Genomic DNA, 47111 nt, shown 5'->3' with positions numbered 1-47111 from the left:
TGCAACATGACGACGACGTTCTGCACGTCGCCGGCGTCCTTCTCGATCGTCACCATCGGCGCGGCGAGCAGGCGCTGCTCGGTCATCTGGTGCGAATGCATCCAGTGGGTACCGGGGGTGAGGAGGAAGTCGTGGACGTCACGGCCGCCGACCGGGGTCTCGCCGCCGCCGGGGCGCGAGCGGTCCTGGTCGAAGGCGGCGAAGACTTGGCCGTGCCAGTGCATGATCAGCGGCCCGCCGGTGGCGTTGACCACTTCGCCGGCGAAGCGCTCGCCCTCGCGGGCCATCAGCCCCGGCTGTCCGTTCGGCCCGGTGAGGCCGAAGACGGTCGCCGCCTTGCCCTTCACCTCGAGCGTGCGCGACCCGACGGTGAGGAGCGGCGCGGCGGCCCGGGCGCCGCCGAAACCCGTGAGCCCGCCGAGGAGCAGCGCCGAAGAGCCGACGAGCAGGCGGCGGCGATCGAGCGAGAGGGGCGAAGGGGTGTGGGTCATGGCGGTACTCCGAGGAGGCGGGGGAGACGAGGGACGGGTGCGGGCGGCCGGGCGCGTCAGCCGCCCCAGCCGCGCGGGAAGTCGGCGAAGACGGACATCCGACCGCCGTCCGCGAAGGCGATCACCCGGAACGGATCGGGCGCCGTGCCGGGCGTCTCCATGCCGGGAGAACCGATCGGCATACCCGGCACCGCGAGACCGCGGATCGCCGGTCGCTCGGCGAGCAGGCGGGCGACGATCTCTGCCGGTACGTGGCCCTCGAGCAGATAGCCATCGATCTCGGCGGTATGGCAGGAGGCGAGCGCCATCGGTACGCCGAGGCGCTGCTTCATCGCGTCAATGTCGTCGGTGATCTCGATCCGGGAGTCGTAGCCGGCCCGCGTCATATGGGCGACCCAGGCCTCGCAGCAGCCGCAGCTCGGATCGCGGTGGACCCGCATCGTCGATCGTGCCCGCGCCGGGCCGGCCGCGACGAGCGCGGGGGCGGTGACGGCGAGGCCGCTGAGCAGGGTGAGAAAACGGCGTCTTTCGATCATCGTTCGTGCCTTTCGAGAGCGATCGGCGGTCGGTCGCCGGTCGCGATGCACCCGGTTCAGAACTTCGCCTGCGCGGTGATGCCGTCCGGTCCGGTGAGGCGGACCGCGCCCTTGACGCCCTTGGGCACCGGCACCGGCGCGGTGCCGACGAGGCGCGACGGCTCGGCCGGCTCCAGCGCGAAGCGCACCGGCTTGCCGTCGACGACGAGGATCGCCTCCGCCTTGAAGCCGGTCGAGGGCACCGCCGCATCCGCCATGTCGGAGAGATGGACGGTGACCGTGGCGCTGCCGTCGACGACCAGCTCCGCATGGTGGCGGGAGCCGGCATCGACCAGCGCGCCGCCGTGCGGGCCGAGGCGCGGTTGATGGGCGGCGGCCGGGCTGGCGGTGACCAGGGCGGCGAGGGCGAGCGCGGCGAGGAGGGTCGACGGACGGATCATGGAAGCCTCGGTCAGGGATCAGTAGGCCTCGAGCGGCCGGGAGGAGGACGTGGGAGCGTCGGCCGGGACGGCCTGGGCGCGCGCCTCGGCGACGGCGCGTTCGAGCGAGCGGCGGCCGAACATGAGGACCAGCACCGGCGTCACCAGCGTGTCGAGGGCGGTCGCCGTGACGAGGCCGCCGAAGATGGTGACGGCGACCGGGTGGAGGATCTCCTTGCCCGGCGCGTGGGCGTCGATCATCAGCGGCAGCAGCGCCACGCCTGCGGAGAGCGCCGTCATCAACACCGGCGTCAGCCGCTCGAGCGAACCGCGCACCACCAGCTCGGGCCCGAAGGGCAGGCCCTCGTGGATCGCCAGATTGAGGATGTGGCTGATCTTGAGGATGCCGTTGCGGGTGGCGATGCCGGTGAGCGTCACGAAGCCGATCATCGAGGCGACCGACAGCGGCTGCCCGGCGATCCACAGCGCCGCCACCGAGCCGATGAGGGCGAGCGGCACACTCGCCATGATCACCCCGACGAAGACTGCCGAGCGATAGCGGCTCCACAGGATGGCGACGACCAGCACCAGCGAAACGATCGACAGGAGGCCGATCTTGCGCATGCTCTCCTCCTGCGCCCGGAAGGTGCCGTCGAGCCCGGTGGAGATGCCCTCCGGCAGGCGCGTCGCTGCGACGATGGCGCGGATGCGGCCGATCACCTCGCCCATGTTCGCCTCGCCGGCGGTGTTGGCGAAGACGACGACGCGGCGATGGCCGTTCTCGCGCAGGATCTGGTTGGGGCCGTCGGTCTCGACCACGTCGGCGATCTGGCGCAGCGGGATCCAGCCCTCGGGGGTCTCGATCAGCATGCCGCCGAGCGCCTGCGTCGTGCGGCGCGTATCGTCGAGGCGCATCACCACGTCGAAGCGGCGATTGCCGTCGACGACGCGGCTGACGAGGCGGCCGTTGGAGAGGCGCTCCAACTGATCGGTGACGGCCGCCGGTTGGAGGCCGTGCAGTGCGGCGCGGCGGTAGTCGACGATCACCTCGAGCTGCGGGATGCGCACCTGCTTCTCGACCTGGAGATCGACGACGCCGGGGACGGTCGCGAGCTTGTCGCGGAACTCGGCGGCAACGGCGCGCATCGTGTCGAGATCCTCGCCGAAGATCTTCAGCGCGATCTGGGCGCGCACGCCGGAGAGCATGTGGTCGAGCCGGTGCGAGATCGGCTGGCCGACGTTGGTGGCGACCGGCAGAACCGCGAGGCGGGCGCGGATGTCGGCGGCGATCGCGTCCTTCGAGCGGCCGCCGGCATGGAGGTCGACCTCGACTTCCGAGGAGTGGACGCCCTCGGCGTGCTCGTCGAGCTCGGCTCGGCCGGTGCGCCGCCCGACAAGCTTCACCTCCGGCACTTCCAGGATCAGCCGCTCGGCGACGAGGCCGACGCGGTGGCTCTCGGCGAGCGAGATGCCGGGATCGAAGAGGAGGTTGATGGTCAGCGTGCCCTCGTTGAAGGGCGGCAGGAATGTGCGCGGCAACTGCGTCGCGGCGACCACGGCGAGGACGACGCCGAGCCCGGCGCCGACGAGCGGCAGCGCCGGGCGGACGAAGACGAAGCCGAGCGCCCGGGCGTTCGCCCGCTTGAGCTGACGCACCAGCGCGCCGTCTGCATGGTCGAGCCGCTTCAACCCCGGCAGAAGCCAATAGGCCATGACCGGCGTCAGGGTGATCGACACCAGCAGGCTCGCCGCGATCGACACCACATAGGCCTGTCCGAGTGGCGCGAAGAGCCGGCCCTCGATGCCGTCGAGCGAGAAGAGCGGCACGAAGACCAGCACGATGATCATCGTGGCGTAGACGATGCCCGAGCGCACCTCGCGGCTGGCGTCGACCACCACGTCGAAGACCGAGCGCGGATTGCCCACTTCGCGGTTCTCGCGCAGGCGGCGGAAGATGTTCTCGACGTCGACCACGGCGTCGTCGACCAGCTCGCCGACGGCGATGGCGAGCCCGCCGAGCGTCATGGTGTTGATGGTCAGCCCGGCGAGGTGGAAGACGATCGCCGTCACCAGGATCGACACCGGCACGGCGGTGAGCGAGATCGCCGTGGTCCGGACGGCGAGAAGGAAGGAGAAGAGCACGAAGGCGACGACGACGACCGCCTCCATCAGCACCTTTTCGACGTTGCCGATCGACGCCTCGATGAAGTTCGCCTGTCGGAACAGCAAGTCCTTCGCCGTGATCCCCGCCGGCAGGGCGGGCGCCAGCTCGGCGAGCGCCGCCTCGATGTCGCGGGTCAGCCGCACCGTGTCGACGCCCGGCTGCTTCTCCACCGAGACGATGACGCTCGATCGCCCCATGAAACCGGCCTCGCCGCGCTTCAGCTTCGGCGCGTGATCGACGGTCGCGACCTGCTCCAGCGTCACCGGGCGACCCTCGACTGTGGCGACGACGAGACCGCCGAGATCGGCGAGGCTCTTGGTGCGACCGATGGCGCGGATCAGAAACTCGCGGCTGTACTGGTCGGTGAAGCCGCCGCCGGTGTTGGTGCCGAACCGGGCGACCGCCTTCTCGATCTGATCGAGGCCGACCCCGAGCGCCCGCATCGCCGCCGGATCGGGCGAAACGCGGAACTGCCGCACCTCGCCGCCGATCGGGATCACCTGGGCGACGCCGGGTATGGTGAGGAGGCGGGGGCGGAGGACGAAGTCGGCGGTCTCGCGCAGCTCCATCGGCGTCACCGCATCGCTGCCGGTGACGGCGATCAACACGATCTGGCCCATGATCGAGGCGACCGGCCCCATCTGCGGCATCACGCCGGTCGGCAGCTGCGCCTGGACCAGCGTCAGCTTCTCGGCGACCTGCTGGCGATTGCGGAAGATCTCGGTCGACCAGTCGAACTCGACATAGACGATCGACAGACCGACGCCCGACACCGAGCGGACGCGGGAGACGCCCGGCAGGCCGTTCATCTGCGTCTCGATCGGCCAGGTGACGAGCTGCTCGACCTCGGGCGGCGCAAGCCCCTCGGCCTCGGTCATGATGGTGACGGTCGGCCGGTTGAGATCGGGGAAGACGTCGACCGGCAGCCGGGTGGCGGTGAGCGCTCCCCACACGACGAGGGCGGCGGCGATCGCCACCACGAAGATCCGGTTCTTCAGCGACTGCGAGACGAGGAACTGGAACATGCCGCCTCATCGGATCTGGTTGAGGAGTTCGGCGCCGCCGGTGACGATCCGCCGCCCCGCCTCGACCCCGGTGACGATCAGCACCCGCTCGCCGTCGAGCGGCTCGACCCGGACTTCGCGCGGCACGAAGCGCTCGGGATTGGTGTGCTCCCACACCAGGGCGCGGCCGTTGGAACCGCGCAGCACGGCGGCACGCGGCACCGCAATGCCGCCGCGCGTCTCGGCGAGGGTCGCCGACACCGTGAGGAGTTGCCCGGGGCGCAGCCCCTTGGCCTCGCCCGCCACCGAGAAGTGCACCGGCACCGCCTGGGCCCGGTCGGAGAGGCCGCTGCCGACGAAGGCGAGCGGGAAGCTCTCGCCGCCGGCCGGCCGGCCGGTGGCATGGGGCGCGAAGGCATGGGCTTCATAGGCGAGCGCCTCGACCCAGAAGCGGCGCGGGTCGACGATGCGGAACACCACCGTGTTGGGTTCGGCGATCTGCCCGGCGGTGGCGGCGACCGCCGCGACCACGCCCGAGACCGGCGCAACCAGCGCTTCGGCCGCGCGCTGGCGCTTCTCGAGACCGGCGCGCCGCGCCTTCAGGCCGGCGAGTTCGAGTTCGGCGTCCTCGATCTGGGCGCGGGTGATCGAGGTGGTGATCTGGCGATAGCGCTCGAGTCGGCGCTCCACCAGGCTGATCTGCTGGTCGAATTCGCGCGCCTGCTGATGCTGGGTGGTGACGTCGGCCGCCGCCACCGCCGGCTCGACATGGGCGAGCACATCGCCGGCCACGACCGCCGTGCCGAGCCGCGGGAAGCCGCCCGGCGGCGGCCGTAGACGGCCGGCGAGCGACGATTGCACCACGCCCGATCCGTCCGGGTCGGGAATGACCCGCCCCGGCAGCTCCACCGTCGTCGGGTGATCGGCGGTCTCGGTGAAGAGGGTGCGCAGGCCGAGGATGCGCTGGCTGGTCTTCGGCACGAACAACGAGCCGTCGGGAAAGCGTTGCGCGAGATCGCGCGGCGTCTCGGCCGCCCGCGTCGGCGTCGGCGGCGCCAGCCCGGCGACGAGGAGGCCGGCGAGGGTCGTGGCCGCGACACGGCGGCGCCGGAAGGAGGCGGCGACCAGGAGGCCGACGGCGAACCCGATACCCGTCCATCCCCATCCGCCGACGCCGTCGGCGAGCGTACCCGTCCCGCTCTCGCCGGCGCGGGCCGGCGAGACCGCCGATCCGGAGGTAGGCTTCGCCTCGGCCGCTGTGGGCAGGGTCAGGGTCGTCGTCAGCACGTCGACGATGTCGCCGGCCTGAACCGTCACCGCGAGATCGAGGGTCCGACCCGGCGTCGCCCACGGTGCGGCAAGCCGATAGATGCCGCCCGCCGCCGTCGCCTTCGCCACACCTTCCGGTCCGTCGATCTCGACGGTCGCATCGGTCACCGGCTCGTTGTCGCGGAAGCGGTCGATCAGGATCTCCAGCGCTCCGCTGCGGGCCACCACGACCATCTCGAGATCGGCCGAGGAGGCGTCGGCGCGCGGCGCCACCGTGACGGAGACCGGCGGCGGCGGGGCGCCATGGTCGTGACCGTCGTGGGCATGAGCTCCCGGCGCGGCGAGGAGGGCGATAGCGAGGGAAGCGATGGCGAGAGAGGCGACGCGAGGGTTGAGGCGCATGGAGTTTCCGGTCACGGGAGGATGGCCGCCCCCGACCCTGCCTCGGTTCGCCCGTCGCAGGATTTCAGTTCTGTAACAAATTGTTTCACGCCACCCGTGGCACAGAGTGGGTCGCCGGCAGCCGCACTCGGACGAGGAGGCCGGTCGGCGTGTTGTCGGCGAGCTCGATCGACCCGCCGTGGGCCTCGACGACGCGTCGCGTGATGGCGAGGCCGAGACCCCAGCCGCCGGTCTCGCGGTTGCGCGACGGCTCCAGGCGGACGAACGGGTCGAAGACGCGGGCGCGCTCGGCCTGTGGGATGCCCGGCCCTGCGTCGGCGACGGTGACGATCACCCCGTCCGTCTCCGTCGTGACGCGGACTTCCGCACGGCCACCATATTTCACGGCGTTGTCGACGAGGTTGGCGAAGGCGCGCTTCAGCCCCAACCGCCGCCCCTCGACCACGGCGCCGCGGGCGCCGTCGAGCGAAACGTTGCGGCCGGCGTCGGTCTGGTCGTCGACCAGGGTGGCGAGGATCGCGGCGACGTCGACCGGTTTCACCGGTTCGTCGTCACGGTCGCCGGCGAGATAGGCGAGCGTCTGGTCGATCATCCGCTCCATCTCGTCGAGGTCGCCGGAGATGGCGGCGCGGGTCGCGACGCTCTCGACCTCGCCGAGACGCAGCCGGAGCCGGGTGATCGGCGTGCGCAGGTCGTGGCTGACGGCGGCCAGCGCGTGGGTCCGGTCGTCGATCATCCGCTTGATGCGTCGTTGCATCTCGTTGAAGGCGACGGCGAGGCTGCGGATCTCGGTCGGCCCGTCCTCGGGCACCTCCACCGTCTCACCGCCGCGATAGATGCGCCGTGCCGCATCGACGAAGCCGAGCAGTGGTCGGGTCAACCAGCGCACCATGAGGATCGACAGGACGATCGCGCCGAGCGCCATCAGCGAGGTCGACAGTAGAGTGCCGTGGCCGTCTTCGGGACGCGACGATCGGGCGACGAGCGAGAAGTTGATCCAGGTCCGGTCGGGCAGGCCGAGCGAGACGACGGCGAGGTGGGGGTCGTCGTGATGGGCGCGGTTCGCGCCGATCACCACCTCGTCGGGTGCCAGATCGTCACCGATCGTCCGCAGTTTTTCGGCGAGGCCGGCGAGTTCGGTGCTGCCGGGACCGCCCGCCACGGCGTGTTCGCTGCGGCTCCAATGAGCGTCGATCGCGCCGCCGGAGAGATCGTGGGCGACTGCCTCGCGTTCCGCCGGGGCCACCCGCATCACCGCCCGGCGGATGGTCAGGAGCCGGTCGGCGAGGCGCATCTCGTCGGCCGCCGTCGTCTCGTGCTCGAGGGCGTGGCGATAGGTCCACAGGCTCAGGAGATGAACGGCGCCGATGCCGAGGAACAGCACCAGCATGGTGCGGGCGGCGAGGCTCGAGCCGAAGGCGTGCATGTGACCCCTCACGACCGGTCGACATCGGGAACGAAGAGATAGCCTGCGCCGCGTACCGTCTTGATCACCTCGCCGCCGGTCTCCAGCTTGCGCCTGAGCCGGCTCACCTGGACGTCGATCGCCCGATCGAAGGGTTCGGCGCCGCGGTTGCGGGTGGCGTCGAGCAACTGCTCGCGGCTCAGCACTCGTTGCGGCGTCTCGAGGAAGGTGAGGAGAAGATCGTATTCGCCGGTCGACAGATCGATGACGACGCCGCGCGGATCGGTGAGTTCACGCCGGGCCGTGTCGAGCCGCCAGCCGGCGAAGCGGATCTCTCGTCCGCTCTTGGCGCCGCCCTCGCTCGGTCGAGCCCGGCGCAGCACGGCGCGAATGCGGGCGAGAAGTTCGCGCGGATGAAAGGGCTTGGCGAGATAGTCGTCGGCGCCCATCTCGAGCCCGACGATGCGATCGACGTCGTCGCCCTTGGCGGTGAGCATGATGATCGGCAGGGAGGAGCCGGCGCGCAGTTCGCGGCAGAGCGTGAGACCGTCGGTGCCCGGAAGCATGACGTCGAGCAGGACGAGATCGGGCCTTCGATGCGCGATCGCCTCGCGCATCTCCACGGCAGTTCCGACCGACGTGACGCGGTGTCCGTCCTCCCTCAGGAGTTTCGAGACGAGGCGGCGAATCTCGCCGTCGTCGTCGACGAGCAGGATTTCGTGACCCAGGATCTCCATCGTCTTTCCGGCCTTCTCCGCTGCTCCCATGCACTCTCGGTGGTGGCCGATTTTTCCCGACGGGACAAGATCGTCGACGGCTCGACGATCGGCGCGGCGGAGCAATTCAGGGTTCGGCTCTGGGAAGGTGCCAATCTCGGGCGAGGGCCATCAGCCGCACGCCGATGGCGACAGTCGCGCCGATCGGCGCCGTGAGGGAGTAGGGAACACCGAAGTAGGCCCCGAACGACACGATCGCCGCACCTGCCAACGCTGCTACGGCATAGATTTCCCGGCGAAGGACCATCGGCGTCGTCGCGGTGAGGATGTCGCGCGCAATGCCACCCCCGATCGCCGTCAACATTCCGAGAAGCGCCGCCATCAACGGTGAGATGCCTGCATCCAGCGCCTTCCGGGCGCCGACGACCGCGAACAGTCCGAGCCCGAAGGCGTCGAAGACGGTGACCGGCGCGGACAGTCGGGAAATCGGACGATAGGCGAACCAGCAGGCCGCTCCCGCGAGGCACGAAATGGCAAAGTAGTGCCATGAGGCGATCGCCACGGGTGGGACGGCGCCGATCAGCAGGTCGCGAACGATTCCTCCGAACGATGCCGCGACGAAGGCGAGGAAGATCACCCCGAAGGGATCGAGGCGCCGCTCGACTGCTCGAGTTCCGCCACTGAGCGCGAAGACGAAGACGCCCGCGAGATCGAGAATGGTCAGGAGCATGCGAGGTCATCCGAGGACGGTCGAGCGGGCGGTTCACCAGCCTATCGATCGGACCTCCGAATTGGAACGCCCTCGTCGTTCATGCCTGCGTTGGGAGGGTTCGGCCTGAGGGTCGGTCCACGGACAAGCGGCCTCGAATCGAAGTGGCGCCGATCCCTCGCGCGCTTCGTGCCATCTCCGTCTTCTCCCGGGCTCATGCCGCGCGTGGCCGGGTCGCCACGGGCGCGCGAGATGGTTCGACACGATTGCGTCCGGTCTGTTTGGCCCGATACATCGCAGCGTCTGCGGCACCGACGAGTTCGTCGATCGATCGCGGCGCTCCTTCGGACGTCGCCCAACCGACGCTCGCCGTCACCGTCACCCGTCGTCCATCGACCTGCGGGCGGGCCGCCTCGACCGCCGCGCGGATCTGTTCGGCGATGGCCGCGGCGTTCGCGACGCCCGCATTCGGCAGGAGCACGATGATCTCCTCGCCTCCGATCCTGGCGACGATGTCAGCCGGTCTCACCGCCGAGCGGACCGCGTCGGCGACGGCGACGAGCACCGTGTCACCGCCAGAATGACCGAAATGGTCGTTGATCGACTTGAAGTGGTCGAGGTCGATGAAGAGAACCGAAATGGGCTGGTAGTCACTATCTGCCGATCGATCGAGCTCGGAACTGACGTCGCGGAAACCCTTCAAGTTGAGGAGCCCCGTCAATCCGTCGTGATGGGCCGCACGGTCGATGATCGCGTAGGCGGCATCGAGGTCGGCCGCATGTCGGGCGGCCTGCCGATTGAAGGCATGGAACATCGCGCCGGCACAGGCCAGACCCAGACAGAACGTCCCGATACCGTTCACGGAGAGGTCGACCCACCCCACCATCCGCGACGCGACGACGACCGCGATTGAAAGAGCGACGTTCGCCCAGCCGGCGATCGTTCCGATCAGCAGGAAGGTTCCGCCGGCCTGCACGTAGAACCAGAGGAAGCGCATCTCATCGGTCGGCATGTTGTAGAGGGCCGACAGGAAGACCAGGAAACTGCTGCCCGCGTGGGCCCAGGCGAGTGTGACGAAGAGCTCGGGACGACGCAGCAGCAGCGCGGTGAGCGTCACCGATGCGGCGATGTGGGCGAGATTGGCGGCGAAATGGGTCGAAGTGAGCGGGATAGAGCCGGACACGGCGCCGAGTTCGAAGACGGACGTGAACACGGCTCCGCTGACCATCATCAGCAGGAGAAAGCGCCGCTTGAAGTCGGCGATGGACGGGCGGGTCGTCATCTTCGGGGCTCGCGGTCGGGTTCGAGCGCGAGCATGTCCCGAAACCGGTGAAGACTTCGCTTCGCTGAGCCTCCGGATTTACGAGGATCGGTCCCGCCCCGGCCATCCGCCCTCCGTGGGCTGGTGGTGGTTCACCGAGGCGGGTTCACGCCGCGACCTCTGCGAGGAACTTCGCGACCTCCTGCGACAGGCGGTTCGTCGTGAGCGACAAGGCATCCGAAGCGGCGTTCACCTGACCGGCCTCGCCGGCGGCGGCGCGGATGACGCCGTTGACCCCGTGCATGTTGTCGACGACGACGGCGGTGCCGTCCGAGACGCTCTGGATCGATGCGGCGATCTCTCGGGTGACCGCTTCCTGCTCCTCGACCGCCGAGGCGATGACCGCGGTCACGCCGGCGATGTCCTCGACCGTCCGGGAGATCCCGCGGATGGCGTCGACGGCGCTCTGGGTGGAGGTCTGAATGCCGGCCACGTGGTCGGCGATCTCGGTCGTCGCCTGCGCGGTCTGCTGAGCGAGTGACTTGACCTCGGCCGCGACGACGCCGAACCCGCGGCCCATCTCTCCGGCGCGCGCCGCTTCGATGGTGGCGTTGAGGGCGAGGAGGTTGGTCTGGCCGGCGATGTCGCGGATCAGCCCGACGACCGCGCCGATGCGCTCGGCCGCGTCGGCGAGCGAGGAGACGTCGCGATCGGTGGCCAGAGCGGTCTGGGTCGCCTCGGCGACGACGGCGTTGACCCTCTGGGTCTGTCCGGCGATCTCGCGGATCGACGCGGCGAGTTCCTCGGTCGCGGCGGCGACCGTCTGGACGTTCGACGAGGCGCCGGCGGTCGCCGTCTCGACCACCCCGGCGTCGGCTTCGGCCGAGCGGGCGAGATCGGTGAGCGCGACGGCCGTGGCGCGGACCGTCGACGTTTCGGTTTCGAGCGAGACCAGCATCGAGGAGACCGACGAGCGGAACGCGTCGATGACCCGCTCTATGTCGGCGCGCCGCTCGCGTTCGCGGTCGCGATCGGTGCGCACCGTCTCGTCGAGGTTCAGACGGTCGACCGCGTGCCGGCGCAGCACTTCCAAGGCACGGACCATGCCTCCGATCTCGTCATGGCGATCCTGGCCGCGGATCTCGAGATCGGTGTCGTTCTCGGCCAGCCGACGGGTCCAGTCGGTCAGGTCGACGATCGGTCGGGTGATGTTGCGGGCGAGGATGACCGAGAAGGCGGCCGTTCCGATGCCGACGACGGCCAGAAACACGCTCAGGCCCCAGAACCTCAGGCCGGCGCCCCATGCGAGACCGTCCGCGAGCGCGACGATGTCGGCGGCGACGCGGTCCTCGATCGTCTTCATGGCGTCGATCCGACGGGTCGCCGCCGCGAACCAGGCCTTCGCCGGGACCGCGCGGACGTCGGCGCCGAACGGCGCGTTCCAGGCGATCGCCCGCATCCGGTCGACGTCGGCCTGGACCGTATCGCCGAGCGAGGCGTCGAAGGCGGCGACCTCCTCCGGCGTCGCCAACCGGCGGAAGGTCGCGAGGTCGGCATCCTGCTCGGCGGCGAGACGCAGCAGCGAACGATGGATCTCCGGGGAGAACGCGCCGGCGCCGAAGCCCGCAGCGCCGGTCGCACGCTCGCGCCCGGCCAGTTCCTTGCCGTGGAGGAGGGCGTTCCAGGCGGTCGTGGCGCGGATCACTTCGGGGGAGCGGGTGCCGCTCGACACGCTCTCGGTCATGGCGAGCAGTCGGGCGATGGTCGCGGTGTAATAGGCGATCGCATCCGGCGCCGAGGTCGTCAGCGCGGAGATGCCTTTGCGAACTGCCTCGATCTCGGCGACGGCGCGCCCGGCCTCGTCGAGAGGGCGGCGGAAGACCTCGCCCTCGGGCAACAGGACCGGCTGGTCGAAGGCGCTCCGGAAGGCCGCCAGCGCCCGATCGGTTTCGACGCGTTGACGGCCCATGTCCTCGGCGAAACCCGTGCCTTTCGAGGCGATGAAGCCCGAGGAGATCCCGCGTTCGCGTTGCAGCTCGTGGATGAGGCCGGAGACCGCCGGAGCGAGCCGGACGACGCCCGCGATTTCTCGCGCGCGCCTCGCGTCGGCGTGCTCGGCCGACAACATGTGCGCCGCCAGACCGGCGAGCACCAGGATCGGCAGGAGGCACAGCATCAAGACCTTCTTGGAGATCGAGAGATCGAACGTCGGTCGGGTCATTGCGCTGTTCACCATCACTGGAATGCCACTCGATCGGGAAATTGCGCTCGAACTCATTGACGCAGCGTAAAGACTGCTGAACGACCGCTGGACAGCGCTGTGGTGGCTGGGTTCGAACTCCGCCGCGAGACGAAACCATTCCCCGCTCTTCTCGTCGGCATCCCGTCGAACCTCGGCCTCGTGACGATCAACCCGCTTCGGGGTCGGCTACGCGCGCGTGCCGCCGACCGGCCGGGCCGGTCCGGTGATCGCGGCCGGGGTTCGACCTCTGGGAGCCATCGAGCGGGGATCGGCCCTGCTCCCGGATGGAGCCTCCCCATGTCCCACGATCTCACGCTCGCTCGGTCTCACGCGCTCGATCTCGCTCGTACCCTGATGGTCCCGGTCGTTCTCTTTCGCTCCGGCGCCGAATTCGGCGTCCTGCCGGCCGACGAACTCGACGAGGGCGACGATGTCGAGGTCCTCGCCGAATACGATCCGTGGCGGGCTCATTGAGCCCGTTTCCTCACGGGGCGAGGGTCCGGTACGGAGGGGCGCCGCGGCGGCCGAGGTCGGAGCCTCGGCCGCTCTCCGTGCCGGGAGGCCGCGAGAGGGAGAGGGCGGACCGGAGGTCCATGACGGGTGAAGGCCGGAGAGAGGGTCTTCCGGCGCCCGTCGCGGAGATTGGTTCCATGAACATGCAGGTTCTCGATGCACGGCGCGAGGCGAGCGGCGGCTACAAGGTGGATGTGACGCGCGGCGAGCGGGTCGGGCGGGTGTCGTCGGAGTGGTTCTCGCGGCCCGACGACGAGCGCTTCCTGTCGCTCGGCGATCTCGGGCGCGCCGTGCGCGACCGATCGGAGCGCAGCCGTACCCGCGTCGTCGCGACCGACCACATTCATGTCGAGGCGAACCGCAGCGATGGTGAGCGTCTGGCGCTGATCCTGCCGGGGGCGGAGGCGCCGGTCGTGCCGACGCATTGGAGCTTCGGCCAGCTCGCTGCCCAGGTCGGTGCACCCGCCACCTATCTGCGCCAGCTCCCCGCCGCACTCGCCGGCATCAATCTGCAGTATGGGCTGAGCACTCATCGCGGTGAGCAGATCAAGACGCTCGAGACCGACGACGGCCGGGTCGAGCTGCGCGCGGTCACCGGGCCGGACTACGGCCGCATCTACGATCACGAACTGGTCGAGGCGGTGCAGCGCATCGCCGGCAACGGCACCGGCGATACGCGCTGGAAGATCCCCGGCGCACTCGACTGGTCGACAGGCATCTACAACCCGCGCGTCGACGTCACCCGGGACACGACGACGCTCTACGCCAGCGACTGCGACGTCTTCCTGTTTCTGGTCGACGATCTCAACCCGATCGAGGCGGGGCGGCTCCCCGACGGCTCGCCCGACCTCTTCTTCCGCGGCTTCTACTGCTGGAACTCGGAGGTCGGCGCCAAGACGCTCGGCATGGCGAGCTTCTATCTGCGCGCCGTGTGCCAGAACCGGAACCTGTGGGGCGTCGAGGATTTCGAGGAGATCACCATCCGCCATTCCAAATACGCCGCCTCGCGCTTCGCCCACGAGGCGGCGCCGGCGTTGATGAATTTCGCCAATTCGTCGCCGCGTCCCTTCGTCGAGGGCATCCGGGCGGCGCGCGAACGGATCGTGGCGAAGACCGACGAGGACCGTAGCGACTTCCTGCGGCGCCGTGGCTTCTCGAAAGGCGAGACTGCGAGGATCATCGAGACGGTGCTCGCCGAGGAGGGTCACTCGCCGTCGAGCATCTTCGACTTCGTTCAGGGGATCACCGCGGTCGCCCGCGACAAGCCGCATCAGGACGCTCGCCTCGACATGGAGGCGAAGGCGAAGAAGCTGCTCGATCGTGCGGCGTGATCCCGAGGGCGGGGGGAGCTCTTCGCCTTCGGTTCATTGCCCCATCCGTCGTCTCGCCCCTGTGGCGCTGTCCTTGAGAGGAAGAGGGCGGCGCTGCGCTTCGTGACGGGTTCGAGCCGGAGAGAGAGTCTTTCGGCGCTCGTCGTGGAGCAGGATCCATGACCAAGACTTCCCAGAAGATCACCTTGGCGTCGTCGCGCGACATCCCCTTCGACAAGCTGGTGCTGAGCCAGTCGAACGTCCGGCGCGTCAAGGCCGGGCTGTCGATCGAGGAGCTCGCCGAATCGATTGCCCGGCGTGGGCTCATTCAGTCGCTGCACGTCCGCGCGGTCGTCGATGCCGAGGGCCGCGAGACCGGCCTCTTCGAGGTGCCGGCAGGCGGTCGCCGCTATCGTGCGCTCGAACTACTGGTGAAGCAGAAGCGTCTTGCCCGGACCGCCCCGGTTCCCTGCGTGGCTTCCGAGGCGAAGGGCGACGTCCTGATCGACGAACTGTCGCTCGCCGAGAACATCGAGCGGGCGCCGCTCCATCCGCTCGACCAGTTCCGCGCCTTCCAGGCGATGCGCGAGAAGGGGATGACCGAGGAAGCGATCGCTGCCGCCTTCTTCGTCGGCGTTGCCGTGGTGAAGCAGCGCCTGCGCCTCGTCACCGTGTCACCGAAGCTGCTCGATCTCTACGCCGATGACGCGATGACGCTCGAGCAGCTGATGGCCTTCACCGTCTCCTCCGATCATGCCCGCCAGGAGCAGGTGTGGGAAGCGGTTCGCCAGGGTTGGCAGAAGGAGCCGTGGAACATCCGGCGGGCGCTGACCGAGACGTCGGTCGCGGCCTCCGACAAGCGCGCCCTCTTCGTCGGGCTCGAGGCCTACGAAGCGGCGGGCGGGACGGTGCTGCGCGATCTCTTCCAGGCCGACGGCGGCGGGTGGCTCGAGGACGTCGCCCTGCTCGATCGGCTGGTGAGCGAGAAGCTGAAGGCGAAGGCCGACGAGATCGCCGGCGAGGGCTGGAAGTGGATCGAGGCCGCCGTCGGGTTCCCCTATGGCCACACCCAGGGCCTGCGTCGACTCATCGGCGTGGCCATCGACCTGACCGAAGAGGAGCGTGCGACGATCGCCGCGCTGGAAGCCGAGCGTGATCGTCTCGAGGCGGACCACGCCACGGCCGACGAATATCCGGAGGAAGTCGACGAGCGGCTCGGTGAGATCGAGACGGCACTCGCCGCCTTCGAGGATCGACCGGCGCAGTTCGATCCCACCGAGGTCGGCCGCGCCGGTGCCTTCGTCGGGCTCGATCCGCAGGGCCGGCTGACGGTCGAACGCGGGTATGTCCGCCCCGAGGACGAGCCGATGGTCGACGCGGAGACCGGCGAGATCCTCGAAGTGGAGGACACCTCCGAACCCGGTCGCCAGGAGCCGATCTCGCGGTCGAGCACCGTCACCTTCGCCGGAGAACCGGTCCCGGCGAACGAGATGGACGAGGACGACGACGGGCTGAAGCCGCTCCCCGACCGTCTCCTCGCCGAGTTGACCGCCCACCGCACGCTGGCGCTCCGCGACGCGGTCGCCGGCCATCCGCAGGTCGCGATGACGCTGCTGCTGCACAAGCTGGTGTCGGACACGTTCTTGTCCCGAGCACCGACCGGTTGCCTCGAGGCGAGCGTCCGCCAGGTCTGGTTCCCCGCGCAGAACGAGGAGCTGAAGGACTGCCCGTCGGCGCAGGCGGTCGCCGAGCGACAGGAGCAGTGGGGCGATCATCTGCCTGCCGACGACGAGGCGTTGTGGGACTGGCTCGATGCGCTCGACGAGGCGAGCCGGATGGCGCTCCTCGCCCACTGCGTCTCCTACGGCGTCAACGCCCTGCACGAGAAGCCGAACCCCTATGGCGGCTCGGGCATCACCGAGCAGGCCTTGCGCACCCGGCTCGCCCAGGCCGATCGGCTGGCCCGCGCCGTCGGGCTCGACATGGTGGAGGCCGGTTGGCGGCCGACGGTCGCCAACTACCTCGGCCGCGTCCCCAAGGCGCGCATTCTCGAGGCGGTGCGCGAGGGGGCCGGCGAACGGGCGGTGCAGCTCATCGACCACCTGAAGAAGGGCGACATGGCGAGAGAAGCCGAACGCCTGCTCGCCGAAACCGGTTGGGTGCCGGAGCCGCTGCGGCGATCGGATCTCGACGACACGGCCGCCGAGCCGATGGTCGAACCGAACGATGGTGACGGCGGCGACCTGCCGGCCTTCCTCGGCTCGGGCGACGACGACGGCGCAACGACCGACGACGAAGAGCTCTCCGCCGCGGCGGAATGATCGGACGACACGGGGAGGGGCCTCGGCCTCTCCCCGCTTCCATCGCCGATCCCGCGCCCGGCCGTCGATGCCGGGCGAACTCGTTTCAGGAAAGGTGTCCCCCATGAGCATCCCCGAACACGCGCGGGCGAACTTCGAGACGCTCGTTCGCGCGGCGAAGAGTGACGATCTCGCCCTGATGGAATGCGCCGACGCTGCGACCGGCGCGCCGCGCTGGGTCATCTGCGCCGTCGGACGCGCCGGTGAGGACTTCGTCTTCACGCCCTTCGGCCATCTCGCCGAGGGGAACCCGTTCGAGGCCTATGTTCCGCCGATCTGACGCCGACGAGATGTCAGCTCCCTCATCCGGCGCCCTGTGCTCGCAGGGCGCCGTTATCTTTTGGAGCATCCTCAAGGAGGGCCGGTCTTGTTGGCGATCAGGCTTCCCGCACTTCGTCGTGCCCTGCTGCTCGCGCTACCTTCACGAATTTCCGGTCGAAGGTCACGAAACCCTCGCACGCCTGCGCCTGTCCGAGGTGAAGGGCGTCGGCAAAGTCCAGTCCCTTGTCCGCGAGGTCGAGTGCAGCGGCGACGAGATCGGCTTCGGCGATCGTCACTGTCGGCAGGCCGGCGAAGGCGCGCAGGGCGCGCGTCACATCGCCGACGCCGAAACCATAGGCGCTGCGCAACACCCATTCGACTTCGAGGACCACGGTGAGGCCGACGAAGACCGGATTCTCGTCGACTAGCTTTCTCGCACGCATCGACTGCTCGGGGTGGTCTCCGGTCAGGTAGCGGACGACCAGATTCGTATCAATCGCGATCATGGCGACGGCGAGCCTCGGCCAGAACGGCGGCATCCATCTCGTCGAGCGACTTCGGCGCTCCGCTCACCGGGAGCATGGCGAAGACCTCTCCCGGCCGGGTTTGGCAGAAGGTCGGCGCCGGCTTGAGGAGCACACCGTCGGGGGTGTCTTCGACGACCAGCCGTGTGCCCGCATCCCAGTTCCGCAGGCGACGGATCGCCTTGGGCAGGATGACCTGCCCTTTGGTGGAGACCTTGGTGAGGAGTGGTTCGGATCCGGCCATGCGAGCGCTCTGAGGGTAAGACGAAAGTAAGATAGTCCCGACCTTCTCCCGTTGCAAGGTCGGGGAGGGGATGCCGAGGAGAGGAAGAGGGCTGCCGGGGCGAGGGGAACCCGGGCGGAGGGAGAGAGCGCCGGTCGGGAGACCTCACCCTCGCTCTCTTCGGGGTTCCCGATGAACGTCATTCCGTCTCCCTCTCATGCCGCGACCGCATCAGCCGTTGCGCCCGCTGCGGCGATCCTCGCCGCCGCACGCACGCTGCTGCCCCAACTCGAACGCGGCCAGCCGATCGACACCAGGCATTTGCGTGAGGCCATGGAAGCGGCCTTCGGCGCGTCCGATGCCGCTGGCGCCTGGGATTGGAAGGACGCCTATGAAGCCGGGGAGGTCGCGGCCGTCCTCTTCCTGCAGAAGTACGGTCGCGCCCTCTTCCGCAAGGCGTCGACGCCGGCCGCCCGGCTCGCCGCGTTCGAGAAGATTGCCGCACTTCTGCCGACCCACACTCGCCGCTCGGAGGAGAGCCGGGCGCTGCAGCAGTTCTCGACGCCGATCCCGCTCGGACTCGCCGCCGTCCTCGCCGCCGCGATCGGACCGGGCGATCTGGTGCTGGAGCCGTCCGCCGGCACCGGGCTCATGGCCGTCTTGGCCGAGATCGCCGGTGGCCGGCTCCTCCTCAACGAGCTCGCCGAGACCCGTGCTGAGCTGCTGACGGCGCTCTTCCCGTCGGCTCCGATCACGCGCTTCGACGCCGCGCAGATCGACGACCATCTCGACCCGGATGTCCTTCCTTCCGTCGTGGTGATGAACCCACCTTTCTCGGCGCTGGCCCAGGTTTCGGGCCGCGTCGCCGATGCCGCCGTCCGCCACGTCGCTTCTGCGCTCGCCCGCCTCGCTCCTGGTGGTCGGTTGGTCGCGATCACCGGCGCCGCCGTCGGTCCGGAGACCCCCGAGTGGCGCGATGCCTTCGTACGCTTCCAGGAGCGTGGTCGCGTCGTCCTCTCCGCGACAATCTCCGGGTCGGTCTTCGCCCGGCACGGGACGACGTTTCCGACCCGACTGACCGTGATCGACAAAATTCCGGCTGACGATCCGACGGTGTTGCCCGCATCGGTCGGCATGGCGCCCGACGTCGCGATGTTGATGGCCTGGATCGAGACGCAGGTGCCACCGCGCCGACCCGCCACGTTGCCGTCGACCCGTGCTCCTCTGCCGCCGATCCTCTCGCCTCGCGCGCGGCGACCGCTCCCGATTTCTGCTCGGCCGCACCCGTCCGCGGCGACGTCTTCCGAACCGCAGGGTGTCGAGCTCGCCTACGAAACTGTCGACTGGACGCCGCCCGAGGGGACCCGGCTGACCGAGGCGCTCTACGAGGACTATACCCTCCAGTCGATCCGCATCCCCGGCGCCGTGCTTCACCCGACCCAGCTGGTGCAATCGGCCGCCATGGCCTCGGTCGCCCCGCCGAAGCCGAGCTACCGGCCGCGAGTTCCCGCCGACATCCGCGGTCGTCTCTCCGAGGCTCAGCTCGAGACAGTGATCTATGCCGGGGAGGCGCATGCCGGGCATCTCGCCGGTTCCTGGACGGTCGACGAGACCTGGGACGTCGTGAGGGCGGCGCCTGTCGGCGCCGAAGGCGTCGTCCGCTTCCGCCGCGGTTTCATGCTCGGCGACGGCACTGGGGCCGGCAAGGGCCGTCAGTCGGCCGGGATCATCCTCGACAACTGGCTGCAGGGTCGGCGGAAGGCGCTGTGGATCTCGAAGTCCGACAAGCTGATCGAGGACGCGCAACGCGATTGGGCGGCCCTCGGCCAGGAACGCCTGCTGGTCACGCCGCTGTCGCGGTTTGCGCAAGGGCGGCCGATCACCCTCTCCGAGGGCATACTCTTCACCACCTATGCGACGCTGCGTTCCGAGGAGCGCGGCGATAGAGCCTCGCGCGTCCGCCAGATCGTCGACTGGCTGGGGTCTTCCTTCGACGGGGTGATCGTCTTCGACGAGAGCCACGCCATGCAGAACGCCGGCGGAGGTAAGAGCGAGCGCGGTGACGTCGCGCCCTCGCAGCAGGGCCGCGCCGGGCTGCGTCTCCAGCACGCCCTTCCCGACGCCCGCGTCGTCTACGTCTCGGCGACCGGCGCCACCACGGTCCACAATCTCGCCTATGCCCAACGGCTCGGCCTCTGGGGCGGTGAGGACTTCCCCTTCGCGACACGGGCGGAGTTCGTCGAGGCGATCGAAGCCGGCGGCGTCGCGGCGATGGAGGTGCTCGCCCGCGATCTGCGCGCGCTCGGTCTCTACACCTCGCGTTCGCTCTCTTATGAGGGCGTCGAATACGAACTGCTCGAGCACCGGCTGAGCGACGAGCAGCGCCGCATCTACGACGCCTATGCCGGCGCCTTCGCCATCATCCACCGCAATCTCGATGCGGCGATGAGGGCCGCCAACATCACCGGCTCCGAGGGCACGCTGAACGCCCGAGCGAAGTCCGCCGCACGCTCCGCCTTCGAGAGTGCCAAGCAGCGCTTCTTCGGCCATCTCCTCACTTCGATGAAGACGCCGACGCTGATCGCTTCGATCGAGCGTGATCTGGAGGTGGGCCATGCCGCCGTCGTCCAGATCGTCTCGACCGGCGAGGCGCTGATGGAGCGCCGCCTCGCCGAGATTCCGACCGACGAGTGGAACGACGTCCGCGTCGACATCACGCCACGGGAATATGTCCTCGACTATCTCGCCCATTCCTTCCCGGTTCAGCTCTACGAGCCCTTCACCGACGGCGAAGGCAACCTCGCCTCGCGTCCGGTCTATCGTGACGGGCAACCGGTCGAGAGCCGCGAGGCGGTAGCGCGTCGTGACGAGCTGATCGAGCATCTGGCGAGCCTGCCGCCGGTGCCCGGAGCCCTCGATCAGATCGTCCAGCGCTTCGGCACCGAGAAGGTCGCCGAGGTGACCGGTCGCTCCCGCCGCATCGTCCGCAAGGGCGACCGCTTCGTCGTCGAGACCCGCGCGCTCTCGGCCAATCTCGCCCAGACCGCCGCCTTCATGGACGACGGCAAGCGCATTCTCGTCTTCTCCGACGCCGGCGGCACGGGGCGCAGCTATCACGCCGACCTCGCGGCGAAGAACCGACGTCTGCGCATTCACTATCTGCTCGAGCCCGGCTGGAAGGCGGACGCCGCCATTCAGGGGCTCGGTCGCACCAACAGGACCAATCAGGCGCAACCACCACTGTTCCGTCCGATCGCCACCGACGTGAAGGCGGAGAAGCGGTTCCTCTCGACCATCGCCCGTCGGCTCGACACGCTCGGCGCCATCACCCGCGGCCAGCGCCAGACCGGCGGGCAGGGCCTGTTCCGCCCCGAAGACAATCTCGAAAGCGTCTACGCCCGCGACGCGTTGCGCCAGCTCTATCAGTTGATCGCGCGAGGCAAGATCGAGGGCTGCTCGCTCCACGACTTCGAGACGGCGACGGGCTTGAGGCTCACCGACGAGACCGGCCTTCGCGACGAACTGCCGCCGATCACCACCTTCCTCAACCGCCTCTTGGCGCTGACCCTCGATCTTCAGGCGATCCTCTTCACCGCATTCGAGCAGTTGCTCGACGCGCGGGTTCAAGGCGCGATCGCCGGCGGTGTCTACGATCTCGGGCTGGAGACGTTGACGGCGGAGAGCTTCGTCGTCACGGATCGTGCGACCATCTACACCCACCCGACAACCGGCGCCGAGACCCGGCTGCTCACGCTTACCGAGCGCCGCCGCAATCGACCGATGTCGCTCGACGACGCCTCCGACCTGCTCCGACGCGACGGCGCGCGGTTGCTGGTCAACGAACGCTCCGGTCGCGCCGCCGTCGAGGTTCCGGCGCCGTCGCTGATGCTCGACGACGGCGAGATCGAGCGACGCGTCCGTCTGATCCGGCCGATGGAGAGTTTGTCGGTCTCGCGCGCCTCAATGGTCGAAAGTAGGTGGGAGCCGGCCGATCGGGAGACCTTCGCGCTCGCCTGGCGGAAGGAGGTGCTGGCGACGTCCCCCTTCACCGAGACCACGCTCCACATCGTCGCCGGGCTATTGCTGCCGGTGTGGAAGCGGCTGCCGAACGAGTCGACCCGGGTCTATCGCCTCCAGACCGACGATGGCGAGCGCATCACCGGCCGGCGGGTCTCGCCAGGATGGGCCGCGACCGTGATCGCCACGGGTGTCCCGACGCTTTCGCCGGCAGCGGCCCATACTGCTCTGATCGAGGGGCGGACCCTCGTCGATCTCGAAGAGGATCTCCAGCTCCGCCGGGTGCGCGTCATGGGGACGAACCGCATCGAGCTCGTGGGCTTCACCGAGGCGATGCGCGAGCGGCTACGGACCTACGGCCTCTTCACCGAGATCATCTCCTGGAAGCTCCGCTTCTTCGTGCCCATCGACCGGAGCGGGGTAGATGTTCTCGCTCGGCTCCTCGCGGCCTATCCGATCCGACGCATCACCGCGCGCGAGGCCTCGTGATGTCCCGGCAAGAAGCTGCAGAAATGGCGCATCGTCTGGCCAGTCGTGCGGAGGCGGTGTGCCGGGTCTACCTTTCCAACGGTCGCCGACAAGGCTGCTACTGGCAGGTCGGCGACGCCCGTAACACCCCCGGCCGTTCGATGTTCGTTCGGCTCTTCGACGACGCCCGTGGACCTGCCGGCAAATGGTGCGATGCCGCCACCGGCGAATACGGTGATCTCCTCGACGTCATCCGCGAGGCGCTCGGGCTGACCCGCTTCACCGATGTGGTCGCCGAGGCGCGGAGGTTTCTCGGGGATTCACGGGGCGAGCTTGCATGTTCACCACTGAGGCCGAACGCAGGGCGTTCACCCACGCGGTCGGTGGAGGCTGCCCGCCGTCTTTTCCGCATGTCGCAGCCGATCGCCGGGACAATCGCCGAGACCTATCTGCACGCTCGCGGTATCACCGATCTCTCCGACACCGAATGCCTGCGCTTCCATCCTCGCTGCTGGTGGCGACCCGACGTCGGCCCGACCGAAGCACGACCGGCGCTGATCGCTGCCGTCACCGATCTCTACGGTCGGATCACCGGCGTCCATCGCACGTGGCTTTCCGCCGATGGATCGGACAAGGCCGCGATCGATCCGCCGAGGAAGGCGATGGGCAACCTTCTCGGCAACGCCGTCAGGTTCGGGGTGGTGGACGACGTGCTGGCGGCCGGTGAGGGCATTGAGACCGTGCTCTCGCTCCAACAGGCGCTGCCCTTCCATCCGGCGATCGCCGCGCTCTCGGCGGCCCACCTCGCGGCCGTCCGTCTTCCGGCAACCTGTCGCCGCCTCTATGTGCTTCGCGACCGTGATCAGGCCGGGAAGGGCGCATGCACGCGATTGCTCGACCGGGCGAGGGCCGCTGGGATCGAGAGGGTGATTCTGGTGCCGCGGCTCGCGGACTTCAACGAAGATCTCAATCGTTACGGCGCCGACAGTCTGCGGGATTGGATCCGACCGCAGCTCGTCGCGGGGGATGCCGAGCGATTCATGGCCCGGATCGCGTGAGTGGCGAGGCAGGGAAGGGGTACCGTCGTCGTGCTCCCGGTCTGCCCGGAGTTCGGGTGGGACCGCGTCCCGGCCTTGCGAGAGGGCGATCGGCTCGACGGTCGGGACGGTCCGGCAACGGCTGCGGCCGACGATCTTCCGCCGCCCTCCGGGCTTTGCATCGCGAGGCAAGATCGCCGTCCTTCGCCGTCCTCCGCGTTGCTTCGGCCCGGTGGCTTCACCGGGTGCAGGTCCGTCCGCGCCCGTGAGCTTCGTCGCCATCAGGCCGCGAGGGCGCGGTCCAACCGACGGAGCATCCCATGAGCGGGCACGACGACTTCGAACCCCATCACGCCGCCTCTTCGACCGATCGTCTCCTCACCGAACTCCAGCTCTACGGCTGGCGCCCCTTCCAGAACGAGCCCGATCCTCGGCCGCTTCCCGAGGTGCCCCGCGTCGCCGGCGCCATCGTCGACATCTTCGACGCCCTGATCTCGACGCTCGCCGACACCCGCCTCGAACCCGACCTCGACGATCTCCTCTGGTCGACCGTCAATCTCTTCCACCGCGCCTGCCGGCGGATCGAAGGCCAGCTCGACGAGAACGAGGCGGCGCAACGTCGCTCGCAGTCCGAACAGGACGGTAGCGAGGTCCGTTCGGTCGAACTGGAACGGTTGATCGCCGAAGGGCAGACCCTGATCGAACGCCGCGACGCCTTCGAACTGATGCGCGACCAGGCCGCCGAGCACCATGAACGCCACACCGGTTCATTCTGGCGTCCGCACGTCGGATCGATGGTCTCCCACCGCAATCTCACTGCCGCAGTCGTCGACAGCCGCGATTTCCTCGCTGCCAAGCGTCGCGCCGAGACCGAGGTGATGGTGCCGGCGGGTCCGAAGATCGCCTTCACCGGTGGCGACACCGCCGATCACGCGACCATCTTCGCCAAGCTCGATCAGATCCGCGCGAAGCACCCCGACATGGTGCTGCTGCACGGTGGCTCCCCGAAGGGCGCCGAGAAGATCGCCGCTCGCTGGGCCGACATCCGCAAGGTGCCTCAGGTCGCCTTCAAGCCCGACTGGGCCAAGCACGGCAAGGCCGCGCCCTTCAAGCGCAACGACCAGATGCTCGCCGTGTTGCCGATCGGCGCCGTCGTTTTCCCCGGTACCGGCATCCAGGACAACCTCGCCGACAAGGCGCGCAAGCTCGGCATCCCGGTCTACCGGTTCGGCAAGGGCGGCGCGTGAGCGCTGCCCTTTTCAGTCGCAGATGAATACCCAGCCTCCTCGGCCGATACCGATCTACACCCGCGCTACGGTCGACTCATCGAACGCTCAGAACGCCGTGAATTCGACAGTGATCTTGCTCGCGCGTTCACGCCGCGCTAAGTGCTTTACCCAGGGGGTCTCGCGCGACTACCCCGTGAGGCCTCGGCCCAAAGATCGCGTCCACCGACCTTGCAAGAGGGATGGACGCACATGCCTTCCAACACCGAAATCTCCGTCGCCCAACTCGCTCGGCTCGTCGGCACTCCCGCCGCTCCAGCCATCGTCGACGTGCGGATGGACGACGACATGGCCGCAGACCCGCGCTCGCTGCCCGCCGCAGAGCATCGGGATCCGCTCACCGTCGCTTCTTGGGCGCCGCTCTATGCCGGACGTCGGGTGGTGGTGGCCTGCCAGAAGGGCGGCAAGCGCGCTCAGGGTTCCGCCGCGCGGCTGCGCGCCGAAGGCATCGCCGCCGAGACGCTGGAGGGCGGCTTCGAGGCTTGGCGGGAGGCGGGCGCTCCGCTGGTCACGCGGGCCGCTCTGCCGCCCCGCGACGGCGACGGGCGCACCGTGTGGGTCACCCGCGCCCGCCCCAAGATCGACCGCATCGCCTGTCCGTGGCTCATCCGCCGCTTCGTCGATCGGCGCGCGGTCTTCCTCTATGTCGATGCGGCGGAAGTGCCGGCCGTCGCCGAGCAGTTCGGAGCCGCCCCCTTCGACATAGACGGCGCCTTCTGGAGCCATCGCGGCGAGCGCTGCACCTTCGACACGATGCTCGACGAATTCGGCCTCGCCTCGGAGGCGCTCGCCCGTCTGGCGACGATCGTCCGCGGCGCCGACACCGGCCGCCACGACCTCGCGCCGCAGGCGGCCGGCCTCCTCGCCACCTCGCTCGGATTCTCGCGCATATATCGCGACGACCTCGAGCAACTCGACGCCAGCATGCCGCTCTACGACGCGCTCTATCGCTGGTGCCGCGACGCCGTCGCGGAGACCCACGACTGGCCCGCCGATCGGCGTTCCAAGTGAGGACGGGCCGCGTGACCGACACCGACACCGTGACCGTCCCCGCCGATCGCACCGCACCCCCGGCGGCCCCGAGCCTCGCCGAGGCCGCCGCCCTTTGGCTGAAGATCGGCTGCCTCAGTTTCGGCGGCCCGGCCGGCCAGATCGCCCTGATGCACCGCGAACTGGTCGAAGAGCGCCGCTGGATCTCCGAGCGGCGCTATCTCCATGCCCTCAACTACTGCATGGTCCTGCCCGGACCCGAAGCACAACAGCTCGCCACCTACATCGGTTGGTTGATGCACCGTACCTGGGGCGGGATCGTCGCCGGTGGACTCTTCGTTCTGCCGTCGCTCTTCGTGCTGATCGCGCTGTCGTGGATCTACTGCGCCTTCGGTGACGTGCCGCTGGTCGCCGGGCTTTTCTTCGGCATCAAGCCGGCGGTCACCGCGATCGTCCTCCAGGCCCCCCACCGGATCGGCATGCGGGCCTTGAAGAACCGCGTTCTGTGGGGCATTGCCGCGGCCTCTTTCGTCGCGATTTTCGTCTTCGACGTGCCGTTCCCGATCCTCGTCGGCCTTGCGGCGCTGGCCGGGTGGATCGGCTCCCGGCTTCTGCCGCAGGCCTTCCGCGCCGGCGGCGGGCACGGGACGGCGGGCAGGAGCCACGGCGCGGCGCTCATCGACGATACGACGCCGCCCCCGCCGCATGCCCGCTTCTCGTGGGGCCGGCTCGCTCTGGTCGCCGTCTGTGGGCTCGCGCTGTGGCTGGCGCCGATGGCAAGCCTGACGGCGGCTTTCGGCTGGGATCACACGCTGACGCAGATGGGCTGGTTCTTCACCAAGGCGGCGCTGCTCACCTTCGGCGGTGCCTACGCCGTTCTTCCCTATGTCACCCAGGGCGCGGTCGGGCACTACGGCTGGCTGACCCCGACCCAGATGATCGACGGCCTGGCGCTCGGCGAGACGACGCCGGGGCCGCTGATCATGGTGGTGACCTTCGTCGGCTTCGTCGGCGGCTGGACGCAGGCGCCGTTCGGGCCGGAGGCGAAGCTCGTGGCGGCACTGGCCGGGGCGCTGCTGGTGACCTGGTTCACCTTCCTGCCGTCCTTCGTCTTCATCCTCGCCGGCGGGCCGTTGGTCGAGAGCACTCACGGCAACATCGAGTTCACCGCACCGCTGACCGCGATCACCGCGGCGGTCGTCGGTGTGATCCTCAACCTCGCCCTGTTCTTCGGTTGGCACGTGCTGTGGCCCGAGGGATGGAGCGGGCGGTTCGACTGGATCTCGGCGCTGATCGCGCTCGCTGCTGCGGTGGCCCTCTTCCGCTTCCGCCGCAGCGTGGTCGAGGTGATCGCCGCATGCGGGGCGATCGGACTGGCGGTGTCCCTCTTGCACTGAGAAGCCGGCTTCGGCACTCCGTCGAGACACACTCGGAAACCGCGCCGGCTCGGGAGCGAACGATGGACCACGACGACGCGTCTCATGCCCACCTCTGGCCCGGCGTCCCGCTGGCGCTGGGCGCGGCGGTGCTCTTCGGCGCAGCGCCACCTCTGGCGAAGCTGCTCCTTGCCGAGATTTCGCCATACATGCTCGCCGGCCTGCTCTATCTCGGCGCCGGCGTCGGCCTTGCGGTCGTCGAAGCGTCACGTCGCCTGTCGGGCGCAGAACGGGACGAAGAGGCGGCGATCTCCCGCGCGGATCTGCCCTGGCTGGCTGCGGCGATCCTCGCCGGAGGCGTCATAGCCCCGGTCCTGCTGATGTCGGGCCTCGCCCGTACGACGGCTTCGAGCGGCGCGCTGCTCCTCAATCTCGAAGGTCTCACGACCATGGCGATCGCCTGGGTTGTCTTTCGCGAGAACGTCGATCGGCAACTGCTTGTCGGCGCCGCCGCGATCCTGGCAGGCGCGGTCGTCCTGTCCTGGACCGGGCATGGCGTCTCGCTCGACCTCGGTGGGCTCCTCGTCGCTGGCGCCTGCCTCGCCTGGGGGATCGACAACAACCTGACACGCCGGGTTTCGGCGGCCGACCCGGTTCGCATCACCATCTGGAAGGGCCTCGTCGCCGGATCGGTGAACATCGGGCTCGCTTCGGGGACCGGTAGCACGCTGCCGCCGCCGATGCAGATCGCGCTCGCGGGGTTGCTCGGCTTCTTCGCCGTCGGCGTCAGCCTCGTTCTCTTCATCCGAGCGCTGCGCCATCTCGGATCGGCGCGGACCGGCGCCTATTTCTCGCTCGCCCCCTTCATCGGCGCGGTGTTGGCGGTCGTCGTCGTCAGTGAGCCGATCACGCTGCGGCTCGGGATCGCGGCCCTTCTGATGGCGATTGGCCTGTGGCTGCATCTGACCGAGCGCCACGAGCACGATCATGTCCACGATGCGATCGAACACGACCATGTCCATTCACATGACGACCATCACGACCATGCCCACGACGGGCCGGCGAGCGAACCACACTCGCATGTCCATCGGCACGCGCCGCTGATCCACGCCCACGTCCACTATCCCGATCTCCACCATCGGCACGGCCATTGAGCGGCGGTATCCGCCAGTTGTCGAGCGCCGGCTTCGTCGAGATGTCAATTCGGGACGGCGGGGCGAGAAACGGTTCAATTCGAGCCGACCTCGGTACGCGGTCGCACGGCATGAGGAACCTTCATGCGACGTTGAGCGGCGTGTCTCCCATCTGCGGGCAGAGGGTCATCTGACCAGTAACCGGCCTGACGGATATTTTCTTTGCCGAAGCCTGAACGGAGTCGTCGCTCCCGGCGTCGATCGGATCGGTTGCTCGGTTCCGGGATGGCCACCATCTTCTTCAACGCATTCTGTCCGACCCCGCCCCGAACGGCCTCTTCGTCTGGCTGATCTGGCCGAAGGCCGGCTTCGCCTCGACCGCCTAAGCCGCAACGGCGCGTCGTGACTTTCTTCCCCTGGGTTTCACCCATTCCTCGCGGGGCAAGAAAGTCCCTCCTGCGCCGTCCTCCGCTGACGCTGCGGCCCTCGCGGGTGCGGCGGCGGTCGCCTCCGGCCGGTCGATCGCCATCGAGGCCGCAACGGGCGGGCTCGCAAACGGAAAGCGGAGAAATTCAATGGCGACCATCGGCACCTTCAAGAAGACCGGCTCGAACGAATTCACCGGCGAGATCGTCACCCTCAGCGTCCAGGCCAAGGGCGTGCGCATCGTCCCCGACCTGCGCTCCACCGGCGAGAACGCCCCGAGCCACCGGGTCCTGGTCGGCCGCGCCGAGATCGGCGCCGCCTGGTCCAAGCGCTCCGGCGAAGGCCGCGACTACCTCGGGCTCAAGCTCGACGATCCGAGCTTCAACGCTCCGATCTACGCCAACCTCTTCGACGACGAAGACGGCGACACCTTCTCGCTGATCTGGTCCCGCCCCAACGGGCGTCGCGGCGACTGAGCCGCCGATCGAGGTCCCGGCCTTCGGGCCGGGGCCTCTCACCCATAAATGGGAACACGACCCCTGTGGTCCGATCTTCGTCGATCCGGCGATCGAACCGCCACCTGCTGCTCGGGGCAGCACCAGTTTTCTCGTCGATGCTTCGGGCAAGGCCGTCACACCCGTGCAAGGCCAGCCGGAGCCCACTGCGCCCCGAATGCCGCAGTTCTCGAGAACCGACATGGTGTCGGTTGACGAGCGGTCCTGCGGTTGCGACCCTCGATCATCAGAGGCAGCCACGAGGACCCATGTCGGACGACATCGATCGAACCGCGAAGTTGGTGAGTGCGACGTTGCGGCTTCGTACGGCGTTCTCGAATGCGCTGTTGGCGCTCGCGGAGATCGAAGGGGCCACCTCTCTCGAGGACGCCCGAACCAAGGCGCGAGCCGCTCGCCTCGCGGCTCGGGCGACACTCCGCGCAGGACGGCCGGACGCCGAGGATGAATGAGCCGGTGGTCACCGGTTTCGAGCGACCGGAGGCGCCGATCGACGCGTCGGTTCACCTGATCATCGGCTGAGAAGGTACCCGCGACGGCATTTCGATCGCGCGATTCCGGTGAACGAGGTCGCAGCCGCGGCCGATGCGTCGAACATCTCGATCTTCGTCCGAGATGCTCCACCGATCCGCCCCCAGGTCCGAACGAGCGAGACGCCGCCGAAGAGGTTGGGCTCGACCGACAGGCGATAGAAGCGCGCCATGTTGCGGGTCGGATCGATGCGGTGGAGGAGGAGGGGCTCGGGCGTCATGAGGCGAGTCTCCGTCGCTCGCATCGGCGTGTCCAACGAGAGTTCGGAATCGATCGAACGCGATCGATTCACGTCGTCGATGGTTCGGTCGATCGTGTGCCGGCCGCTCCGTCATCTCCACTCCGTCGCTCGAACCGGCTTTCGGCGACGCACGCCTTCATCTCCTCGCGCCGGAACCAGATGGCGCGACCACAGCGCAGCGGCGGATTGCCGGCGGTGAAGACGATCTGCTCGTCGGTGCGCATCCGCAGCACCTCGTGTGGCAGGATCAGCGGTCGGCGGACGAGTTGCTTCGATCGGGTGCGCGACGATCCCGACATCTGCGAACTGCGGCTCACCTGATCGACCTCGACGGTGGTGTCGCCGCAGCGCCTGGAGATGTAGTCGGCGGTCTCCGGATCGTTGATCGCGGCGAACGAGATCCACGAGGCGGATTCGAACCATTTCGAGGTGGCGTCCCGCCCGCCGTAGGCCTCGCGCATCTGACCGATCGACTGGAACAGCATCACCAGGGTGATGCCGTATTTGCGACCGGCGTCGCGCGCCGTCTCCAAGATGCGGAGGTAGCCGAGGCGAGCAACCTCGTCGAGGAGAAACAGGGTGCGTCCGGCGATGTGGCCGTCGCGGTTGTGGATGGCGTTCATCAGTGCGCCGATGACGACACGGGCGAGGCCGGGGTGGGTCTCGAGCGTCTTCAGGTCGATGTCGATGAAGATGTCGGTCATGCCTTCCGCCAGCTCGTCGGTCGAGAAGCTCGAACCGGAGACGAGGGCGGCATAGTTCGGATAGGAGAGCCAATGGGTCTCCTTCGCCGCGGAGGCGTAGACGCCGGAGAAGGTCTCCGGCGTCATGGCGATGAAGGGGGCGACGTTCTCGCGCACGAAGGCGGAGGTCGAGCGATCCCAGATCGCCTGCAATCGCTCGCGCAGCTTCGGCTCCGGCTCGGCGAGGTTCTCGCGCACACGGCGCAAAGTCTGATCCTGCGGGGCCGTGTGGCCGGAGAGGCAGACGTCGCCGATCAGTGCGGTGAGGAGTTGCAGAGCGGCGGCGCGGAAGAAGTCGTCGCGGACTGAACCAAGGCGCGGATTGTCGGTGACGATCCAACCGGCAACAGCGGCGATGTCCTCCTCGCGCGTGCCGCCGAACCGCCCGATCCAATCGAGGGCGTTGAAGCCGATCTCCGGTGTCTTGGGGTCGAGCACGAAGACGCTGCGGCCGGCGCGGCGGCGATGGTCGGCGACCTGCGGCGCTACCTCGTTGGAGGGATCGAGCACGACGAGGCCGCCGCCCCATCTGAGGGCGGTCGGCACGGTGACCGAGGTCGTCTTGAAGCCGCCGGAGCCTGCGAAGACGATGCCGTGCGACGAGCCGAAGCCACCGTCGAACGAGAGGAGAGGGGCCCTGCCGCCGGTACCCCAGGTTCCTGGATCGCGAGCGCGAAACGCCTCGCCCGATGCGCCGTCCCGGTCGACCCGGTAGCACTCGCCGACGACGATGCCGCCGGTCGAGGGGAAGAGCCGCGCCGCTTCCGCGAGGCTCATCCAATCCGCCTCGCCGTGGACGGCGCGGCTGCCACGGATGCGGCGCGGCACGGCGGACGCGAAGGCGGCATTGCCGCGCAACGCCACGCGCAGAGCGAAGACACCACAGAGGGCGACGATCGCGATCCCGACTCCGATCGCGGGATCGATCAGGGCGAGCGGCGAACGTCCGGCCGGCAGGAGATCGGCGACATTCTGAAGGCGCGTCACCTCGCTCACGACGGCGAGGGCGGCGATCACGGAGGCCCCGGCCACGACGCCCCAACCGGCGGCGCGGATCGCGCGAGCACCGTTCGCGGCGAAGAGGACGACGACACCGATGCCGCTCGCGAGTGCGTAGGGGAGGGTGAGGCCGATCCGTCCGAGCATCTGCCGCGACGCCTCCGTCTTGCCGAAAGCCGCAATCCACGTCGCAGCCCCCGAGGTCGCGAGGCAGACGGCGACCATCAGCACGAGCGGTGTGATGAACAGGGCGATCCTAGTCGGGGTCATCGCCGAAGGCCTCCGTGCCCACGGCGATCAATCGCTCGCGCTCGACGGCATCGTGTTTCAGGCGAGCGGCGGCATCGATCAGAAGGCCGAGCAGGAGCGCCCGCTTCTCCCACCGCAGGCCGGCTTTGACGATCAGGCCACCGAGCTGGATCTTCTCGCGGGTGTCCTTCTTTCGTGCCTCGGACTGGCTCGATCGGTTCATCCGTTCAGCCCTCGTCATTGCGGCTCTGAGGCGCGCCAACCGCGATCGGCGCCGGCATCGCGACGGGCCGTTCGTGCTTGCCACCTCCTCTCGTCCGAAACCTCGCCGCCAATGCTTCGAAGGCGGCGACGAGCTCGGCGTCGTCGATCGCGATCTCGCCGAGACCGGCCTTCAACGCCAATCGGCCGATCCGTTCGGCCTCGCGCGTCTCGGCCGCCTTCAACTGCTCCTGCAGTCGGGCGATCTCGTCGCGGATCTTCGACGACGGCTTCTTCATGGGTTCTGGTCCTTCTCGTTCGATCGCTCGTGATCGAACGAGACTCTTCCGAGCAGGCGCGAAGCGCACCCCGGCAAAAACGCCGGGTCGGCAGACCCGACGGTTTTCGAGATCATCCCGCCGTTCGACGAGAACGGCTCCAAGGGCGCAGTAATACGTCGCGAGGCGCGACGTGCTGCTCGATGGCCCGAGGCTCCGGCCGTTCCCGACGAACCCGATGTGCGTTTCATCTCCGGGATCTCGACCGCCGTGGCCATCACCCACTTCACTCCCCAGCTGATCGGCCGCGGCGGCGGTCGTAGCGTCGTGCTGGCGGCGGCCTATCGCCATTGCGCCCGGATGGAGCACGAGGCCGAGGCCCGCACCGTCGACTACACCGGCAAGCGCGGCATGATCCACGAGGCGTTCCTCTTGCCGCCGAATGCCCCGGCCTGGACGAGGGTACTCGTCGCCGATCGCTCGGTGGCCGGCTCTTCAGAGGTGTTCTGGAACCGCGTCGAGGCCTTCGAGAAGCGAACCGATGCGCAGTTCGCCAAGGAGTTCATCGTCGCCCTGCCGGTGGAGCTCTCGAGAGAACAGAACATCGCCCTGGTCGATGCCTTCGTCGAGACACAGGTGCTGGCGCGCGGGCAGGTCGCCGACTGGGTCTATCACGACGATCCGGGCAATCCGCACGTCCACCTGATGACCACGTTGCGACCGCTGACCGAGGACGGTTTCGGGGGCAAGAAGGTGGCGGTGACCGGTGAGGACGGGCGACCGTTGCGCAATGCGGCGGGGAAGATCGTCTATCGGCTGTGGTCCGGCGACAGATCCGAGTTCCTAGAGCAGCGTCAGGCTTGGCTCGACCTCCAGAACCGGCATCTGGCGCTCGCCGGTCTCGACGTGCGCGTCGACGGTCGCTCCTACGCGGAGCGCGGCCTCGACCTCGCCCCGACCTCCCACGTCGGCGTGGCGGCGAGGGCGATCGAGCGCAAGGAGGGTGGAGAGGGCAGGGGACCGTTACTCGAACGACTGCGGGCCTTCGAGGACCGTCGCGCCGAGAATGCCCGACGCATCGAGCGCCGCCCCGAGATCGTCCTCGACCTGATCTCACGGGAGAAGAGCGTCTTCGATGAACGCGACGTTGCCAAGATCCTCCATCGCTGGGTCGACAACGCAGCGACCTTCGAGACTCTTCTCGCTCGCATCCTGCAGAGCCCGGAGGTTCTGCGGCTCGAGACCGAGACGATCGACTTCGAGAGCGGAGCGCGGACGCCGTCTCGCTACACGACGCGCGAGCTGATCCGGCTCGAGGCGGAGATGGCGCGCCGGGCGACACACCTCGCGAACACCGCCGGCTTCGAGGTGAAGGGGACGGAGCGGGCGGCAGTCTTCGAGCGGCACACTCGGCTCTCGGCGGAACAGAGGGCGGCGATCGAACACGTCACCTCGTCCGAGCGGATCGCCGCGGTCGTCGGCCGCGCCGGCGCCGGCAAGACCACGATGATGAAGGCGGCGCGCGAGGTCTGGGAAGCCGCTGGCTACCGTGTTGTCGGCGCGGCGCTAGCCGGCAAGGCGGCCGAGGGTTTGGAGACGGAAGCCGGCATGGCCTCTCACACGCTGTCGTCGTGGGAACTGCGTTGGGCAAAGGGGAGGGACCTGCTCGACGCGAAGACGGTGCTGGTCCTCGACGAGGCCGGCATGGTGTCGTCGCGCCAGATGGCGGTCTTTGTCGAAGCGGTGGCGAAGGCTGGGGCCAAGCTGGTGCTGGTCGGCGATCCCGATCAGTTGCAACCGATCGAGGCCGGCGCCGCCTTCCGCGCGCTGACCGAGCGCATCGGTTACGCCGAGCTCGAGACCATTCATCGCCAGCGCGAGCCGTGGATGCGCGAGGCGTCGCTCGATCTGGCGCGTGGCCGCATCGCAGATGCGCTCGCCGCTTACCGCGCCGAGGGCAAGATCGTCGGGGCCTCATTCAAGGCCGAGGCGATCGCGTCGTTGATCGCCGATTGGAACCGCGAGCATGATCCGACGAAGTCGACGTTGATCCTCGCTCATCTGCGCCGTGACGTCCGTACCCTCAACGACATGGCACGCGCCAAGCTGGTCGAGCGCGCCCTCGTCGGCCGGGGTCACCTCTTCCGCACCGGGGACGGCGAGCGGCGCTTCGACATCGGCGATCAGATCGTATTCCTGAGGAACGAGGGATCGCTCGGCGTCAAGAACGGCATGATCGGCAAGATCGTCGTGGCGGAGGCCCGGCGGTTCACCGCCGAGATCGGCGAGGGCGCCAACCGCCGCCGGGTCGAGGTCGACCAGCGCTTCTATACCGACGTCGACCACGGCTACGCAACGACGATCCACAAGGCGCAAGGGGCGACCGTCGACCGGGTCAAGGTGCTGGCGACGTTGTCGCTCGACCGGCATCTCGCCTACGTGGCGATGACGCGCCATCGCGAGGATGCGACCCTCTACTACGGCCGGCGATCCTTCGAGAAGGTGGGCGGCCTCGACACGATCCTGTCGCAGCGACGGGCGAAGGAGACGACGCTCGACTACGCCCGTGGTGGCTTCTATGGGCCAGCGCTGCGGTTCGCCGAGGCGCGTGGCCTGCACCTCGTCCGCGTCGCTCGCACGTTGGTACGCGATCGCATCGAGTGGACGATCCGGCAGAAGCAACGCCTCGCCGACCTCGGCCGACGCCTCGCCGCTCTCGGCCGCGAGCTCGGTCTCGCCACCCGCCTGCACTCCCCCGAAGACACCGTGAAGAAGGAGCTGCGCCCGATGGTCGCCGGCATCACCACGTTCACCGAGACGCTCGGCTCTGCGATCGAGACCCGGGTTCTCGCCACCCCCGGCGTCCGGAAACAGTGGGAGGAGGTGACGAACCGCTTCCGCCTCGTCTTCGCCGATCCAGAGGCGGCGTTCCGTGCGCTCGATCTCGACAAGATGACGAGGGACCCAATGGTCGCGACCACGACGCTGGAGCGTCTGGCGACTCGACCGGAGACCTTCGGGGTCCTGCGCGGCAAGACCGGGCTGCTGACGAGCAAGTCCGACCGGGACGACCGTCGCCGTGCCGAGGTCAATGCGCCCGCCCTGAGGCGCGACCTCGAACGCTGGCTAGGCCTGCGCGCAGAAGCCGAGACGAAGTTCGAGGCCGAGGAACGAGCGATCCGGCAACGTGCGGCGCTCGATATTCCGGCATTGTCGGCCGAAGCCGCCCGGGTGCTCGAGCGGGTGCGCGACGCCATCGACCGCAACGACCTGCCGGCGGCGCTCGAGTTCGCGCTCGCCGACCGCATGGCCAAGGCCGAGATCGACGGGTTCGCCAAGGCGGTCACGGAACGGTTCGGCGAGCGGACCTTCCTTGCCGACAGGGCGAAGGAGCCGATCGGTCCGATCTTCGAGAAGCTGGCGTCGGGCCTGTCCCCTGCTCAGCGTGACCAACTGGCATCGGCCTGGCCGACGATGAGATTGGCGCAGCAGCTCGCCGCCCATGAGCGGACGGTGCTGGCCATGAAGCAGGCGGAGGCGCTTCGCCGGGCGCAGAAGTCGGGGCAGGTCCTGCAATGACCAGAAGCCGAAGGCCACATCTCGTCCTGATCGCCGGCGGTCTCTTCGCCACCCTCGTAGTGATCGGCGGCGGATGGGGCGGCCTCCGCCTCAATCCGACGCCGAGCCATCCGCTCGGTCTGTGGCGGATCGTGCCGCTCGATCGTCCGGTGACCGTCGGCGATCTCGTCTTCGTCTGCCCGCCGCCCAACACGGCCTTCGAACTGGCGGCGGCGCGCGGCTATCTCCGCCGGGGTCTCTGCCCCGGATGGGTCGGTCCCCTGATCAAGATCGTCGCCGCCCGTGAGGGACAGCACGTCGAGGTCGGTCGCTCCATCACCATCGACGGGCGACCACTCGAACATTCCGACGTTCGCTCGGTCGACAGCGAGGGCAGGGCGCTCGCACCCTGGTCGGGCGGGGTCGTGCCGGCCGGCCACCTCTATCTCCACTCCAGCTTCGTGGGTTCCTATGACTCGAGATATTTTGGGCCGGTTCCGGCCGATGGTGTTCTCGGCCATGCCGTGCCGGTTCTCACCTTCGCTCCGTGAGACCGCGCGATCCGTCGCGCTGGTCGTCGCGGCGGAAACCGCCGGTATGGTCGGGTGGAACGGCGACCCGCGCATGTTGCCGCTGGCGTTGGTCTTCCCGGCGCTGTGGGGGCTGTCGCGGTCGAGGTGGACGGCGGCGACGGTCGCGGCGGCTTACTTCTTCGCGGCATCGCGGGGACTGCCGCAGGGCGTCGCCACGTTCTTCGGAACGAGCGTCCTGTTGGGCGCCGCTCTGTGGATCGGCGCCGCGCTCGCCTTCGTCGGCGTCCATGCCGGGCTCTGGTCGAGCCGGCCGGGATGGGGGAGGGTGGTGCGCTACGCCGTCGCCGCGATCCTGATGGCGGTACCTCCCTTCGGCATCGTCGGTTGGGCCCATCCGATCACTGCCGCCGGCATTCTGTTCCCGTCGTGGGGATGGTGGGGGCTTGCTGCGACGGCGGCGCTCATGCTCGCTGCGACGACACGTGCGTGGTCGGTCGTTCTGATGGGGCTCGCGGGCTCGATGGTGTGGTCGACCGTGACCTGGACCGAGCCGCCGGGGCTTCAGGGATGGGTCGGCCTCGATCTGCACTTAGGCCGTGCGCTCGGGCGAGACTTCGACATGAACCCGCACGAAGCCCTGATCGCGGAGGTGCGTGCGGCAGCGGCTGCCGGCGCTCGGGTCGTCGTCCTCCCCGAGAACGCGCTCGGTCTCTGGACGCCGACCGTCGGAGCGTTCTGGCGCAGCCGGCTCCGGAATCTCGACGTCGAGGTAGTCGCCGGGGCGACCATCGTCCACCGCGACGGCTACGACAACGCCGTGGTGGCGATCGACCAGGACGGCGCCCGGATTGCCCATCGGCAGCGAATGCCGGTGCCCGTGTCGATGTGGCAGCCGTGGCGGAACTGGTTCGGCGAACCGGGCGGAGCCCGGGCCGATCTCTTCGGTACGTCCGTCGCCGGGATCGGCGGCCGACGTGTCGCGCCGCTCGTCTGCTACGAGCAGCTCCTCGTCTGGCTGATCCTGCAGTCGGTGGCGCAGAAGCCGGATCTGGTCGTCGCGATCGGCAACGGCTGGTGGACCGCCGGCACCGACATCGCCGCGATCCAGAAGTCGAGCAGCACCGCCTGGGCCCGCCTCTTCGGGCTACCGCTCATCGCTTCCTTCAACCGCTGAGACAGGAGAGGCGCATGTTCGATGCCGCGCTCATTCACGCCTGCGCCGATCCGGCGCTGAAACCGGCGATCGTCGAGAGGTTTCTCGCGAAGGTTGGGACGGCCGACCCGCTCGCCGTGTCGATCCGGGCCGGAAACGGTGTCATCCTCGTGCCGCCAGCGAAGACGTCGGACGAGGCCCTGGTGCTCGTTCGCCGCTTCGTCGGCGAGGCCGAGGTGCGCGTCGGCGTCACTCGGTTCCCGGCAGGTGTCGGAGTGAAGGATCCTTCCGAAATCGGGGCGGATCTCTTCGACGCTTGCGCCAACCTGCGGATGGGCACGGCGCTCTTCGGCAAGGTCTGGCGCATCGTGGTGAAGTGGTACGGCGCGGCCGTGCCGGAAGCGCTCGACGACGCCATCCTCGCCTGGCGGACCGGAACCTTCGAGGGCAAGGCGGTGTTTCTGGAACCCGATCCGGGACAGCTGAGGGTGACGGATCGGGACCGCCCGCAATCGCCCGAAGACGAGCTCAGGCGTCCTCCGCCGGGCAAGTCTCCGGTTCGCACTGGCGCGCCGGGTGAGGTTCGTTCGCCTGATCCGCGTTTGAACGAGGAGGATCCACGTCGAGCCGAGATGCGGATCGATCTGACGGGGGGCGGGCGCGATCGAAGGCGGTGATTTCGACCGTGCCCTGTTGATTCTTCACCACCGAGTCGGGTTACTTCTTGGCGCCGGTCGGGCCGAATTGCAAGAGGTAGGCCACCACGTCGGCGAGTTCGGTCTCGTCCTTGATGCCGGCGAAGGCCATCTTGGTGCCGGGGTTGAACGCCTTCGGGTCCTTCAGGTAGACGGCGAGATTGGCGGCGGTCCACATGCCACCGTCCTCGCCCATCTTCTTCAGATCGGCGGCGTAGCCCTTGAAGTCGGCGATCGAGGCCATCTTGCGACCTTCGATGCCGTTCAACTGCGGGCCGACCTTGTTCTTCGCCTCCTCGCCGATGGCGTGGCAGACCTTGCACTTGGCGAAGACCTTTTCGCCGGCGACCGGGTCGGCGGCGAGCGCGCTCGCCGAGAGGAGGGTCAGGGCGGCGAGGGTGGAGATGAGCAGCTTCATGTCGAGTGTCCGTCTTCGAATGGTCCGGGGAGGATCGCGGGGGAGAGGCGAGGCCGACGGTTTCCCGCCGGCCTCTCTCGCAGGGATCGTTCGGGGCGCGGAACGATCGGGGCTTGGTTGCGTCACACGATCGGGCGAGGCTTCAGCGACATCGCGGTCATGTCGGTCTTCCACGGGCTCGGGCCGACCTTCTTGAATGCGCCGCGGCCGAGCTTGTAGCGGTAGTTGCCGGAGATCGGATCGACGACCGCCGGGACCAGCGCGTTCGCCATGGCCTTGCCCATGTTGAACTGCGCCTTGGCGACGCCGGGCCGGATCTCGTCGGAGACGATCGCCACCGCCTGGATCGAGGCCTTCACCGTCTTGATGTGGCCGGTCTCCTTCAGCTTCGTGAAGGTGAGATCCGAGCCCTCGACGCCGAGCGGCTGGCCGGTCTGGACATAGACCGCGTCGTTGGAGATCTCGACGAAGTCACCGGACTCGATGCCGTGCGGCGCCGCGTCGACGGGGTTGATGACGACGTGCGGGAAGGGCCAGCGCTTGGCGAGATAGGGCTTCCTCAGATCGTCGTAGCCCGACTGCCAGGTCTCATTGACGCGGCCGTTGGTCACCCAGATCTCGCCCTTGTCCTTCCTCGGCTTCACCGCTTCGTAGAAGTCGCTCCAACCGGGGAAGCTCTTCCACGAGGTCTTGAGCAGCAGCGCCTTGCCCGAGTGGGTGTCGAACTCGGTGAGCCAACGGCTGTCGGCCGTCGGTCCCTCGATCTCGCCCCAGTCGTTGGTGGCGTCGTGCAGCCGCTTGGTGCCGACCATCTCGCCCTTGACCAGACGCACCGGCGTCTGAATGCCGGTGGTGCCGAGCTCGCGAAGGTACTCGTGAGCGCGCTTGCCCTTCTTCTTCGCTTGCGTGACGAGGACGTTGTAGGAGAGCACGTTACCCCGCGAGAAGCGGGCCGACTCCTCGAAGATGGCGTTGCTGTCCTTCCACTCGTAGCCCTCGAAGCCCATCTTCCGGGCGAATTGGGCGATCGCCCACCAGTCGGGCTTGGCCTCGCCCGGCGCGTCGGAGACCTTGGAATAGAGGCGAAGCCGCCGTTCCGAATTGCAGCGGGTGAGATCGTCCTCGCCCCAGCCCGAGGCGGGAAGAACGATGTCGGCGAAGTCGGTGTTGAGCGGGTCGACCGGATAGAGGTCACTGTCGACCAGCACCATGCCGCCGGCGTCGGCGCGGGCGATCAGCGTGGCGATGACGTGGGCCTTGTCGAGCGTCTTGGGCTGGATCGAGTGGCCGACCGTCAGTTTGCGCACACTCTCGGCCAATTCCTGGCTCGCCACCATGGCGGGAAACCAAGTCAGACCGATGGTCCAGAAGAAGCGGACGTTGCCGTCGCTCACCCACCGATCGGTGTTGAGCTGCTTCTTACGGCGGCCCGGGAATTTCTCCGGGGAGAGCCAACCGCGACCGCCGCCGGCGCTCATCCAGCCGCGCTGATGGCCGCCGCCGCGCGAGATCACCTGGCCCGGGCGATTGCCGGCGCCACAGATCAGACCGACCGCCGCCAGCGATGCGGTGTTCATGTAGTTGTTGGACCAGTAGTTGCCCTTCTCCAACATGAACGAGGTCTTCGGCCGCTTGCCGTCGGCCTTCGGCTTGGCGATCATCTCGGCGCACTTCATGATCAGCTCGGCCGAGAGGCCGGTGATCTCGGCGGCTTTGTCGAGCTTCGAAGCATCTTCCGCCAGGATGAACTTCTTGTAGTCCTCCCAGTCCGACTGGATCGCCGGGCTCATGGTGGTGCGCCACTGCCAGCGGGTGTTGCGCGTGCCGCGGCCGTAGCCCGACTCGATGTCCCACTTGTTGGCGACCCAGCGGTCGATGAAGGCCTGATCCTGCCAGCCGTTCTCGATGATGATCCGGGCGAGCGCCAGATGCAGCACCGTGTCGGTGCCCGGCTCGATCGGCAGCCACAGGCCGCCGTTCTCCAGACCATAGGCGACGCCCATGGTCTTGTGCGGGGTGACGAAGATCAGCTTCGGCCCGTTCATCATCCACGAGGTGAAGAGCGTCGTCTTGGTCTCGTAAGGGTCGACGCCGGAGAGGAAGGCGACCTCGCAGTCCTTCCAATCGTCGTAGGAGGCGGCGAAGGAGTTGATGCCGGCGTCGTCGAGGCCGGCGGCATCCTCGGCCGCCTGCGGCTTGTCGTGCGGCGCGTAGACCGGGGTGCCGATCGACACGTCGACGAGCTTGGCGATGGCGTAGGTGTTCTCGAAGTACTCGTAGGAATAGGTCTTCATCCCCCAGGCGTGCTCGCCGTACTTGGCCAGCACGTGCTTGGAGACCGCCGCCATGACGTCGGTGGCGAAGTCCCAAGACACCCGCTCGAGCTTGCCGTTCACCCGGACCATCGGGTAGTGCAGGCGTTCCTTGGTCGGCCGATCGGGGCTGTAGAGCTTCTGAGCGAGGGTGCCGCCGCGGATCGAGTGATTGCCGCCGGGGTTTACCACCTCGGTGGCGAAGTCCGGCACCACGACGAAGTGATGCGGCTTGCCGTCGTGGAGGCCGACGACATGCTGTGAAGTCGAGACCCACGGCGCCATCGCCGCGCCGCTGGGCATGTCGGCGGCGAGCGCGTTGTCGCCCGCCTTGGCGCCGCCGTCCTTGGCGCCCACCGGCCAGCGGTAGATCTTGTAGCCGCAGGCGATGGTGCAATAGGCGCAGGCCGTGGTGAAGACGTCACAGCCCTTGGGCGGCAACGGCACGGCGTCCATGTGATCGATGTTCTTGGCCATGGTCGCCTCCTCAGGCCTTGGGGTTTCGGTCGTAGCCGTAGACGAGGCCCATCATGCCGACGGCCCAGACGTCCTTGCCGCGGACCTCGAGCATGACCTGGGGCAGGCTCTGGGTGGCGTGGCCGGAGACGACCATGCCGTGGCGAGTGAGGTCGAAGGTGGTCAGGTGTAGCAGGCAGGGGCCGAGCACCTTGTGGGCCGGCTTGTAGGTGTCGGTGCCGAGCGGGCCGCCCATGTGGGTGCAGGTGGCGGAGAAGGCGACGACGTCGCCGTCCATGCCGACACCGCCACCGGCCTTCTCGCCGAGCTTGACAAGGACGTTGGCCATGCCCTTCGACGGATAGTCGAACTCGACCGGCTTGCCGGAGGCGAGATCGGCGAGGGTGGCGATCTTCTTCGCCGCGTATTTCGAGCCGACGAGGCTCGCTTCCTTGGCGACGAGATCGGAGGGCGCGAGGGTGGCGACGACGCCGACGGCGGTGCCGCCGAAGATCAGCATCTGGCGCCGCGACAGGCAGCCGGGGCCATGCCCGGCCTCGTGATCACGAGTGGTGGTCATGGTCATTTTCCCGTCCAGAGGGGTTGGGTCTTGGGAAGGGTGGGGGTGTCGTGGAGAAGCGGCTCGTCCATCGACAGGGCCTCGAGGAAGGCGACGAGGTCCTTCTTCTCCGCGGCCGAGAGGCCGAGCGGCTTCAGCTTCTCCGCGCCCGGTCCGCCGCCCTTGTCGTAGAAGTCGACGACGTCGGCGAGCGTCTCCAACATGCCGTTGTGCATGTAGGGGCTGGTCCACTTCAGCTCACGCAGCGACGGAGTGCGCCACCGGCCGATGTCGGCGTCGCGCTTGGTGACGTAGTAGAGGCCGTGATCGTCGGCGGCGGTGCGATAGACCTTCTCGGAGACGCCCTTCTGATAGACCTCCCAACGGTAGGTGACCTGCTGCAGGGGGTCTTCGGAGAACTCGCGGGCGGCGGGAACGCCGGTGCGGTAGTACTTCTCGTCGGAGGCGAGCGCGCCGTTATGGCAGGCGATGCAGCCGGCCTTGCCGTTGTAGAGGTCCATGCCGCGCTTCGCGGCATCGCTCATCGCCGTCTTGTCGCCGGCGAGGAAGCGATCGAAGGGCACCTGCTTCGGGTCGGTGACGACCGTGCGCTCATAGGCGGCGATCGCCCGCCAGGCATCCCAGATCATCGGATACTCGGTGCCGAAGACCTTCTTGAAGGCGGCGCGATACTCCGGAACGAAGGCGAGCCGCATCTCCATCATCGAGTCGTCGCCGTTGCCCGACACGCCGCCGCCGGCGGCGGAAGGGGCCTGCGTCTCCAGCGAGGTGACAGCGCCGTCCCAGAACAGCTTGTTGTAATAGGCGCTGTTGAGCACGGTCTGGCTGTTGCGCCAGTGGATGTTGCCTGTGTAGCCGAAGGAGATCGGCGCGCCGGTTCCCCAGCCGGCATAGGGCTGGTGGCACTGGGCGCAACCCATGCGGCCGTTGCCGGACAGGCGGTCGTCGAAGAACAACTGCTTGCCGAGTTCGATCTTGTCGGCGGTCATCGGATTGTCGACCGGGATCGGCGGCGGCGGCAGGGTGGCGAGCGGCGGATAGGCGTCGGCCGCCAGCGCCGCATGGGCGCCGGCCGACAGCGCCAGCGCCGCGAGGAGCGTGGTCTTGTGGGTGATCATCATCGCCTCCTCAGTTCTTTCCCTGCTCGCGCAGCGCCATGTCGGGGAGTTTCGGCCGCATGACCATCGGCTTGGCGCCGGTCATGGCGTCGAGGAAAGCGACCAGCGCCTTCTTTTCATCGGCGGTCAGGCCGAGGGGCTTCAGCATCGACGACTTGTTGGGGCTCACGCCGCCGCCGGCGTCGTAGAAGTCGACGACCTGGGCCAGCGTCGCGAAGACGCCGGAGTGCATGTAGGGGGCGGTCTGGCCGACGTCCCACAGCGACGGCGTCTGGAACTTGCCCAGATCCTTGTCGTCCTTGGTGACGGTGTAGAGGCCGACGTCGGAGCGCCGGTTCATGAAGGCCGGCACGCCCATGGTCGAATAGTGGCGGAGCATGGCGAGCTGGCGCTCGGCGTCCTTGCCGAGGTCGGGATGATCCGGCGCACCGGTCGCATGCTGTTTGCCGTCGGAGAGCGTCGCGCCGGAGTGGCAGGCGACGCAGCCGGCCTTTCCCTCGAAGAGCGCCATGCCCGCCTTCTGCTCGTCGGAGAGCGCACTCGCGTCACCGCGCAGATACTTGTCGAGCGGGGCGTCGGCGGTACGGATGGTCTTGAGGAACTCGGCGACCGAACCGTAGATCGAACCGCCGTAGGGATCGCCGCCGAAGGCCGCCTTGAAGGCGTCGGCGTAGTCGGGGATCTGCTTCAGCCGTTCCTGAACCAACCGGGTGTCGGCGTTCATGAAATGCGCCTCGGTGATCATGTCGCGCACCAGCGTCGCCCCGTCGGAGCCGTCGAGACGGCCGTCCCACATGAAGCGCTTGCGGAAGGCGGCGTTGAACAGGCCGGGGGCGTTGCGGAAATAGGAGACGGACGAATAGCCGTCCGACAGCGGCTTGCCGCTCCAGCCCTTGGCCGGATCGTGGCAGGTCGCGCAGGAGGTCGAGGTGTCGCCGGAGAGGCGCTCGTCGAAGAACAGCTTCGCCCCGAGGGCGGCGCGCTTCTCGTCGATCTTGGGGGCGTCGGGGAGCGGCGCGAGTTTCGTCGCGGGGGCGGGCATCGCGGTCTGGGCGAACGCGGCGCCGCCGGCGACGACGCCCGAGACGATCGCGGCGCCGAGAAGAGCGGTGCCGAAGGTCGACCGACGGGGTCGCCGGGTCACTTGAGAGGTTTGCATGGTCGGACTCCGATGGGGAATACCCGAGAGCCCATGCGCAAGGGTCGTGCCGGTTTCGGCGCGACTTGGAAGAATTCGATTCTACGAATAAAAACAGAAGGTTGATCGAGTGATCGAAATCCGGCGATCCACCCGGTCCGGCGCCGCTTGAACGCCTCGTTCAATCGGCCGACCACGACGACGAAACGGCCTTCGACGAAACGTTCAATCGCCTCGAACGAGCATCGGCGCCCGGCCGAACCCGAGATCGGTCCGCGTCACGCCCCGCGTGTCTCGCCCAGCCCGAACTCGCGGATGCGTCGCTCGAGCGTCGGGCGCGAGATGCCGAGGATCTCGCAGGCCCGTCCCTTGTGCCAACCGGTCGAGGTCAACACCTTCTCGATGTGCTCGCGCTCGAGGTCGCGCAACGAGCCGCCCTCGTCGCGTTCGCTGGCGATGGGTCCCGGCTCCAACTCCTCCGCCGCGCGCCCGATCGGCCCGCAACTGTCGCCGGGCAGGCAGACGCGACCGATGGTGTCGCCCGGCTCCTCGATCGCGGCGCGGATCAACACGTTCTCGAGTTCGCGGACGTTGCCCGGCCAGTCGTAGGCGGCGAGCCGGTCGAGCACGTGCGCCGTGACGAAGCGGATGCGCCGGTCGAGCGAGCGATTGACCCGCTTCAAGAGATGGCGGACGAGGAGGGGGATGTCCTCCTTGCGCTCGGCCAGCGCCGGCAGGCGGATCGAGACGACATGGAGCCGGTGGTAGAGGTCGGCGCGGAACAGGCCGGCGCGGACGTATTCCTCGAGGTCGACGTTGGTCGCCGCGACGAAGCGGCAGCGGCTGGTCAGCGCTCGTGAGCCGCCGACCGGGATGTATTCGCGCTGCTCGATGAGGCGTAAGAGCTTGCTCTGCACCCGCATCGACAATTCGCCGATCTCGTCGAGGAAGAGCGTGCCTTCGCCGACCAGCTCGACCTTGCCCTTCTGCGTCGCCCCGGCGCCGGTGAAGGCGCCCTTCTCGTGGCCGAAGAGTTCGTTCTCGATCAGGTCGTCGACGAGGGCGGCGCAGTTGATGGCGAGATAGGGCTTGTCGCGGTTGCGGCTGACGTCGTGGACGGCGCGCGCCACCATCTCCTTGCCGGAGCCGGAAGGGCCGGTGACCAGCACGGTGATACGGCTCTGCGCCACCCGGGCGATGGTCTTGAACACCTCGGTCATGGCGCGTGAATGGCCGATCATGCGGACGGGCTCGTCGCCCTCGTCGATCTCCAGCGCCCCGGTGCGGCCGATGGTGCGGCGCATCAGGCCGCGCTCGATCGCCGCGTCGAGTTCGTCGAGGTCGATCGGCTTGGTGATGTAGTCCATCGCCCCGCGCTCGATCGCCGCCACCGTGGTCTCGAGATCGTGGAAGGCGGTGATCATGATCACCGGCAGGTCGGGCCAACGCTTCACCACGTCGTCGAGCAACGACAGTCCATCGCAGCCGGTCATGCGAATGTCGGAGACGACGACGTCGGTCGGCCTCTCGGCGATGCACGCCAAGCCGGCCTCGACGTCTTCGGCAAGCGCGACGTCGAAGCCGAGATCGCGTAAGTGGAGATCGAGAGTCGTGCGGATGGCGGCGTCGTCATCGACGAGTACGATACGAGGCATCGCCTTCCCTCACTCCCCCCGCCGGCCCGTCCGGCCCGTCGAGGTCGACCGGACCCATGAGGCTCTCGCGCCGGATCTTCCTGATCACACTGGCCATCTCGCTCGCGGCCTTGACCGGTCTGACGCTCGTCACCTCGTCGTGGATGCGCGACACGTTGCGCGAGGCATCGTTGCGCCGCATCGCCGACAGCGTCAATCGGGAAACCCGCGTGTTGCAGCGCAGCCTCGACCTGCTGAAGTCGGATGCCTTGTTCATCGCCGAACTGGATGCGGCGCGCTTCGCCGCGGCGCGGCCGGCGAGCGGCGAGGCCGCGGTGACGGAAGCGCGTGCCGCTCTCGGTAAGACGTTGGCGGCGATGATGAGCCGACGACCATCCTACACCCAGATGCGGTTGATCTCCGCCTTCGACAACGGCCGCGAGTTGGTTCGCGTCAACCGCGGTGACGAGGGCATCGCCGTGGTGCCGGAGCGGGAGCTGCAGAACAAGGGTGATCGCTACTACGTCGACGAGTCGCTCAAGGTCGCGCCGGGGACGCTCTACGTCTCGCCGGTCGATCTCAACCAGGAGCACGACCGCATCGTCGAGCCGCACGAGCCGGTGTTCCGGGTCGGTACGCCGGTGGTGGCGGTCGACGGCACGGTGGTCGGGGCGGTCGTCGTCAACATCCGCTTCGACACTTTCGTCGGTGAGATGACGCCGCCCAACCCCGACATCACGCTGGCCATCACCAACGAGGCCGGCGACTATCTCAGCCACCCGGAAGCGGCCAAGCGGTTCGGCTTCGAGTTCGGACGGCCGATCCGCATCCAGGACGATCTCGGCATCGCCCCGCAGTGGGCGGCGGTCCTGACCTCGGCCCCCGTGGCCCGCATCCTCGGCGAGCGCGGCATCGGCGTCGTCTTCGATCGCATCACGCTAGCCGAAGGCCCCGGCGGCGGCCGTTCGCTGATCGTCGCGGCGATCGCGCCGGTGACCGAGCTCGACGCCCAGGCCCAGGCTTTCGGCCTCCGCACACTGGGCTTCGCCGTCGTCCTGGCGATCGGTCTCGCCATCGCGCTCGGCTTCGCCACGTCACGGCTGACCCGACCGGTCGAACACCTGACCGCCGCCGCCGCCCGCATCGGCGCCGGTGAGCGCAATGTCGCCCTGCCACCCGATCGCGGCGACGAGATCGGCGTCCTGACGCGGACCCTCGCC

General features: G+C 68.5%; 39 protein-coding genes (1 of these 39 only partly in view). 17 read left to right on the top strand and 22 right to left on the bottom strand.

Features of this window, described 5'->3' with window-relative positions; translation table 11 throughout:
• The 10 genes from ACT541_RS19080 to ACT541_RS19035 all read right to left on the bottom strand — a co-directional run.
• A partial coding sequence (locus ACT541_RS19080; protein ID WP_476138685.1) for a multicopper oxidase domain-containing protein occupies nucleotides 1–491 on the bottom strand: 491 nt, incomplete at its 3' end.
• Nucleotides 492–547: 56 nt separating this feature from the next.
• A complete protein-coding gene (locus tag ACT541_RS19075) occupies nucleotides 548–1027 on the bottom strand; it encodes a DUF411 domain-containing protein (protein WP_476138684.1) in 480 nt (159 codons plus the stop codon).
• Nucleotides 1028–1083: 56 nt separating this feature from the next.
• Nucleotides 1084–1467, bottom strand: coding sequence for a hypothetical protein (locus ACT541_RS19070; RefSeq protein WP_476138683.1), 384 nt, complete (start codon nucleotides 1465–1467; stop codon nucleotides 1084–1086).
• 18 nt (nucleotides 1468–1485) lie between these two features.
• Nucleotides 1486–4635, bottom strand: a complete 3150-nt coding sequence (locus tag ACT541_RS19065; protein WP_476138682.1) for an efflux RND transporter permease subunit — start codon at nucleotides 4633–4635, stop codon at nucleotides 1486–1488.
• A 6-nt stretch (nucleotides 4636–4641) separates the two neighbouring features.
• Nucleotides 4642–6285, bottom strand: a complete 1644-nt coding sequence (locus tag ACT541_RS19060) for an efflux RND transporter periplasmic adaptor subunit (protein ID WP_476138681.1) — start codon at nucleotides 6283–6285, stop codon at nucleotides 4642–4644.
• 85 nt (nucleotides 6286–6370) lie between these two features.
• Nucleotides 6371–7711: an ATP-binding protein gene (locus ACT541_RS19055; protein ID WP_476138680.1), complete on the bottom strand. Its 1341-nt coding sequence runs from the start codon at nucleotides 7709–7711 to the stop codon at nucleotides 6371–6373.
• 8 nt (nucleotides 7712–7719) lie between these two features.
• Nucleotides 7720–8457: a response regulator gene (locus ACT541_RS19050; protein ID WP_476138679.1), complete on the bottom strand. Its 738-nt coding sequence runs from the start codon at nucleotides 8455–8457 to the stop codon at nucleotides 7720–7722.
• A gap of 76 nt (nucleotides 8458–8533) precedes the next feature.
• On the bottom strand, nucleotides 8534–9136 hold the full coding sequence (locus tag ACT541_RS19045; protein WP_476138678.1) for a trimeric intracellular cation channel family protein: 603 nt from the start codon (nucleotides 9134–9136) through the stop codon (nucleotides 8534–8536).
• A 193-nt stretch (nucleotides 9137–9329) separates the two neighbouring features.
• Nucleotides 9330–10397, bottom strand: coding sequence for a GGDEF domain-containing protein (locus tag ACT541_RS19040; protein WP_476138677.1), 1068 nt, complete (start codon nucleotides 10395–10397; stop codon nucleotides 9330–9332).
• Nucleotides 10398–10542: 145 nt separating this feature from the next.
• Nucleotides 10543–12597 (bottom strand): methyl-accepting chemotaxis protein, encoded by a 2055-nt coding sequence (locus ACT541_RS19035; protein WP_476138676.1) that lies wholly within the window; start codon nucleotides 12595–12597, stop codon nucleotides 10543–10545.
• Between the two features lie 318 nt (nucleotides 12598–12915).
• On the opposite strand from ACT541_RS19035, the gene ACT541_RS19030 reads away from it, so the two are divergent.
• From ACT541_RS19030 to ACT541_RS19015, 4 genes are all read left to right on the top strand, one after another.
• Nucleotides 12916–13092: a hypothetical protein gene (locus ACT541_RS19030; RefSeq protein ID WP_476138675.1), complete on the top strand. Its 177-nt coding sequence runs from the start codon at nucleotides 12916–12918 to the stop codon at nucleotides 13090–13092.
• Between the two features lie 176 nt (nucleotides 13093–13268).
• Entirely contained in the window at nucleotides 13269–14462 is a 1194-nt protein-coding gene (locus tag ACT541_RS19025) for a DUF932 domain-containing protein (protein WP_476138674.1), read from the top strand.
• A 158-nt stretch (nucleotides 14463–14620) separates the two neighbouring features.
• On the top strand, nucleotides 14621–16762 hold the full coding sequence (locus ACT541_RS19020) for a ParB/RepB/Spo0J family partition protein (RefSeq protein ID WP_476138673.1): 2142 nt from the start codon (nucleotides 14621–14623) through the stop codon (nucleotides 16760–16762).
• Nucleotides 16763–16865: 103 nt separating this feature from the next.
• Nucleotides 16866–17081: a DUF6117 family protein gene (locus tag ACT541_RS19015; protein ID WP_476138672.1), complete on the top strand. Its 216-nt coding sequence runs from the start codon at nucleotides 16866–16868 to the stop codon at nucleotides 17079–17081.
• 97 nt (nucleotides 17082–17178) lie between these two features.
• On the opposite strand, the gene ACT541_RS19010 is transcribed toward ACT541_RS19015, so the two are convergent.
• The gene (locus tag ACT541_RS19010; protein WP_476138671.1) at nucleotides 17179–17568 is read right to left on the bottom strand and encodes a type II toxin-antitoxin system VapC family toxin; all 390 of its coding nucleotides are present in this window, start codon (nucleotides 17566–17568) and stop codon (nucleotides 17179–17181) included.
• Nucleotides 17555–17830: an AbrB/MazE/SpoVT family DNA-binding domain-containing protein gene (locus tag ACT541_RS19005; protein ID WP_476138670.1), complete on the bottom strand. Its 276-nt coding sequence runs from the start codon at nucleotides 17828–17830 to the stop codon at nucleotides 17555–17557. The genes ACT541_RS19010 and ACT541_RS19005 overlap by 14 nt, the downstream gene beginning before the upstream one ends.
• Nucleotides 17831–18001: 171 nt before the next feature.
• On the opposite strand from ACT541_RS19005, the gene ACT541_RS19000 reads away from it, so the two are divergent.
• From ACT541_RS19000 to ACT541_RS18965, 8 genes are all read left to right on the top strand, one after another.
• Nucleotides 18002–22315 carry a strawberry notch-like NTP hydrolase domain-containing protein gene (locus ACT541_RS19000; RefSeq protein ID WP_476138669.1) on the top strand — a complete coding sequence of 1438 codons (4314 nt, stop codon included), beginning with the start codon at nucleotides 18002–18004 and terminating at the stop codon, nucleotides 22313–22315.
• The gene (locus ACT541_RS18995) at nucleotides 22315–23352 is read left to right on the top strand and encodes a DUF7146 domain-containing protein (RefSeq protein WP_476138668.1); all 1038 of its coding nucleotides are present in this window, start codon (nucleotides 22315–22317) and stop codon (nucleotides 23350–23352) included. Before ACT541_RS19000 ends, ACT541_RS18995 begins: the two co-directional genes overlap by 1 nt.
• Before the next feature lie 299 nt (nucleotides 23353–23651).
• Nucleotides 23652–24578, top strand: coding sequence for a DUF2493 domain-containing protein (locus ACT541_RS18990; protein ID WP_476138667.1), 927 nt, complete (start codon nucleotides 23652–23654; stop codon nucleotides 24576–24578).
• 231 nt (nucleotides 24579–24809) lie between these two features.
• A complete protein-coding gene (locus ACT541_RS18985; protein WP_476138666.1) occupies nucleotides 24810–25628 on the top strand; it encodes a chromate resistance protein ChrB domain-containing protein in 819 nt (272 codons plus the stop codon).
• Nucleotides 25629–25639: 11 nt separating this feature from the next.
• Nucleotides 25640–27004: a chromate efflux transporter gene (chrA, locus tag ACT541_RS18980; RefSeq protein ID WP_476138665.1), complete on the top strand. Its 1365-nt coding sequence runs from the start codon at nucleotides 25640–25642 to the stop codon at nucleotides 27002–27004.
• Nucleotides 27005–27066: 62 nt separating this feature from the next.
• Complete coding sequence (locus ACT541_RS18975) at nucleotides 27067–28137, top strand: DMT family transporter (protein ID WP_476138664.1); 1071 nt, start codon at nucleotides 27067–27069, stop codon at nucleotides 28135–28137.
• 554 nt (nucleotides 28138–28691) lie between these two features.
• A complete protein-coding gene (locus tag ACT541_RS18970; RefSeq protein WP_333825688.1) occupies nucleotides 28692–29018 on the top strand; it encodes a DUF736 domain-containing protein in 327 nt (108 codons plus the stop codon).
• Nucleotides 29019–29305: 287 nt separating this feature from the next.
• On the top strand, nucleotides 29306–29506 hold the full coding sequence (locus ACT541_RS18965; protein ID WP_476138663.1) for a hypothetical protein: 201 nt from the start codon (nucleotides 29306–29308) through the stop codon (nucleotides 29504–29506).
• Between the two features lie 59 nt (nucleotides 29507–29565).
• Here ACT541_RS18965 and ACT541_RS18960 read toward each other — a convergent pair whose 3' ends face one another.
• From ACT541_RS18960 to traC, 4 genes are all read right to left on the bottom strand, one after another.
• On the bottom strand, nucleotides 29566–29805 hold the full coding sequence (locus ACT541_RS18960; RefSeq protein WP_476138662.1) for a WGR domain-containing protein: 240 nt from the start codon (nucleotides 29803–29805) through the stop codon (nucleotides 29566–29568).
• A gap of 68 nt (nucleotides 29806–29873) precedes the next feature.
• Nucleotides 29874–31838 carry a Ti-type conjugative transfer system protein TraG gene (traG, locus tag ACT541_RS18955; RefSeq protein ID WP_476138661.1) on the bottom strand — a complete coding sequence of 655 codons (1965 nt, stop codon included), beginning with the start codon at nucleotides 31836–31838 and terminating at the stop codon, nucleotides 29874–29876.
• Nucleotides 31825–32040: a type IV conjugative transfer system coupling protein TraD gene (gene traD, locus ACT541_RS18950; RefSeq protein WP_476138660.1), complete on the bottom strand. Its 216-nt coding sequence runs from the start codon at nucleotides 32038–32040 to the stop codon at nucleotides 31825–31827. Before traD ends, traG begins: the two co-directional genes overlap by 14 nt.
• Nucleotides 32041–32044: 4 nt before the next feature.
• Complete coding sequence (traC, locus tag ACT541_RS18945) at nucleotides 32045–32317, bottom strand: conjugal transfer protein TraC (protein WP_476138691.1); 273 nt, start codon at nucleotides 32315–32317, stop codon at nucleotides 32045–32047.
• A 249-nt stretch (nucleotides 32318–32566) separates the two neighbouring features.
• Here traC and traA point away from each other — a divergent pair, with 249 nt between their 5' ends.
• Genes traA through ACT541_RS18925 form a run of 4 tightly spaced genes read left to right on the top strand, consistent with a single transcriptional unit; the run spans nucleotide 32567 to nucleotide 38217 of the window.
• On the top strand, nucleotides 32567–35875 hold the full coding sequence (traA, locus tag ACT541_RS18940; RefSeq protein WP_476138659.1) for a Ti-type conjugative transfer relaxase TraA: 3309 nt from the start codon (nucleotides 32567–32569) through the stop codon (nucleotides 35873–35875).
• A complete protein-coding gene (traF, locus tag ACT541_RS18935; protein ID WP_476138658.1) occupies nucleotides 35872–36405 on the top strand; it encodes a conjugative transfer signal peptidase TraF in 534 nt (177 codons plus the stop codon). The genes traA and traF overlap by 4 nt, the downstream gene beginning before the upstream one ends.
• Entirely contained in the window at nucleotides 36326–37561 is a 1236-nt protein-coding gene (locus ACT541_RS18930) for a conjugal transfer protein TraB (RefSeq protein ID WP_476138657.1), read from the top strand. The genes traF and ACT541_RS18930 overlap by 80 nt, the downstream gene beginning before the upstream one ends.
• 14 nt (nucleotides 37562–37575) lie before the next feature.
• Nucleotides 37576–38217, top strand: a complete 642-nt coding sequence (locus ACT541_RS18925) for a lysozyme family protein (RefSeq protein ID WP_476138656.1) — start codon at nucleotides 37576–37578, stop codon at nucleotides 38215–38217.
• A gap of 40 nt (nucleotides 38218–38257) precedes the next feature.
• Here ACT541_RS18925 and ACT541_RS18920 read toward each other — a convergent pair whose 3' ends face one another.
• The 6 genes from ACT541_RS18920 to ACT541_RS18895 all read right to left on the bottom strand — a co-directional run bounded on the left by ACT541_RS18920 (nucleotide 38258) and on the right by ACT541_RS18895 (nucleotide 45912).
• Nucleotides 38258–38653 carry a c-type cytochrome gene (locus tag ACT541_RS18920; protein WP_476138655.1) on the bottom strand — a complete coding sequence of 132 codons (396 nt, stop codon included), beginning with the start codon at nucleotides 38651–38653 and terminating at the stop codon, nucleotides 38258–38260.
• A gap of 122 nt (nucleotides 38654–38775) precedes the next feature.
• Nucleotides 38776–41442 (bottom strand): arsenate reductase (azurin) large subunit, encoded by a 2667-nt coding sequence (locus ACT541_RS18915; protein ID WP_476138654.1) that lies wholly within the window; start codon nucleotides 41440–41442, stop codon nucleotides 38776–38778.
• A 10-nt stretch (nucleotides 41443–41452) separates the two neighbouring features.
• The gene (locus ACT541_RS18910) at nucleotides 41453–42001 is read right to left on the bottom strand and encodes an arsenate reductase (azurin) small subunit (protein WP_476138653.1); all 549 of its coding nucleotides are present in this window, start codon (nucleotides 41999–42001) and stop codon (nucleotides 41453–41455) included.
• A 2-nt stretch (nucleotides 42002–42003) separates the two neighbouring features.
• Nucleotides 42004–43119 carry a cytochrome-c peroxidase gene (locus ACT541_RS18905; RefSeq protein WP_476138652.1) on the bottom strand — a complete coding sequence of 372 codons (1116 nt, stop codon included), beginning with the start codon at nucleotides 43117–43119 and terminating at the stop codon, nucleotides 42004–42006.
• A 10-nt stretch (nucleotides 43120–43129) separates the two neighbouring features.
• On the bottom strand, nucleotides 43130–44278 hold the full coding sequence (locus ACT541_RS18900; RefSeq protein WP_476138651.1) for a cytochrome-c peroxidase: 1149 nt from the start codon (nucleotides 44276–44278) through the stop codon (nucleotides 43130–43132).
• Between the two features lie 257 nt (nucleotides 44279–44535).
• A complete protein-coding gene (locus ACT541_RS18895) occupies nucleotides 44536–45912 on the bottom strand; it encodes a sigma-54-dependent transcriptional regulator (protein WP_476138650.1) in 1377 nt (458 codons plus the stop codon).
• Nucleotides 45913–45968: 56 nt separating this feature from the next.
• Here ACT541_RS18895 and ACT541_RS18890 point away from each other — a divergent pair, with 56 nt between their 5' ends.
• On the top strand, nucleotides 45969–47111 hold the 5' portion of the coding sequence (locus tag ACT541_RS18890) for a sensor histidine kinase (protein ID WP_476138649.1). 717 nt of this gene lie beyond the right edge of the window; the window shows 1143 of its 1860 coding nt (coding positions 1–1143); it begins with the start codon at nucleotides 45969–45971; the stop codon falls past the right edge of the window.

The organism is Pinisolibacter sp. DMC100, from assembly GCF_056313705.1.
This window is presented reverse-complemented; position numbering and strand designations above follow the sequence as displayed.

Excerpts from the sequence above, each read along its gene's own strand:
- ACT541_RS19020 (WP_476138673.1), top strand. The coding sequence starts at position 14,621 with ATGACCAAGACTTCCCAGAAGATCACCTTGGCGTCGTCGCGCGACATC.
- ACT541_RS18930 (WP_476138657.1), top strand. The coding sequence starts at position 36,326 with ATGACTCGAGATATTTTGGGCCGGTTCCGGCCGATGGTGTTCTCGGCC.
- ACT541_RS18970 (WP_333825688.1), top strand. The coding sequence starts at position 28,692 with ATGGCGACCATCGGCACCTTCAAGAAGACCGGCTCGAACGAATTCACC.
- ACT541_RS19010 (WP_476138671.1), bottom strand. The coding sequence starts at position 17,568 with ATGATCGCGATTGATACGAATCTGGTCGTCCGCTACCTGACCGGAGAC.
- ACT541_RS18910 (WP_476138653.1), bottom strand. The coding sequence starts at position 42,001 with ATGACCACCACTCGTGATCACGAGGCCGGGCATGGCCCCGGCTGCCTG.
- ACT541_RS19030 (WP_476138675.1), top strand. The coding sequence starts at position 12,916 with ATGTCCCACGATCTCACGCTCGCTCGGTCTCACGCGCTCGATCTCGCT.
- ACT541_RS18965 (WP_476138663.1), top strand. The coding sequence starts at position 29,306 with ATGTCGGACGACATCGATCGAACCGCGAAGTTGGTGAGTGCGACGTTG.
- traD (WP_476138660.1), bottom strand. The coding sequence starts at position 32,040 with ATGAACCGATCGAGCCAGTCCGAGGCACGAAAGAAGGACACCCGCGAG.
- ACT541_RS18985 (WP_476138666.1), top strand. The coding sequence starts at position 24,810 with ATGCCTTCCAACACCGAAATCTCCGTCGCCCAACTCGCTCGGCTCGTC.
- ACT541_RS19045 (WP_476138678.1), bottom strand. The coding sequence starts at position 9,136 with ATGCTCCTGACCATTCTCGATCTCGCGGGCGTCTTCGTCTTCGCGCTC.
- ACT541_RS18960 (WP_476138662.1), bottom strand. The coding sequence starts at position 29,805 with ATGACGCCCGAGCCCCTCCTCCTCCACCGCATCGATCCGACCCGCAAC.
- ACT541_RS18990 (WP_476138667.1), top strand. The coding sequence starts at position 23,652 with ATGAGCGGGCACGACGACTTCGAACCCCATCACGCCGCCTCTTCGACC.
- ACT541_RS19040 (WP_476138677.1), bottom strand. The coding sequence starts at position 10,397 with ATGACGACCCGCCCGTCCATCGCCGACTTCAAGCGGCGCTTTCTCCTG.
- ACT541_RS19075 (WP_476138684.1), bottom strand. The coding sequence starts at position 1,027 with ATGATCGAAAGACGCCGTTTTCTCACCCTGCTCAGCGGCCTCGCCGTC.
- traC (WP_476138691.1), bottom strand. The coding sequence starts at position 32,317 with ATGAAGAAGCCGTCGTCGAAGATCCGCGACGAGATCGCCCGACTGCAG.
- ACT541_RS18920 (WP_476138655.1), bottom strand. The coding sequence starts at position 38,653 with ATGAAGCTGCTCATCTCCACCCTCGCCGCCCTGACCCTCCTCTCGGCG.
- ACT541_RS19055 (WP_476138680.1), bottom strand. The coding sequence starts at position 7,711 with ATGCACGCCTTCGGCTCGAGCCTCGCCGCCCGCACCATGCTGGTGCTG.
- traF (WP_476138658.1), top strand. The coding sequence starts at position 35,872 with ATGACCAGAAGCCGAAGGCCACATCTCGTCCTGATCGCCGGCGGTCTC.
- ACT541_RS19060 (WP_476138681.1), bottom strand. The coding sequence starts at position 6,285 with ATGCGCCTCAACCCTCGCGTCGCCTCTCTCGCCATCGCTTCCCTCGCT.
- ACT541_RS18975 (WP_476138664.1), top strand. The coding sequence starts at position 27,067 with ATGGACCACGACGACGCGTCTCATGCCCACCTCTGGCCCGGCGTCCCG.
- ACT541_RS19005 (WP_476138670.1), bottom strand. The coding sequence starts at position 17,830 with ATGGCCGGATCCGAACCACTCCTCACCAAGGTCTCCACCAAAGGGCAG.
- ACT541_RS19000 (WP_476138669.1), top strand. The coding sequence starts at position 18,002 with ATGAACGTCATTCCGTCTCCCTCTCATGCCGCGACCGCATCAGCCGTT.
- ACT541_RS19015 (WP_476138672.1), top strand. The coding sequence starts at position 16,866 with ATGAGCATCCCCGAACACGCGCGGGCGAACTTCGAGACGCTCGTTCGC.
- traG (WP_476138661.1), bottom strand. The coding sequence starts at position 31,838 with ATGACCCCGACTAGGATCGCCCTGTTCATCACACCGCTCGTGCTGATG.
- ACT541_RS18905 (WP_476138652.1), bottom strand. The coding sequence starts at position 43,119 with ATGATCACCCACAAGACCACGCTCCTCGCGGCGCTGGCGCTGTCGGCC.
- ACT541_RS18895 (WP_476138650.1), bottom strand. The coding sequence starts at position 45,912 with ATGCCTCGTATCGTACTCGTCGATGACGACGCCGCCATCCGCACGACT.
- ACT541_RS19050 (WP_476138679.1), bottom strand. The coding sequence starts at position 8,457 with ATGGGAGCAGCGGAGAAGGCCGGAAAGACGATGGAGATCCTGGGTCAC.
- ACT541_RS18995 (WP_476138668.1), top strand. The coding sequence starts at position 22,315 with ATGTCCCGGCAAGAAGCTGCAGAAATGGCGCATCGTCTGGCCAGTCGT.
- ACT541_RS18900 (WP_476138651.1), bottom strand. The coding sequence starts at position 44,278 with ATGCAAACCTCTCAAGTGACCCGGCGACCCCGTCGGTCGACCTTCGGC.
- ACT541_RS19025 (WP_476138674.1), top strand. The coding sequence starts at position 13,269 with ATGAACATGCAGGTTCTCGATGCACGGCGCGAGGCGAGCGGCGGCTAC.
- ACT541_RS19035 (WP_476138676.1), bottom strand. The coding sequence starts at position 12,597 with ATGACCCGACCGACGTTCGATCTCTCGATCTCCAAGAAGGTCTTGATG.
- ACT541_RS18925 (WP_476138656.1), top strand. The coding sequence starts at position 37,576 with ATGTTCGATGCCGCGCTCATTCACGCCTGCGCCGATCCGGCGCTGAAA.
- ACT541_RS18915 (WP_476138654.1), bottom strand. The coding sequence starts at position 41,442 with ATGGCCAAGAACATCGATCACATGGACGCCGTGCCGTTGCCGCCCAAG.
- ACT541_RS19070 (WP_476138683.1), bottom strand. The coding sequence starts at position 1,467 with ATGATCCGTCCGTCGACCCTCCTCGCCGCGCTCGCCCTCGCCGCCCTG.
- ACT541_RS19065 (WP_476138682.1), bottom strand. The coding sequence starts at position 4,635 with ATGTTCCAGTTCCTCGTCTCGCAGTCGCTGAAGAACCGGATCTTCGTG.